46 protein-coding genes and 2 pseudogenes (1 of these 48 running past the window's edge) are annotated in these 57671 nt (G+C 64.0%); 14 read left to right on the top strand and 34 right to left on the bottom strand.

Annotated features, from left to right (window positions below; genetic code table 11):
- The 6 genes from tkt to pgl all read left to right on the top strand — a co-directional run.
- Positions 1-25 carry the end of a transketolase gene (gene tkt / locus ACT3TS_RS08760; RefSeq protein ID WP_444531175.1) on the top strand. Its footprint begins 2093 nt before the window's first position, so 25 of the gene's 2118 nt are visible here — the last part of the coding sequence; its start codon lies off the left edge, out of view; the stop codon is at positions 23-25.
- 199 nt (positions 26-224) lie between these two features.
- The gene (gene tal, locus ACT3TS_RS08755; protein ID WP_444531122.1) at positions 225-1346 is read left to right on the top strand and encodes a transaldolase; all 1122 of its coding nucleotides are present in this window, start codon (positions 225-227) and stop codon (positions 1344-1346) included.
- A 5-nt stretch (positions 1347-1351) separates the two neighbouring features.
- Positions 1352-2989, top strand: a complete 1638-nt coding sequence (locus tag ACT3TS_RS08750) for a glucose-6-phosphate isomerase (RefSeq protein WP_444531121.1) — start codon at positions 1352-1354, stop codon at positions 2987-2989.
- A 16-nt stretch (positions 2990-3005) separates the two neighbouring features.
- Entirely contained in the window at positions 3006-4550 is a 1545-nt protein-coding gene (gene zwf, locus ACT3TS_RS08745; protein WP_444531120.1) for a glucose-6-phosphate dehydrogenase, read from the top strand.
- Positions 4547-5488, top strand: a complete 942-nt coding sequence (locus ACT3TS_RS08740; RefSeq protein WP_444531119.1) for a glucose-6-phosphate dehydrogenase assembly protein OpcA — start codon at positions 4547-4549, stop codon at positions 5486-5488. The genes zwf and ACT3TS_RS08740 overlap by 4 nt, the downstream gene beginning before the upstream one ends.
- Complete coding sequence (gene pgl, locus ACT3TS_RS08735; RefSeq protein ID WP_444531118.1) at positions 5485-6291, top strand: 6-phosphogluconolactonase; 807 nt, start codon at positions 5485-5487, stop codon at positions 6289-6291. Before ACT3TS_RS08740 ends, pgl begins: the two co-directional genes overlap by 4 nt.
- A 246-nt stretch (positions 6292-6537) precedes the next feature.
- Here the strand turns inward: pgl and secG are convergent, their stop codons facing one another.
- From secG to ACT3TS_RS08650, 17 genes are all read right to left on the bottom strand, one after another.
- Positions 6538-6792: a preprotein translocase subunit SecG gene (gene secG, locus ACT3TS_RS08730; protein ID WP_444531117.1), complete on the bottom strand. Its 255-nt coding sequence runs from the start codon at positions 6790-6792 to the stop codon at positions 6538-6540.
- Positions 6793-6974: 182 nt separating this feature from the next.
- On the bottom strand, positions 6975-7790 hold the full coding sequence (tpiA, locus tag ACT3TS_RS08725) for a triose-phosphate isomerase (protein ID WP_444531116.1): 816 nt from the start codon (positions 7788-7790) through the stop codon (positions 6975-6977).
- A gap of 107 nt (positions 7791-7897) precedes the next feature.
- Positions 7898-9136 carry a phosphoglycerate kinase gene (locus ACT3TS_RS08720; RefSeq protein ID WP_444531115.1) on the bottom strand — a complete coding sequence of 413 codons (1239 nt, stop codon included), beginning with the start codon at positions 9134-9136 and terminating at the stop codon, positions 7898-7900.
- 9 nt (positions 9137-9145) lie between these two features.
- Positions 9146-10153 carry a type I glyceraldehyde-3-phosphate dehydrogenase gene (gap, locus tag ACT3TS_RS08715; protein ID WP_444531114.1) on the bottom strand — a complete coding sequence of 336 codons (1008 nt, stop codon included), beginning with the start codon at positions 10151-10153 and terminating at the stop codon, positions 9146-9148.
- A gap of 232 nt (positions 10154-10385) precedes the next feature.
- A complete protein-coding gene (locus ACT3TS_RS08710; protein ID WP_444531113.1) occupies positions 10386-11009 on the bottom strand; it encodes a superoxide dismutase in 624 nt (207 codons plus the stop codon).
- A 108-nt stretch (positions 11010-11117) separates the two neighbouring features.
- The gene (gene whiA, locus ACT3TS_RS08705) at positions 11118-12098 is read right to left on the bottom strand and encodes a DNA-binding protein WhiA (RefSeq protein ID WP_444531112.1); all 981 of its coding nucleotides are present in this window, start codon (positions 12096-12098) and stop codon (positions 11118-11120) included.
- Between the two features lie 25 nt (positions 12099-12123).
- Positions 12124-13119, bottom strand: a complete 996-nt coding sequence (locus ACT3TS_RS08700; RefSeq protein ID WP_444531111.1) for a gluconeogenesis factor YvcK family protein — start codon at positions 13117-13119, stop codon at positions 12124-12126.
- A gap of 2 nt (positions 13120-13121) precedes the next feature.
- Positions 13122-14045, bottom strand: a complete 924-nt coding sequence (rapZ, locus tag ACT3TS_RS08695; protein WP_444531110.1) for an RNase adapter RapZ — start codon at positions 14043-14045, stop codon at positions 13122-13124.
- Positions 14046-14279: 234 nt separating this feature from the next.
- Positions 14280-16343, bottom strand: coding sequence for an excinuclease ABC subunit UvrC (gene uvrC / locus ACT3TS_RS08690; RefSeq protein ID WP_444531109.1), 2064 nt, complete (start codon positions 16341-16343; stop codon positions 14280-14282).
- A 128-nt stretch (positions 16344-16471) separates the two neighbouring features.
- A complete protein-coding gene (locus ACT3TS_RS08685) occupies positions 16472-17140 on the bottom strand; it encodes a lysophospholipid acyltransferase family protein (protein WP_444531108.1) in 669 nt (222 codons plus the stop codon).
- Positions 17127-17960 carry an HAD hydrolase-like protein gene (locus tag ACT3TS_RS08680; RefSeq protein ID WP_444531107.1) on the bottom strand — a complete coding sequence of 278 codons (834 nt, stop codon included), beginning with the start codon at positions 17958-17960 and terminating at the stop codon, positions 17127-17129. Before ACT3TS_RS08680 ends, ACT3TS_RS08685 begins: the two co-directional genes overlap by 14 nt.
- A 211-nt stretch (positions 17961-18171) precedes the next feature.
- Positions 18172-21057, bottom strand: coding sequence for an excinuclease ABC subunit UvrA (gene uvrA, locus ACT3TS_RS08675; protein WP_444531106.1), 2886 nt, complete (start codon positions 21055-21057; stop codon positions 18172-18174).
- 165 nt (positions 21058-21222) lie between these two features.
- The gene (locus tag ACT3TS_RS08670; RefSeq protein WP_444531105.1) at positions 21223-21606 is read right to left on the bottom strand and encodes a GntR family transcriptional regulator; all 384 of its coding nucleotides are present in this window, start codon (positions 21604-21606) and stop codon (positions 21223-21225) included.
- Positions 21603-23537 carry an ABC transporter ATP-binding protein gene (locus ACT3TS_RS08665; protein WP_444531104.1) on the bottom strand — a complete coding sequence of 645 codons (1935 nt, stop codon included), beginning with the start codon at positions 23535-23537 and terminating at the stop codon, positions 21603-21605. Before ACT3TS_RS08665 ends, ACT3TS_RS08670 begins: the two co-directional genes overlap by 4 nt.
- A complete protein-coding gene (locus ACT3TS_RS08660; RefSeq protein ID WP_444531103.1) occupies positions 23534-25291 on the bottom strand; it encodes an ABC transporter ATP-binding protein in 1758 nt (585 codons plus the stop codon). The genes ACT3TS_RS08665 and ACT3TS_RS08660 overlap by 4 nt, the downstream gene beginning before the upstream one ends.
- Before the next feature lie 408 nt (positions 25292-25699).
- Positions 25700-26398, bottom strand: a complete 699-nt coding sequence (locus ACT3TS_RS08655; protein ID WP_444531102.1) for a PIG-L deacetylase family protein — start codon at positions 26396-26398, stop codon at positions 25700-25702.
- Positions 26395-27228: a trans-aconitate 2-methyltransferase gene (locus ACT3TS_RS08650; protein WP_444531101.1), complete on the bottom strand. Its 834-nt coding sequence runs from the start codon at positions 27226-27228 to the stop codon at positions 26395-26397. Before ACT3TS_RS08650 ends, ACT3TS_RS08655 begins: the two co-directional genes overlap by 4 nt.
- A 111-nt stretch (positions 27229-27339) precedes the next feature.
- Here ACT3TS_RS08650 and ACT3TS_RS08645 point away from each other — a divergent pair, with 111 nt between their 5' ends.
- The 3 genes from ACT3TS_RS08645 to ACT3TS_RS08635 are packed head-to-tail and all read left to right on the top strand — an operon-like array spanning position 27340 to position 31715.
- On the top strand, positions 27340-29877 hold the full coding sequence (locus tag ACT3TS_RS08645) for a DEAD/DEAH box helicase (RefSeq protein ID WP_444531100.1): 2538 nt from the start codon (positions 27340-27342) through the stop codon (positions 29875-29877).
- Between the two features lie 21 nt (positions 29878-29898).
- Positions 29899-30417, top strand: a complete 519-nt coding sequence (locus tag ACT3TS_RS08640) for a GNAT family N-acetyltransferase (RefSeq protein WP_444531099.1) — start codon at positions 29899-29901, stop codon at positions 30415-30417.
- Positions 30417-31715 carry an alpha/beta fold hydrolase gene (locus ACT3TS_RS08635; RefSeq protein ID WP_444531098.1) on the top strand — a complete coding sequence of 433 codons (1299 nt, stop codon included), beginning with the start codon at positions 30417-30419 and terminating at the stop codon, positions 31713-31715. The genes ACT3TS_RS08640 and ACT3TS_RS08635 overlap by 1 nt, the downstream gene beginning before the upstream one ends.
- Before the next feature lie 153 nt (positions 31716-31868).
- On the opposite strand, the gene uvrB is transcribed toward ACT3TS_RS08635, so the two are convergent.
- Positions 31869-33953 (bottom strand): excinuclease ABC subunit UvrB, encoded by a 2085-nt coding sequence (gene uvrB, locus ACT3TS_RS08630; protein WP_444531097.1) that lies wholly within the window; start codon positions 33951-33953, stop codon positions 31869-31871.
- Between the two features lie 200 nt (positions 33954-34153).
- Between uvrB and ACT3TS_RS08625 the strand changes: the two genes are divergently transcribed.
- Positions 34154-34519, top strand: coding sequence for a DUF4190 domain-containing protein (locus ACT3TS_RS08625; RefSeq protein WP_444531096.1), 366 nt, complete (start codon positions 34154-34156; stop codon positions 34517-34519).
- A gap of 111 nt (positions 34520-34630) precedes the next feature.
- Here ACT3TS_RS08625 and coaE read toward each other — a convergent pair whose 3' ends face one another.
- From coaE to ACT3TS_RS08605, 4 genes and pseudogenes are all read right to left on the bottom strand, one after another.
- Positions 34631-35548: a dephospho-CoA kinase gene (coaE, locus tag ACT3TS_RS08620; RefSeq protein WP_444531095.1), complete on the bottom strand. Its 918-nt coding sequence runs from the start codon at positions 35546-35548 to the stop codon at positions 34631-34633.
- 46 nt (positions 35549-35594) lie between these two features.
- Positions 35595-37016 (bottom strand): FAD-binding oxidoreductase, encoded by a 1422-nt coding sequence (locus ACT3TS_RS08615; protein WP_444531094.1) that lies wholly within the window; start codon positions 37014-37016, stop codon positions 35595-35597.
- Positions 37017-37247: 231 nt separating this feature from the next.
- Positions 37248-40100: pseudogene (locus ACT3TS_RS08610) on the bottom strand (AAA family ATPase); the annotation flags it as partial.
- 27 nt (positions 40101-40127) lie between these two features.
- A complete protein-coding gene (locus ACT3TS_RS08605) occupies positions 40128-40454 on the bottom strand; it encodes a hypothetical protein (protein WP_444531093.1) in 327 nt (108 codons plus the stop codon).
- Positions 40455-40544: 90 nt separating this feature from the next.
- Here ACT3TS_RS08605 and ACT3TS_RS08600 point away from each other — a divergent pair, with 90 nt between their 5' ends.
- Entirely contained in the window at positions 40545-41264 is a 720-nt protein-coding gene (locus tag ACT3TS_RS08600) for an IMPACT family protein (protein ID WP_444531092.1), read from the top strand.
- On the opposite strand, the gene ACT3TS_RS08595 is transcribed toward ACT3TS_RS08600, so the two are convergent.
- The 3 genes from ACT3TS_RS08595 to rpsA form a co-directional block, all read right to left on the bottom strand.
- On the bottom strand, positions 41261-41857 hold the full coding sequence (locus ACT3TS_RS08595; protein WP_444531091.1) for a DUF805 domain-containing protein: 597 nt from the start codon (positions 41855-41857) through the stop codon (positions 41261-41263). The genes ACT3TS_RS08600 and ACT3TS_RS08595 overlap by 4 nt on opposite strands.
- A gap of 99 nt (positions 41858-41956) precedes the next feature.
- Positions 41957-42322 carry a hypothetical protein gene (locus ACT3TS_RS08590; protein ID WP_444531090.1) on the bottom strand — a complete coding sequence of 122 codons (366 nt, stop codon included), beginning with the start codon at positions 42320-42322 and terminating at the stop codon, positions 41957-41959.
- Between the two features lie 125 nt (positions 42323-42447).
- Complete coding sequence (gene rpsA, locus ACT3TS_RS08585; protein ID WP_444531089.1) at positions 42448-43929, bottom strand: 30S ribosomal protein S1; 1482 nt, start codon at positions 43927-43929, stop codon at positions 42448-42450.
- A 248-nt stretch (positions 43930-44177) separates the two neighbouring features.
- Between rpsA and ACT3TS_RS08580 the strand changes: the two genes are divergently transcribed.
- Positions 44178-44930, top strand: coding sequence for an ABC transporter permease (locus ACT3TS_RS08580; RefSeq protein ID WP_444531088.1), 753 nt, complete (start codon positions 44178-44180; stop codon positions 44928-44930).
- Here the strand turns inward: ACT3TS_RS08580 and ACT3TS_RS08575 are convergent.
- The 3 genes from ACT3TS_RS08575 to polA form a co-directional block, all read right to left on the bottom strand.
- Positions 44927-46171 carry an NAD(P)/FAD-dependent oxidoreductase gene (locus ACT3TS_RS08575; protein ID WP_444531087.1) on the bottom strand — a complete coding sequence of 415 codons (1245 nt, stop codon included), beginning with the start codon at positions 46169-46171 and terminating at the stop codon, positions 44927-44929. The genes ACT3TS_RS08580 and ACT3TS_RS08575 overlap by 4 nt on opposite strands.
- Positions 46172-46288: 117 nt before the next feature.
- Positions 46289-47698, bottom strand: a complete 1410-nt coding sequence (locus ACT3TS_RS08570) for a GNAT family N-acetyltransferase (protein WP_444531086.1) — start codon at positions 47696-47698, stop codon at positions 46289-46291.
- A 142-nt stretch (positions 47699-47840) separates the two neighbouring features.
- Positions 47841-50603 carry a DNA polymerase I gene (gene polA, locus ACT3TS_RS08565; protein ID WP_444531174.1) on the bottom strand — a complete coding sequence of 921 codons (2763 nt, stop codon included), beginning with the start codon at positions 50601-50603 and terminating at the stop codon, positions 47841-47843.
- On the opposite strand from polA, the gene ACT3TS_RS08560 reads away from it, so the two are divergent.
- Positions 50602-51069 (top strand): hotdog fold thioesterase, encoded by a 468-nt coding sequence (locus ACT3TS_RS08560; protein ID WP_444531085.1) that lies wholly within the window; start codon positions 50602-50604, stop codon positions 51067-51069. The two genes, polA and ACT3TS_RS08560, sit on opposite strands and share 2 nt — an antisense overlap.
- Positions 51070-51142: 73 nt before the next feature.
- Here ACT3TS_RS08560 and ACT3TS_RS08555 read toward each other — a convergent pair whose 3' ends face one another.
- Positions 51143-51397, bottom strand: coding sequence for a hypothetical protein (locus ACT3TS_RS08555; RefSeq protein ID WP_444531084.1), 255 nt, complete (start codon positions 51395-51397; stop codon positions 51143-51145).
- A 395-nt stretch (positions 51398-51792) separates the two neighbouring features.
- Positions 51793-52968, bottom strand: a pseudogene (locus ACT3TS_RS08550) (inorganic phosphate transporter); the annotation flags it as partial.
- 394 nt (positions 52969-53362) lie between these two features.
- On the opposite strand from ACT3TS_RS08550, the gene ACT3TS_RS08545 reads away from it, so the two are divergent.
- Positions 53363-54364, top strand: a complete 1002-nt coding sequence (locus ACT3TS_RS08545) for a pirin family protein (protein WP_444531083.1) — start codon at positions 53363-53365, stop codon at positions 54362-54364.
- Positions 54365-54394: 30 nt separating this feature from the next.
- Here the strand turns inward: ACT3TS_RS08545 and ACT3TS_RS08540 are convergent, their stop codons facing one another.
- The 4 genes from ACT3TS_RS08540 to ACT3TS_RS08525 form a co-directional block, all read right to left on the bottom strand.
- A complete protein-coding gene (locus ACT3TS_RS08540) occupies positions 54395-55438 on the bottom strand; it encodes an LLM class flavin-dependent oxidoreductase (RefSeq protein WP_444531082.1) in 1044 nt (347 codons plus the stop codon).
- Between the two features lie 245 nt (positions 55439-55683).
- Positions 55684-56919, bottom strand: a complete 1236-nt coding sequence (locus ACT3TS_RS08535) for a pyridoxal phosphate-dependent aminotransferase (protein WP_444531081.1) — start codon at positions 56917-56919, stop codon at positions 55684-55686.
- An 80-nt stretch (positions 56920-56999) separates the two neighbouring features.
- Complete coding sequence (locus ACT3TS_RS08530) at positions 57000-57332, bottom strand: hypothetical protein (protein ID WP_444531080.1); 333 nt, start codon at positions 57330-57332, stop codon at positions 57000-57002.
- 61 nt (positions 57333-57393) lie between these two features.
- On the bottom strand, positions 57394-57671 hold a 278-nt coding region (locus tag ACT3TS_RS08525), incomplete at its 5' end, for a hypothetical protein (protein WP_444531079.1).

Below are 57671 nucleotides of genomic sequence, written 5' to 3'. Positions count from 1 at the left end.
TTCCCTGGCCGCAGCGAACGCGTAGCAGTTTTTGACTGCCGGGCAGCCGCATCTGCGGCTGCCCGGCAGCACTCTCCATAAACTTCGTCCCGCCGCCGCCAGCGGCTGCCACCGGCCACTGGCGGCGGCGGGAATAGAACACCCAACCTGGACTGCTGAAACAAGCAGTGCCTGGTTTCCCGGCACCGACAGATGCAGGGCCTGAATCCCAAGGAAGTAGCAAAATGACTAATTCAACTCCCACCGCCGCACTCTCCGCCGCAGGTGTCTCCATCTGGCTCGACGACCTTTCCCGCACCCGGATCAGCAGCGGCAGCCTGTCGGCACTGATCGCAGAGAAGAACGTTGTTGGCGTGACCACCAACCCCAGCATCTTCGAGGCAGCCATCACCAAGAGCGATGACTACAAGCCCGAGCTGAAGAAGTTCTCCGCCGCAGGCATCAGCGCGGAAGAAGCAGTCTTTGAACTCACCACGGCCGATGTGGCCGACGGTTGCGACCTGTTCGCCCCCATTGCCGACGCCACCAAGGGCGTCGACGGGCGCGTGTCCATCGAAGTTGACCCGCGCAAGGCCTGGGACACCGACGGCACCTTCGCAGAAGCAAAGCGCCTGTACGCCAAGGTCAACAAGAAGAACGTCTACATCAAGATCCCGGCAACGCTGGAGGGCCTCGAAGCCATCACCTCAACCCTTGGTGAAGGCATCAGCGTCAACGTGACCTTGATCTTCTCGCTCGACCGCTACCGGGCCGTCATGAACGCGTTCATCAGCGGCCTCGAGCTGGCCAAGGCAAACGGCCACAATCTGGCAGACATCCACTCGGTGGCTTCCTTCTTTGTGTCCCGCGTGGACCTGGAAATTGACGGCCGCCTGGACGCCATCGGCACCGAGGAAGCAGCCGCACTGAAGGGCAAGGCCGGCCTGGCCAACGCCCGACTGGCCTACCAGGCCTTCGAGGAAACCTTCTCCTCCGAACGCTGGGCACTGCTGGCCGACGCCGGTGCACTCCCCCAGCGCCCGTTGTGGGCCTCCACCGGTGTCAAGAACCCGGCCTACCCGGACACGCTGTACGTCACGGAGCTCGTCGCCGCCAACGTGGTCAACACCATGCCGGAGAAGACCCTGGACGCTGCCTTTGACCACGGCGTCGTCACCGGCGACACCATCACCGGCACGTACGAGGAATCCAACGCACTGCTGAACACGCTTGAGGGCCTGGGCATCTCCTACGCCGACGTCGTCAACCAGTTGGAGACCGAAGGCCTGGACAAGTTCGTGGCCAGCTGGAAGGACCTCCTCAGCCACGTCCAGGACGCACTTGACGCAGCCGGCTCGGAAGGCTGAGAACAATGACTTCACTGGCATTTGCGGCCACAGGCGCCGCACAGGCTGCCGGCGCCAAACACCTGATGACGCTTGTTGCAGACCAGGTGGCCTCACGAATCTTCGCCAAGGACGCCACCTTGTGGGGCCCGGACGCCGAAGCCGAGTCGGCCATCCGCCTTGGCTGGGTCGAGGCACCGGAGGTCTCCGCGCCCCTGGTTGAACAGATCACCGCGTTGCGTGATGAGTTGCGCGCCGAAGGCGTCAACCACATCGTGCTGTGCGGCATGGGCGGGTCGTCGCTGGCCCCCGAGGTCATCACGGCAACCGCCGGAGTTGAGCTGACCGTCCTTGACTCCACGAACCCGGACCAGGTCCGTGCCGCTGTCACCGACAGGCTGGCCACCACGGCCATCGTCGTCTCCTCCAAGTCGGGTTCGACGCTGGAAACGGATTCCCAGCGCCGCATCTTTGAGCAGGAGTTCACGGCTGCGGGCCTTGACGCCAAGTCTCGCATCATCATCGTCACCGACCCGGGCTCCCCGCTGGACGGCTCTGCCCGCGAGGCCGGCTACCGCAAGGTCTTCAACGCCGACCCCAACGTCGGCGGCCGCTATTCCGGACTGACAGCCTTTGGCCTGGTCCCCTCCGGCCTGGCCGGCGTCGACATCGGCGCCCTGCTGGAATCCGCCGAGGAGGCAGCCGAAATGCTGCGCGACGACGACGTTGACAATGTGGGCCTGCGCCTCGGCGCAGCCCTGGGCGGAACCTCTCCGCTGCGCAACAAGATTGTCATCGTTGACGAGGGCTCCGGCATTGTCGGATTCGCGGACTGGGCAGAACAGCTCATCGCCGAATCCACGGGCAAGCTCGGCACCGGACTGCTGCCGGTGGTGGCAGACCCCGACTCCCCCGAGGTCACAGGCGGTGCCTCCGACGTACTGGTGGTCCGGCTCGTGTCCGGGGACGCCGACGTCGAACTTCGCGAGAACGAACTCAGCATCGCCGGCGACCTTGGCGCCCAGATGATGGTGTGGGAATTCGCCACCTCCGTCGCGGGCCGCCTGTTGCGCATCAACCCCTTCGACCAGCCCGACGTGGAAGCGGCGAAGTCAGCCGCCCGCGGCCTGCTGGACGCGACGCCGGCAGCAACGCCGGCCTTGTTCACGGACGGTGCCGTTGAGGTGCGTTCGGCAAACGACGACGCCGAATGGCTGGCCGGGGCCGCAACGCTTGAGCAGGCGCTCACCGCCTTGGCAGGAACACTGCCCGCCGACGGCTACTTGAGCGTCCAGGCCTACCTCGACAGGCTGGCCCACGCCCCATTGGAGCAGATCCGCAACGAGCTGGCGGAGCTGACCTCGCGTCCAGTCACGTTCGGTTGGGGACCCCGGTTCCTGCACTCGACCGGGCAGTTCCACAAGGGCGGCCCCGCCGTCGGTGTGTTCCTGCAGGTCACAGCCGAGGCCGCGGAAGACCTGGCCATCCCCGACCGCCCCTTCAGCTTTGGCGAGCTGATTGCGGCCCAGGCTGCCGGTGACGCCGCCGTGTTGGCCGACCATGGACGTCCTGTTCTGCGCCTGCATTTCACGGACGTGGCTGCCGGCGTTGCCCAACTCAAGACTGCGGTGGCCGCACTTGCCGGCCGCCACTTAGACGCATAAGGCTGCCGCCCAACAGATGCCCACCTCTGACACAACACACACTGAAAACCCGCTTCGGGACAGCCGCGACCGGCGGCTGTCCCGGGTGGCGGGCCCGTCGTCCCTGGTGCTCTTTGGAGTGACCGGGGACCTGTCGCGCAAAAAACTGATGCCGGCCGTGTACGACCTGGCGAACCGCGGACTGCTGCCACCGAGCTTCGCCCTGGTTGGCTTTGGCCGCCGGGCGTGGTCCGATGAGGATTTTGCAGCAGAGGTCAAGGCCTCCGTGCAGGCCCATTGCCGCACCCCGTTCGATGAGACCGTCTGGAACCAGCTGCGCGAAGGCATCCGTTTTGTCCAGGGCGAGTTTGATGAAGACGCTGCCTTTGAACGGTTGAAGTCCACGCTCGCCGAACTTGACGAAACACGCGGGACCCGCGGGAACCACGCCTTTTACCTCTCCATCCCGCCCAAGGCCTTTGAACTGGTGTGCCGCCAGCTCTCCGCGCACGGCCTGGCCCAAGGCGCGGACGAAAGTTGGCGGCGCGTTGTCATCGAGAAGCCCTTTGGGCACAACCTCGAGTCGGCCCGGGCCCTCAACGACATTGTGGAATCGGTGTTCCCACCGGATGCCGTCTTCAGGATTGACCACTACCTTGGCAAGGAAACAGTCCAGAACATTTTGGCGCTGCGCTTTGCCAACCAGCTCTTTGAACCGCTGTGGAACGCCAACTATGTTGACCATGTGCAGATCACCATGGCCGAGGACATTGGCACGGGCGGCCGCGCAGGTTACTACGACGGCGTGGGCGCAGCCCGCGACGTCATCCAGAACCACCTGCTGCAGCTGCTGGCCCTCACGGCCATGGAGGAGCCCATCTCCTTCAACGCCGAACACCTGCGGGCCGAGAAGGAAAAGGTGCTCGCTGCCGTAAAACTTCCCGAGGACCTGTCGACGCACTCGGCACGCGGCCAATTTTCCGGCGGCTGGCAGGGCGGCGAGCACGTTCTCGGCTATCTGGATGAGGACGGCATTCCTGCCGACTCCACCACCGAAACATTCGCAGCCGTCCGCCTTGACATCAACACCCGCCGCTGGGCGGGGGCCCCGTTTTATTTGCGGGCGGGAAAGCGGCTTGGCCGGCGAGTCACCGAGATCGCCGTGGTTTTCAAGCGCGCACCAAACCTGTTGTTCACAGACCATGCCGAGGACGACTTCGGCCAGAATGCCGTTGTCATCCGGGTTCAGCCCGATGAGGGCGTCACCATCCGCTTCGGTTCCAAGGTGCCGGGCACGCAGATGGAAGTCCGCGACGTCACCATGGACTTCGGTTACGGACACGCGTTCACCGAGTCCAGCCCGGAAGCGTATGAGCGGCTGATCCTGGATGTGCTGCTGGGTGAACCGCCGCTGTTTCCACGGCATGAAGAAGTCGAACTCTCCTGGAAGATCCTTGACCCGTTCGAGGAATTCTGGGCTGCGGAGGGCATCCAGCCCGAAAGCTACAAACCTGGCAGCTGGGGCCCCTCCTCGGCAGATGAGCTGTTAAAGCGCGACGGAAGGACGTGGCGGCGACCATGATTGTTGAACTGCCCAATACAACCACTTCCAAGATCACCAAAGAAATTGTCAAGATGCGTGAACAGGGCGGCGTGGTCACCCTTGGCCGCGTCCTGACCCTTGTGGTCATCACCCGCAACGGCCTGGAAGAGGAAGCCATTGCGGCCGCCAACCTGGCCAGCCGGGAACACCCGTGCAGGATTATTGTCCTGGCAGCGGGCTCGGAGTCGGCGGAAACCCGCCTTGACGGGGAGATCCGGGTTGGCGGCGACGCCGGGGCATCCGAGGTCATCGTGCTGCGCGGCTACGGGGAACTGGCTGCTGAGAACGAATCAGTGGTTTCCGCGCTCCTGCTGCCGGATGCACCAATCGTGGCCTGGTGGCCCAATGGGGCACCCGAGTCGCCGAGCCAGTCGCCGGTGGGCCGGATCGCACACCGCCGCATCACGGATTCCGCCAACGCCGCCGACCCGCGGGATGCCCTCAAGCACATTGCGGGCACCTATGCGGCCGGAGACACAGACCTGGCCTGGACACGCCTGACCAACTGGCGCATCCAGCTGGCGGCAGCCTTGGAACACTACGACGACGCCAACCCCATCACCGGCCTGGAAGTGGAAGGCGCCAGCGACTCCCCCAGCACCCTGCTGCTGGCGTCGTGGCTGCACCGGGCACTGAATGTGCCCATCACAGTCGTGGAGGACCCCCGCGGCACCGGCATCCGCACGGTGCTCATTGAGCGGGAAAAAGGCAATGTGAAGCTCACCCGCCCCGGTTCCACCGAGGCCATCCTCACCCAGCCGGGCCAGCCCGAGCAGCAAATCTCGCTGCCGCGCCGTTCCCTGCAGGACTGCCTGGCGGAGGAGCTGCGCCGTCTTGACCCTGATGAAGTATTTGGTGAAGTTGTCACCGAAGGCTTGAAAAAGCTGTTGGCAGAAGAAAAGGTCGTTCAGTCATGAGCTCAAATGTCCGCATCACACCGCACCCGTCCTTTGACGTCCTGGCAGCCACCACGGCAGCCCGGCTCATCACCCGGCTGCTGGACGTCCAAAGCGAACGCGGCGAAGCCACAGTCGTTTTGACTGGCGGCAGCGTTGGAATTGCCACCCTGCGCGAGGTGGCCCAGTCCCCCGCCCGGCTGGCTGTTGACTGGAGCAAGGTCAACTTCTGGTTTGGCGACGACAGGTTCGTTGCCACGGACTCGCCCGACCGCAACGCCGGCCAGGCCGCCGAGGCACTGCTGAACCACATCCCGGTCGACCCGAAGCGCGTCCACGCCATGGCCGCCTCGGACACGGTTGCCGACCTTGAGGAATCTGTGGCGCTCTACACCACTGATCTCGCCGACGCGGCAAGGGCCGAGTGGGAGAACGACGACGACGCCACCGGCGACGAAGCACCTGCCGTGCCGCGCTTTGACGTGCTGCTGCTGGGTTTGGGCCCGGACGCGCACATTGCCTCGCTGTTCCCGGAAATGGCGGGCATCCGCACCCAGGGGGTCCCAGTGGTGGGGGTCCGCAACTCACCCAAGCCGCCGCCGTTGCGCGTCTCATTGACACTGGAGACCATCAACTCGGCCCAGGAGATTTGGATTGTGGCTGCCGGGGCCGACAAGGCGGCTGCTGTCGGCTTGGGCCTGGCCGGAGCCAGTGAGGTTCAGGTGCCGGCGTCGGGCGCCCGTGGCATCAACAAGACGATGTGGCTGCTGGATGAGGCTGCCGCCGCGAAGGTGCCGGCGGAGCTGCTGCGCCGCGAACGCTGACAGGCGCTCGATACTGCCGTCCGGAACTAATGCCGCAGTTTGATTGAAACGCCAAGGGCTGACCATGGCATTTGAGTCAGACTCCGGCATTTTTCACAAGTTGCTGGATTCAGCCCAGCATCAGTTGGAGCGACTACCTGGCTGTCCACAAAAACAGTCCCGCCCGGCGTGTGCCGGACGGGACTGTTTTTGTTGTTTCTGCTCCGCTGCACCTGTTCTTCCGGTGCCGAGAGTGCCTGGCGGGTATTAGCCGCCGATGTTTCCGTAGGACATGATCAAGCCCAGGCCGATGATGACGGCTCCCCAGACGATGCCCAGGACCACCGTGAACCGGTTGAGGTTGCGCTCTGCCACACCGGAGGAGCCAAGGTTTGAGCTCATGCCGCCGCCAAACATGTCTGACAGACCGCCGCCACGGCCCTTGTGCAGCAGGATCAACAGGGTCAGCAGCAAGCTGGTGACACCCAGAAGGATCTGCAGGGCGATTTGAAGTGTTTCCACGAGTGGCCTTTCAGCATGGTGACGATGCGGCTCAATGTTGAGCACCAAAGAATATGTGCGTGCCGGATGCGCTGCCGCCTGATGGTGCCGGCAACGTGTCCGCAGTCAAGTCTAGCCGTGTCCACCCGCACATTGCGAATGGACACGGTCAGTGACGGCAGGCCCCCGGGAGGGCGTGGGGGTTACTTGGTGACGAGGTGGTTCTCAAAGCGGGCAATGCTGGCGAATTCGCCGGCATCGAGGCTCGCGCCGCCAACGAGGACGCCGTCGACGTCGCGCTCTGCCATGATGGCCCCGACGTTGCCTGCCTTGACGGAGCCGCCGTAGAGCAGGCGGGTCTTGGCGGCTGTTTCGCCGTCAAAGAGTTCGGTCAGTTCGGCGCGGATGGCCGCACACATTTCCTGTGCATCTTCCGGTCCGGCGACTTCGCCCGTGCCGATGGCCCAAACGGGCTCGTAGGCAATGACGAGTGTGGCGGCCTGCTCGGCGGTGAGTCCGGCGACGCCGCCGCGAACCTGCTCGAGCGTGTGTTCAACGTGGGTTCCGGCCTTGCGGATCTCCAGGCCTTCGCCCGCGCACAGCACGGGTGTCACCTCGTTGCGGAACGCTGCCTTGACCTTGGCGTTGAGCAGTTCGTCGCCCTCGCCGTGGATGCTGCGGCGTTCGCTGTGGCCCACAAGGACGTAGGCGCAGCCGAGCTTGTTCAGGAAGGCGCCGGAAATGTCGCCCGTGTAGGCGCCCGAGTCCTGGTCCGACAGGTCCTGTCCGCCGTAGGCGAGCTTGAGCTTGTCGCCCTGGACGAGTGTCTGGACGCCGCGCAGATCCGTGAACGGCGGGAACACTGCAACTTCCACGCGGCTGAAGTCATGGCGGGCATCGGAGAGGGTCCATGCAAGCTTTTGCAGCAAGGTGATGCCCTGGACGTGGTCCATGTTCATCTTCCAGTTGCCTGCAATCAGCGGTGTCCGGTCAAAACTGCCGTTGGTCGACGTTGTCATCGTTCTCTCTTTTCTTGCATCGCTTAGGTACAGCTGTTGTATTCGGGGCCGAAACTGATTCCGGCAAAAAGGTGGCGGCAGGGAGACCCTGCCGCCACCCGGGGCACTTAGCGGTCGAGCGCGCTCAAGCCGGGAAGTTCCTTGCCTTCAAGGTACTCGAGGCTTGCGCCGCCACCGGTGGAGATGTGGCCGAAGGAGTCGTCGGCAAATCCCAGTGAACGCACGGCAGAGGCTGAATCGCCGCCCCCAACAACGGTGAAGCCGCCGTTGCTGGTGTTCGTGCTCAGCGCCTGGGCAACAGCCCGGGTGCCTTCGGCAAAGGCTGCAAACTCAAACACGCCCATCGGGCCGTTCCAGAAGACGGTCTTTGCGCCCGCAATGGCTTCGGCAAATGCCGCACCGGAAACGGGTCCAATGTCCAAGCCGAGGCCCTTCTCACCAAAGGTGCTGGCTTCAATGGCGTCCGCGGCAACAACCTCATTGGCTGCATCCGCGGCGAAACCGGCCGCCACCACGACATCGGTGGGAAGCACAAAGCTGGTTCCCGCCGCATCGGCACGTGCCAGGTAGTCCTTGACGACAGGAATCCGGTCAACTTCAAGCAGCGAAGCACCAACTTTGTGGCCCTGCGCGGCAAGGAAGGTGAAGAGCATGCCGCCGCCGACGAGGATGGAGTCAGCCTTGCCGATCAAGTTGTCAATGACTGCCAACTTGTCCGAGACCTTGGAACCGCCAAGAACAACCACATAGGGCCGTTCGGACTCGGTGGTGAGCTTGCGCAGCACCTCCAGCTCGGTCCGCACCAGGTCGCCCTGGTAGGACGGCAGCGCCTTGGCAATGTCGAAGACACTTGCGTGCTTGCGGTGCACAGCACCAAAAGCATCGTCCACGTAGGCGCCGTTGGGACCAGTCAGTGCGGCGAGCTCGGCAGCGAAAGCCGCCCGTTCGCCGTCGTCCTTGGACGTTTCACGGGCGTCAAAACGGACGTTCTCCAAGACCAGCACGGAGCCGTCGGCCAGCGCTGCGGCAGCGGCCGTGGCGGCAGGACCGGTAGTGTCAGCGGCGAGAGTCGCATTGAGTCCTGGAGCCAATTCGGCCAAGCGGGCAACAGCGGGAGCCAGTGAGTACTTGGCCTCCGGCGCGCCCTTGGGACGGCCAAGGTGGGCGGCAACGAGGACGCGGGCACCGGCGTCGGCCAGTGCCTTGATGACCGGCAGGGACGCCTTGATGCGTCCGTCATCACTGACGTTAGAGCCGTCGAGCGGCACGTTCAGGTCACTTCTGACCAGAACGTACCGCCCGCGGACACCTTCATCGATGAGTTCGCTGAGGGTGTGAAGTGTCATTGCTGCGCCTTAGAGCTTCGAGGCGACGAGCTCGGTCAGGTCGACCAGGCGGTTGGAATAGCCCCACTCGTTGTCGTACCAGGAAACAACCTTGACCTGGTTGCCGATGACCTTGGTCAGGCCCGAGTCAAAGATGGACGACGCCGGGTCGCCAACGATGTCCGAGGACACGATCGGGTCTTCGGTGTACGTCAGGTAGCCGGCGAGCTTGCCTTCAGCAGCTGCAGCCTTGTACGCGGCGTTGACTTCCTCAACGGTCACTTCGCGGCTGACGGTTGCCGTCAGGTCCGTGGCTGAACCCGTGGGGACGGGTACGCGGATGGCGTAACCATCCAGCTTGCCCTTGAGCTCGGGCAGGACCAGGCCGATGGCCTTGGCAGCACCCGTGGACGTCGGGATCATGTTGATCGCGGCGGCGCGGGCACGGCGGAGGTCGCTGTGCGGGCCATCCTGCAGGTTCTGGTCGGCAGTGTAGGCGTGGACGGTGGTCATCAGGCCACGCTCCAGGCCGAAGCTGTCGTTCAGGACCTTGGCCAGCGGGCCGAGGCAGTTCGTGGTGCAGGATGCGTTGGAGATGATGTGGTGCGCAGCCGGATCGTACAGTTCGTCGTTGACGCCCAACACGATGGTGATGTCTTCATCCGAGGCAGGTGCGGAGATCAGGACCTTCTTGGCGCCGGCATCAATGTGCTTCTGTGCGGCAGCGGCCTTGGTGAAGAAACCGGTTGATTCGATGACGATGTCAACGCCCAGCTCGCCCCAGGGGAGGTTTGCGGGATCGCGCTCAGCCAGGACGGTGATGGTCTTGCCGTCAACGACAAGGTGGCCGTCCACAACTTCAACGGAAACGGACAAGCGGCCGTTGACGGAGTCGTACTTGAGCAGGTGGGCAAGAGCCTCGGGGCTGGTGAGGTCGTTGACTGCAACGATCTCAATGTCCGCACCCTGAGCCAAAGCTGCACGGAAGTAGTTGCGGCCGATGCGGCCGAACCCGTTAATACCAATACGAGTAGTCACTTAGTTCTCTCCTTGGTGTTCTTGCGAACACACGTAGTCAGGCTGAAGGTCACCTTCAACCATTGTTTCCCGCACGACGTTGGGCAGAGATTCTTTCCTGGCGCGGATCGACAAGAGCGCGCCGTGATCTATATTACGTTCCATGGGGCCCGCCCCGTTAATCGAACGGAGCGGGCGTCCATATGCTGGTCACACAAACCGGCTTGCGCCGGCCGTGTGGCGCCGGCCCTGCTTACGGCAGGATCAGCGAGGTTGCGTTCTTGCGGGCAGCCTCAAAGCGCTTGGACACGTCGGCCCAGTTCACGATGTTCCAGAAAGCCTTGACGTAGTCAGCCTTGACGTTGACGTAGTCGAGGTAGAAGGCGTGCTCCCACATGTCGAGCATGAGCAGCGGGGTTGTTGCAACGGGGATGTTGCCCTGCTGGTCGAAGAGCTGCTCGATGAGGATGTTGCCACCGAGGCCTTCGTAGGAAAGCAGTGCCCAGCCGGAGCCCTGGATTCCCATGGCTGCGGCCGTGAAGTGTGCACGGAACGCGTCAAAGGAACCAAAAGCGTCATCAATGGCCGCTGCCAGTTCACCCTCGGGCTTGTCGCCGCCTTCAGGGGAAAGGTTGTTCCAGAAAATTGAGTGGTTGGTGTGGCCACCCAGGTTGAATGCCAGGTCCTTGGAGTACTTGGCCACGTTGGCGAAGTTGTTGCTTTCGCGTGCTTCGGCGAGCTGCTCCATGGCTGTGTTGGCACCGGCAACATATGCCGCGTGGTGCTTGCTGTGGTGCAGTTCCATGATGCGGGCGGAAATATTGGGCTCCAGGGCAGCATAGTCATAGCTGAGTTCCGGAAGTGTGTACTTGGTCACGGTTCCTCCATTGCGATTCTCATGTGGTGTTGCCGGCGGTGGATATCCGGCAAGGCAAGTCCGTCCTTGCGGGCGGTCTTTCATCTCTACTCTTTCATACTAGGCATGTTAGCCATCGAGCATGTCGAAAGTGACGTTGGACTCAGTGCCGGGGATGCCTAAATCCTTGGCTTTTTTATCGGCCATGGCGAGCAGCCGCCTGATGCGGCCGGCGATTGCGTCCTTGGTCAGCGGCGGGTCGGCCAGCCGGCCCAGTTCGTCAAGGCTGGCTTGTTTATGCGCAACGCGCAATGCTCCGGCGTATTTGAGGTGGTCCGGGACGTCGTCGCCAAGGATCTCCAGGGCGCGCTCCACCCGGGCGCCGGCTGCGACCGCCGCCTGCGCCGAACGGCGCAGGTTGGCGTCGTCAAAGTTGGCCAGCCGGTTTGCCGTGGCCCGCACTTCCTTGCGCATGCGCCGCTCCTCCCACACGAGGAAGGTGTCGTGGGCGCCCATGCGGACAAGCAGCGCACCGATGGTGTCGCCGTCGCGGATGACAACCCTGTCGATGCCCCGCACGTCACGGGCCTTGGCGGCGATGTCCAGGCGGCGGGCAGCCCCCACCAGGGCCAGCGCGGCTTCAGGGCCGGGGCAGGTGACCTCCAGGGCCGATGAGCGGCCGGGCTCGGTCAGTGACCCGTGGGCCAGGAACGCCCCGCGCCAGACAGCCTCGGCGTCGGCGGTGGAACCGTTGACGACAGCCGACGGCAGGCCGCGCACGGGTCGGCCACGGCCGTCAAGGAGACCGCTCTGCCGGGCCAGGGCCTCGCCGTCGCGCACTACACGCACCACGTAGCGGCTGCCGCGGCGCAGTCCCCCGCCGGAGACCACGACGATCTCACTTTGGTGCCCATACATTTCGGCGATGGCCGCGCGCAGGCGCCTGGCGGTGGCCGCGGTGTCAACTTCCGCCTCAATGACAATGCGTCCGGAAATGATGTGCAGCCCCCCGGCAAAGCGCAGCAGCGCCGAGACCTCCGCCTTGCGCACCGAGGACTTCTTGACGTCCAGCCGGGACAATTCCTCTTTTACTGCTGCTGTCAGCGCCATGTTTCAGCCTTCACTTTCACGTACGTTAGTGGTCCCCAAAAATATCCCGATATGCCGCTGCCAGCCGCAGTGGGTCATGGACCGGCGTGCCGCTGGAACTTCCAACCATACCGAACACCACCTCCGCACCGATCATTGCGGCAGCTTCTGTGAATTCGGCAACATCGGCGATTGACTGCGGATCTGCCAGCACAACGTCCACCGAGAACTCGGGGGCGTAGCGGGAAATCACGTGGAGGTGGTCTGCAGCACTCATGCCGGTCGCCTCGAGGTCATTCACATCAAGGTTCATGGTGAGCAGCCGCCTGGCCTGGGTGGTGCACAGGGCGTCCCGCATCTCCGGCAGGAGCAGGTGGGGCAGCACCGAGGTGTACCAGGAGCCCGGGCCGAGAACGACCCAGTCGGCACCGTGAATGGCCGCAACCGCTTCAGCACAGGCCGGTGCGTCTTGGGGCATCAGGCGGACATTTTCAACTTCACCGGCCTTGGCCAGCAGGGACTGGCCACGGATCAGCGTGCCGGTGGTGCCATTGTTCTTAACCTGGCCCTCAATGGTCAAAGGGACGCTGGCCATCGGCAGGACTTCACCGCGTGCGCCGAGCAGGGCCCCGGCCCAGCGCAGGCCCGCAACCGTGTCGCCCAGCAGTTCCCACAGGGTGACAATGAGCAGGTTTCCCAGCGCATGGTTGTCAAGGGAACCGGCAACCCCCTCACGGGACGTGAACCGGTGCTGCATGACGTCCCGCCACGTCCGGCCCCAGTCGGTGTCATCACACAGGGCCGACAGGGCCATGCGCAGATCGCCGGGGGGCAGCACACCCAACTCCTCGCGCAGACGGCCGGAGGAACCGCCGTCGTCGGCAACCGTGACAACAGCCGTGACGTTGCCGGTGAGCAGGCGCAGTGCCGAGAGTGACGCGGCAAGGCCGTGGCCGCCACCGAGTGCGGCAACTCGCACGCCGGCCTCGGGGCTCGACAGTTTGGAGGCCGTCGGAACGATCGGCAGAATCCCTGTGTACATGCTTACTCCCGGCCCAGGTCGCGGTGCCGGATGCTGGTGGTGACGCGGGGCAGCTGACTGAGGCGCTTGGCCAGTTCGATGGCTACCGCAACTGAACGGTGCTTCCCGCCGGTGCAGCCGACAGCGATGGTGGCGTAGTGCTTGTTTTCCCGCCGGTAACCGTCCAAAACCGGTTCCAGGGCGTGCACGTAACGGTCCACAAAGTCTGCGGCGCCATTGTCATTGAGCACAAAGTTGCTCACGGCTTCGTCCTGGCCCGTGAGCGGGCGCAGCTGCGGGATCCAGTGCGGGTTGGGGATGAAGCGGACGTCGGCCACGTAGTTGGCGTCGACTGGCAGACCATATTTGAAGCCGAAGCTCATGATGGTCAGGCTCAGGACCACGGGGCCCGATTCCGAGAAAAGCTCGGTGACAGCGGTGCCGAGCTGGTGGACGTTCATGACGGAGGTGTCCAGGACCATCTCCGCCTGGGATTTCATTTCCGCCAGCAGGACCCGCTCCGCGGCAATGCCGTCGAGGATGCGGCCGTCCTCCTGCAACGGGTGTGGGCGCCTGCCCTGTTCAAAACGACGCACAAGCGTGTCATCGCTGGCATCGAGGAACAACACCCGATAAGCCACGCCTGCGGCCGAGAGGGCATTGAGCGACTCGCGGATGTCCGCGAACAAGGCCTTGCCCCGGACATCAACCACAACGGCCAGCTTGGGCAGGGCTGCCGGCATGCGCGAGACGAGGTCGGCAAGCATGCCAAGCATCTGCGGGGGGAGGTTTTCAATGACGTACCAGCCGTGGTCCTCCAGCGCGTTGGCGGCGGTGCTCCGGCCTGCTCCGGACATGCCGGTGACGACCAGGAGTTCTGGTTGGACGGGCTTGATCGGCGTCAGCGGCCCGTCGGCCGAGGTGGTGAAGTCCTGTTGTTCGGTCATTGCTGTTCCCTGTCGGTTGTTGGCTTGGTCACGGGGGTGGCTTTGACCCCCACCACGTCTACCCTCTAAGCCTAGCGGCCGAGGGGGCCCCGTGCGTGCGAAGCGCGTGCTGGGGAGGGTGCTGGGCGCTAGCGGCCGAGGGGGCCCCGTGCGCGCGAAGCGCGTGCTGGGGAAGGTGCTGGGCGCTAGCGGCCGAGGGGCCCCGTGCGTGCGAAGCGCGTGCTGGGGAGGGTGCTAGTCGAGAACCTCGCCCGTGGTCATGTTGACTGCCGGGGCGGATTCCGTTCCGGCGGCATTGTCGGCATGGACGACGTCGTAAATCGCCTGCGCAAGGACGGGACCGACGCCCTTGGCCGCCACAAGGTCCTCGACTGTCGCGGCGCGCACCTTTTTCAGCGAGCCAAAGTGTGCCAGCAATGTCTTTTGCTTGGCCGCACCCATTCCCGGCACCTGATCCAGCACCGAGGCCGTCATGGCCTTTCCGCGCTTGGCCCGGTGGAAGGTGATGGCAAATCGGTGGGCTTCATCACGGATGCGCTGCAGCAGGTACAGGCCTTCCGAGGACCGCGGGAGGATCACGGGGAAGTCGCTGTCAGGCACCCATACCTCCTCGAGCCGTTTGGCCAGGCCCACCACGGCGACGTCGACTATGCCAAGGTCCGCAAGTGCCTGCGAGGCGGCATTGACTTGAGGGATGCCGCCGTCGACCACCACGAGGTTGGGCGGGTAGGCAAACTTGGACTTTGGCAGTTCTCCCTGTTCCTCCGTGCCCGGCACAACATCCGGGTCGGCCACGCCGGCCGTGCCGGTCGTGCCCTCCGGAGCGCCGACACCGGCACGGGCGGGAGGGTGTGCCGTGATTTCGCCACTCGCCGTCACAGACTGTGCCCTGGTCTCCTTTTCGGCAAGATAATTCCGGAAGCGCCGGGTGATGACGTCGTACATGGAGGCCGTGTCATCAATGGCCGCGTCGCCGGTGATGGCGAATTTCCGGTACTCGCTCTTTTTGGCCAGGCCATCCTCCACGACCACCATGGAGGCCACGACGTTGGTGCCCTGAACATGGGAAATGTCGTAGCACTCAATGCGCAGCAGCGGCATGGGCAGGTCGAGTGCCTCCTGGAGCTCCTGCAGTGCCAGCGACCTGGTTGTCAGGTCACCTGCACGGCGTGACTTGTGCAGGATCATGGACTGCCGGGCGTTCGTCTGGACGGTGTCCATCAACGCCGCCTTTTCGCCACGTTGGGGCACCTTGATGGAGACGGGCCCATGGCGCAGTTTGCCCAGCCACCGGGTCAGGTCTTCATGGTTGGTGGGCAGCTCGGGGACAAGAATTTGGCGGGGTATGGCGTCCTGCTGCTGTTCCTCGGCCCCGTAGACCTGTTGCATCAGGTGTTCCCACAGTTCGGCGTCGGAGGCGTCCTCAACCTTTTCAACAACCCAGCCGCGCTGGCCGCGGATGCGCCCGCCACGGACGTGAAACACCTGAACCGCTGCCTCCAGGTCGTCCTGTTCAACGGCAAAAATGTCCGCGTTTGTGTCTTCCGTCAGGACCACGGAGTTGCGTTCAAACACCTTGCGCAGCGCGATGATGTCGTCCCGAACCCTTGCCGCCTGCTCATAGTCGAGTTCCTTGACGGCTTCGGCCATCCGCTTTTCAAGCGTGCTGATGAAGCGCTTGGCCTCGCCGCCCATGAAGTCGCAAAAGTCCTGGGCAAGCGCCTTGTGCTCCTCGACGCTGACGCGACCCACGCAGGGGGCGGCGCATTTGTCGATGTAGCCCAGCAGGCAGGGCCTGCCGCTGCGTTCGGCGCGCCGCAGCACACCCACGCTGCAGCTGCGCACGGGAAACACCCGCAACAAGGTGTCCATGGTTTCCCGGATCGCGCCGGCCGTGTATGGCCCAAAGTACTTGGTCCCCTTGCGCCGCTCCCCGCGCATGACCTGCACCCGCGGGAACTTTTCGCTCATGGAGACGGCAAGGTACGGGTAGGTTTTATCGTCCCTGAAGGCGAGGTTGTATCTCGGCGCGAACTCCTTGATCCAGGTGTATTCCAGCTGCAGTGCTTCGAGTTCGCTGCCCACGATCGTCCACTGGACACTCGCCGCGTGGTGGACCATCGCATGGGTTTTAGGCAGCAGTGTTGCCGGGTTCGCGAAATATGAGTTTAGTCGGGAGCGGAGATTCTTCGCCTTGCCCACATAAATAATGCGCCCATGTTCATCACGGAAGCGGTAAACGCCCGGGTCCGTGGGAATTTCTCCCGGCTTGGGCCGGTAACTTGCTGGATTTGCCACGGTTCCATTCTAGGCTGGGCCCGCAGGTGCGGCGGACGCTGCCTGATGGTGTGTTGAGGGTGCAGGCGGGTGGGCCCACGTCTGCGGGGTTCCCTGGCCGAGGGACGAGGTGAGGGTGCAGGCGGGGACTATTCGACGCTGGGGCTTTGGTTGTATTTGCTGCTGCGTTCCTGGCCTGTCAGTTCGGCGATGGCATCCATGATCGTGTCGGTGGCATGCCGCCGGGCCGGCAGTGAATGGTCGGGACCTGTCTTGTCGAAGAACAGCGGCTTGCCAAAGCGCATGGTGAAGTTCGCCGGCGTGAATGTTTTCTTGCCGGCGGGCTGCAGCTTCTCCGTGCCGAGCATGCCGACAGGGACCACTGGCGCCCCAGTCGTCAGGGCCAGCCAGCCAACGCCTGTCCGTCCACGGTAGAGAATGCCGTCGCGGGATCGGGTGCCTTCAGGATAGATGCCGACAGCCTCGCCGCGGCCCAGGATTTCAAGCAGCGTCTTCAGCGCCTGCACACTGGCCGCCTGTTCGCCCCGCTCGACAGGTATCGAGTGCACCGACTCGAAAAACGTCTTCATCAGCTTGCCCTTGATGCCCTTGCCCGTGAAATATTCGGCTTTGGCAAAGAAGGAAACGGGTCGGGGTGTCAGAGCCTGCACAATCACCGAGTCAAAGAACGACAGGTGGTTGGGTGCCACAATGAACGGCCCGTCCGTGGGCACATTTTCGAGGCCCTCAACGGTGGGCCTGCACAGGGTGCTGATGGTGCCGCGGGTGAGTACCCGGGTCAGGTCATAGAGCGCCACGGGCGGCCTCCCCCGTTGCGCCCGCGGAGGCCGTGACCGCGTCTGTTCGGGCCAGTTGAACGGCAAGTTCAGCAGGTGAATGCACGACGGCGGCAACACCTGCCGCCGCCAGCTCCCCTGCCGCGGCGAATCCCCAGGAAACGCCGATGCAGTCGAGGCCGTTGCTGCGGGCGCCGTGCACGTCCTGATGACGGTCCCCCACCATGATGGCGCCAAGCGGGACGGCTGCGTCGCCGGCGGGGGTGGCGGAAGTGTCGATTTGGGCGTTGGCGGAAAGTGCTGGCAATACTGACAGTGCTGACACGGCCGAAAGGGCTGCGGCAATGATCTCTGCCTTGCCGGGACGGTATCCGGGGTCGCCGGGCATGAGTGTCTCATCGGCGTGGGAGCCGCGGATCACGTCGAACATTTCGGCAAGGCCGTGGTGGGCCAGCAGTTTCTTGGCCAGCGGTTCGGGCTTTTGCGTCGCCACGGCCAGCGGGACGCCGTCGGACTTGAGCTGCACCAGCAGCTCCCTGATGCCCGGGTAAACAACTGACATGGCCATGCCCTGCTCGCCGTACCACTGCCTGTAGGCGGCGATGACGCCGTCGACCTGGGCCGGCGGGACGCCGATAATGCTGACCAGGCCGTCGGCCAGTTTCGGGCCGATCATGGCGTTGAGCACCTCGTCGGCGGGGATGGGCAGCCCCATGGCGCCCAAGGCATATTCAATGCCGCCGGTGATGCCGCCTGCCGGGTCAACAAGTGTCCCGTCCAGGTCGAAGAGGACTGCGGTGCGGGGACCGTCGGGATTTATGGCGGGGGAAGCAGTAGTCACGTCCATAGTTTCTCACGACAAGGCACAACCACTGCCCATCCATGCCGCAACAGGCATATTACCGTGCCGCGACCGGGTGGCGCCGCCCTGCCTCCACGCCCCGGATCCAGTTTGCATTTATTGGACGAAATGCGCTTCGGAAAGCGCTATCCGGACCAATAAGTGCAAACTCGATCTCAGGGCGGGGCGGTGCAGGCCCCAGCGGGCGCTGTTACGGGGCCAGCACCTCGCGCAGGAAGTCGGCCGTGTAGCTTTCGCCGCTCTTGGCCACCTTTTCAGGGGTGCCGGTGGCGATGACACGCCCGCCGCCGGTGCCGCCGTCCGGGCCCAGGTCAACAACCCAGTCGGCACTCTTGATCACGTCGAGGTTGTGCTCAATGACGATGACCGTGTTGCCCTTGTCGACAAGGCCCTGCAGGACCAGCAGCAGCTTCCTGATGTCCTCAAAGTGCAGGCCGGTGGTCGGTTCGTCGAGTACGTAGATGCTGCGGCCGTTGGAACGTTTCTGGAGTTCCGCGGCAAGCTTCACGCGCTGCGCCTCGCCACCGGAAAGAGTCGTTGAGGCCTGTCCCAGCCTGACGTAGCCAAGTCCGACGTCGACGAGCGTGCGCAGGTGCCGGGCAATGGGCGTGAAGGCGGCAAAGAACTCGGCACCCTCCTCGATGGGCATGTTCAGGACGTCGGCAATGGACTTGCCCTTGTAGTGCACCTCGAGGGTCTCACGGTTGTAGCGGGCGCCGTGGCACACCTCGCAGGGCACGTACACGTCGGGCAGAAAGTTCATCTCGATCTTCAAGGTGCCGTCGCCGGTGCACGCCTCGCAGCGCCCGCCCTTGACGTTGAACGAGAAGCGTCCCGGCTGGTAGCCGCGCATCTTGGACTCGTTGGTCTCCGCAAAGAGCTTGCGGATGTTGTCAAAAACACCGGTGTACGTGGCCGGGTTGGACCGCGGCGTGCGGCCGATCGGGCTCTGGTCAACGTGGACCACCTTGTCGAGGTGCTCCAGGCCGTCAACGCGCAGATGCCGTCCGGCAACCTGCTTGGCCCCGTTGAGCTTGTTGGCCAGCACCTTGTACAGGATCTCGTTGACAAGAGTTGACTTGCCGGAGCCGCTGACGCCGGTGACGGCCGTCAGCACTCCCAGCGGGAACTTCACGTCAATGTTGAGCAGGTTGTTTTCCTTGGCCCCCACGACGGTGAGTTCACGCTTTTTGTCGTACTTGCGGCGCTTGGCCGGCAAGGCGATGCTCTTGCGACCCGACAGGTAGTCGCCGGTCAGGGAACGCGTGTTGGCCAGCAGCCCGGGCAGGGAACCGGAGTGGACCACTTCGCCGCCGTGCTCACCGGCACCGGGGCCGATGTCAACGATCCAGTCGGCTTCCTTGATGGTGTCCTCGTCATGCTCAACCACGATCAAGGTGTTGCCGAGGTCGCGCAGGCGGGTCAGCGTCTCAATCAAGCGGCGGTTGTCGCGCTGGTGCAGGCCGATGGACGGCTCGTCCAGGACATACAGCACGCCCACCAGGCCGGAACCGATCTGGGTTGCCAGACGGATGCGCTGGGCCTCGCCGCCCGAAAGCGTTGCCGAGGCCCGCTCAAGGTTGAGGTATTCCAGGCCAACGTCCAAAAGGAACTTCAGCCGGGCCTGGATCTCCTTCAGGACCTGGCTGGCGATCTGGGCCTCGCGGCCGGTCAACACCAGGTTGGAGAGGAACTCAAAGCAGTCACGCATGGACAGCGCACAGACTTCGGCAATGGACTTGCCGTTGATCAGCACCGAGAGTGACGCCGGGTTCAGGCGTGCGCCGCCGCAGGCAGGGCAGGGAATCTGGCGCATGTATTCTTCGTAGCGGTCCCGGGCCGAATCCGACTCCGTCTCGGTGTGCTTGCGCTGAATGTACTGGACGGCACCCTCAAAACCGGTGCTGTACTTGCGTTCGCGGCCAAACCTGTTCTTGTACTGCACCACAACCTTGTGGTCCTTGCCGTACAGAATGGCCGTGCGGGCGTCGGTGTCCAGCTTGTTCCACGGGGTTTCCAGCTTGAAATCCAGGTCCGCGGACAGCCCCTCCAGCAGCCTGTTCCAGTACTCGGTGGTGGCTGTGCCCAGCGACCACGGGGCAATGGCGCCCTCACGCAGGGACAGGAACGGGTTGGGGACGACGAGTTCCTCATCAACCTCAAGCTTGCTGCCGATGCCGCTGCAGGCAGTGCAGGCACCGAAGGGGTTGTTGAAGGAAAATGACCGCGGCTCGATCTCGTCGATGGCCAGCGGGTGCTCGTTGGGGCAGGCCAGGTTCTCCGAGAAGGAGCGGATGCGGCCGCGATCGTCAGTCTCCAGGTCGACCAATTCAGCCAGGATGCGGCCGTCGGCCAGGCCCAGTGCGGTTTCCACGGAGTCGGTGAGGCGCTGCTGGATGCCGTCCTTGACCACCAGGCGGTCAACAACAACCTCGATGGTGTGCTTGAACGTTTTCTTCAGCTTGGGCGGATCCGACAACTGGACCTGTTCGCCGTCGACCTTGGCGCGGGAGTAGCCCTTGGCCGTCAGCTCCTTGAACAGCTCGACAAATTCGCCCTTGCGGTCCCGCACCACGGGGGCAAGGACCTGGAAGCGGGTGCCGTCCGGCATTTCCAGCAGCTGGTCAACGATCTGCTGCGGCGTCTGCTTGGCGATGGGCTCACCGCACACGGGACAGTGCGGCGTTCCCACGCGCGCCCACAGCAGGCGCATGTAGTCGTAGATCTCGGTGATTGTGCCCACGGTTGAGCGCGGGTTCTTCGACGTCGATTTCTGGTCGATGGACACCGCCGGCGACAGGCCCTCGATGAAGTCAACGTCGGGCTTGTCGACCTGGCCAAGGAATTGCCGGGCATAGGCCGACAACGACTCAACGTAGCGGCGCTGGCCCTCGGCAAAGATAGTGTCAAAGGCCAATGAGGACTTCCCCGAGCCCGATAGGCCGGTGAAGACGATCATGGAGTCGCGGGGCAGGTCAAGGTCGACGTTGCGCAAGTTGTGCTCGCGGGCGCCCTTGACAACCAGGCGCGACAGATCCGGGCGTTGGACAATTTCAGGGGTTACAGACTGGGCCATTGTTTCCTTCACATCACTGGCTGCCGCGCCGCCGGCGGATCTTCAACTGCCGTCCGCGGCGTGGCAATGGCACGGCCGCAAGTCCGCCGCGCGTTGCATTCATTCGTTAGTATAATCGAAAGTTCGTTCGAACGTGTGCCCGAACGATTCCGGCGGTGGGTGACGTCAATTGCGTTCAACGGCCGCCGTGACTATGCGCAGCGCCTGTGCCTGTGGCACACCAAGTTCACGCACGACGGCGGCGAAGGAGTCCGCCGCTGCTGCCACCTGGGCGGCAATCTTGTCCCCGCCGGAGGCTATTGCCGTGCCGCTGCGGCCGGCGGTCACCACAATGCCGGCCTGTTCCAGTTCGCGGTACGCCCGGGCCACAGTGTTCGCGGCCACACCCAAATCCGTTGCCAGCGCCCGCACCGAGGGCAGTTTTGTGCCAACAGCCAGCTCGCCGGACGAGGCCAGATCCAACACCCGCAGCCTGACCTGTTCGAAGGGCGGCACCGTCGACCCGGTGTCGAGATGCCAGCGGCGCATCAATATTTCCATGGCATTCATGTCTGACTCACCTCTTCCACCATCGGATCCCCGAATTGGCTCATGTACAGATCGTAGTAGAAACCCCGGCGCGCCAACAGTTCGTCATGGCTGCCTTGTTCAATGATCCGGCCGTGGTTCATGACGAGGATCAAATCCGCGTCCCGGATGGTTGAGAGCCTGTGGGCAATGACGAAGCTTGTCCGGTTCGCCCGCAGCCTGTTCATGGCCTGGCGGATCAACACCTCCGTGCGGGTGTCCACCGAGCTGGTGGCTTCATCCAAGATCAAGATGCCCGGATTTGCGATCCACGCCCTGGCAATGGTCATGAGCTGGCGCTGCCCCTGGCTCAGCCCGCCGCCGTCGTCGTCAGTTAAAACGGTGTCATAGCCATCCGGGAGGGACCGCACAAAGTGGTCGACATGGGTGGCTTCGGCAGCCTCGACAATGTCGGCCTCGGTGGCGCTGAGCCGGCCATAGGCCAGGTTGTCCCTGATTGTGCCACCGAAGAGCCACGCGTCCTGGAGGACCATGCCGAACTGGCTGCGCAGATCTTCGCGGGTCAGGTGCGCCGTGTTGACGCCGTCCACCGTGATGGTGCCTGAGTCAATCTCGTAGAAGCGCATGAGCAGGTTCACCAGCGTGGTTTTGCCCGCACCGGTGGGGCCCACAATGGCCACAGTTTCGCCGGGCTCCGCGACGAGCGACAAGTCCTTGATCAGCGGCTCGTCGGGGCTGTAGGCAAAGTTGACGTGGTCAAACACCACCCGTCCGGCTGGTTGCCCGAGCCGCGCGGCAGGGCTGTGGTCCGGGGTTTGCTCCTCGGCGTCGAGCAGCTCGAAGACGCGCTCGGCGGATGCCACGCCGGACTGCAGCAGGTTGATCATGCCGGCCAGCTGGGCCATGGGCTGGCTGAACTGGCGGGAGTACTGGATGAAAGCCTGGACGCTGCCAATGGTCAGGGTGCCCTGGGCCACCTGGATGCCGCCCAGCACCGCGACGACCACATAGTTGAGGTTGGCGACAAAGTTTGTGCCCGGCATGATGATGCCGGAAATGAACTGTGCCTTGGCGCTCGATTCGTACAGGTAGTCGTTGGACTCCCGGAACTTTTCAATGGCCGCCTCCTGCTGGCCGAAGGCCTTGACGATCTCATGGCCCGTGAACATTTCCTCCACATGCCCGTTCAGCTCCCCGGTGCTCTTCCACTGCGCCGCGAACTGCACCTGCGAACGCTTGGCCACCAGGACCGTCATCACGGCGATGATGGGCACCACGAGCAGGGAGATGCCGGCCAGGATCGGCGAAATGGAAAACATCATGGCCAGCACACCGCACACGGTGAGCACCGCGATCAGGATCTGTGTCAGCGTTTGGTTCAGTGTTTGGGAGAAGTTGTCGATGTCGTTGGTGACCCGGGACAGGACGTCGCCGCGGGATTCCTGCTGGAAGTGCGACATGGGCAGGCGGTTGAGTTTTTCCTCAATGTCCCGGCGCAGCCTGTACATGGCCCGCTGGACGATGCCCGTGGTGATGTAGCCCTGGGACCAGTTGAAGAAAAACGCCGCCACATACAGGCACAAAACGATGGTGAGCACGGCACCCAGGGCCTGGAAGTCAAGTCCCTGGCCCGGGACGACGTTCATGGCTGAGAGCATGTCGGCCAGCTGCCCCTGGCCTCCGGCCCGCAGAGCGTCCACGGCCTGGCTCTTCGTGGTGCCGGCCGGGAACTGTTCAAGCATCTTGCCCACGACGCCGTCAAAAATGATGTCGGTTGCGTTGCCAAGGATTTTGGGTGCCACAACAGACAGGCCCACGGAGACGGCTGCCATGGCAACGACGGCAGCCATGCGCATTTTGTCGGGGACCATGAGTCGCAGGATTCGCTTGAGGCTGGGCCCGAAGGACAGTGCTTTTTGTGGCGGGCCGCCGCGCCCTCTCATCATGCTCATGCGTTGCTCCCCCGGCCTTCGGTGGCTGCGTCCTCTGTGCTGAGTTGGGACGTGACGATCTCTTGGTAGGTCGGACACGTTTGGAGCAGTTGTTCGTGCGTGCCTTGGCCCACCAGGCGTCCTTCGTCCAGCACCAGGATGTTGTCTGCGTCCTTGATGGTGCCCACACGCTGGGCGACGACGAGCACGGCTGCGTCGCGGGTCACGGGTTTGAGCGCCGCCCGCAGTTTTGCGTCGGTGGCGTAGTCCAGGGCGGAGAAGCTGTCGTCAAACAAGTACACCGACGGCTTGGCCGCAATGGCGCGGGCTGTGCACAGGCGTTGGCGCTGCCCTCCCGAGACGTTTGAGCCCCCTTGTTCGATGGGGGCTTCCAGGCCCTGCGGCATGTCACGCACAAAATCTGCAGCCTGAGCCGTTTCCAGGGCTTCCCACACCTGTTCATCGCTTGCCGCGGGGTTGCCCATGCGGACATTGCTGGCAACGGTGCCCGAGAACAGGTAGGCCCGCTGCGGGACGAGCCCAATGGAGCCGCGCAAGGCGGCCAGTGTGACGTCCTTGATATTGTGGCCGTCAAGTTCGATGGCCCCCTCCGTGCTGTCCAGGAGCCTGGGAATGAGGTTCACCAGTGTGGACTTGCCGCTGCCGGTGGAGCCGATGACCGCCGTCGTGGTTCCCGGGCCTGCACTGAAACTGACGCCGGACAGGACGGGATCCTGGGCACCCGGGTAGCTGAAGGCGGCGTTCTCGACACGGAGCCGTCCGCCGAGCCTGTCGACGGCAAGGGCTCCGGGGGCGTCAACCACGCTGGCTTCGGTGTCCAGAACTTCGGTGATGCGCTCGGCGCTGACGGCCGCACGCGGGATCATCATGAACATGAACATGGCCATCATGACCGACATCAGGATCTGCATGATGTAGCTCAGGAAGGCGGTGAGCGCGCCGATCTGCATGTCGCCGGCGTCGATGCGCTGGCCGCCGAACCACAGCACGCCCACACTGGTCACGTTGACCACGAAGAAGATGGTGGGGAACATCAGGGACAGGAGCCGGCCGGCCCGCAGCTGGGAGCCGGTGAGTGCGCCGTTGGCGGTGGCGAAGCGGTCGGCCTCGTAGTCCTTGCGGCCGAAGGCGCGGATGACACTGATGCCGGTGATTTGTTCGCGCAGCACCCCGTTGATGTCATCCAGCTGCTTTTGCACCTTGCGGAACGTGGGGACCAGGACCCTGACAATAAGGGCGATGGCGACGATGAGCACGGGCAGAATCACCAACAGCAGGCCCGAGAGGGGAATGTCCTGGGCCATGGCCAGGATGATCCCGCCAACACACATGATGGGTGCCATGACCATCATGGTGAACGACATCAAGGTGAGCATCTGCACCTGTTGGACGTCGTTGGTGGTGCGCGTGATCAGTGACGGCGCGCCAATGATGCCCACTTCCTGGGACGAGAACGTTTCCACCTTGTTGAAAAGGTCGCGGCGGATCTGCCGGCCCACGCCCATGGCCAGGTGTGCGCTGAGGTAGGTTGCCGCGATCGCGCACACCACCTGGCCGGCAGTGATCAACAGCATCCACAGGCCCAGGTTCATGATGACGTCAATCTGTCCCTTGACCACGCCGTCGTCGATGATGTCTGCGTTGAGCGTGGGAAGGTACAGCGTCGCAATCGTGGAGAGGAACTGCAGCACGACGATGGCAATCAGCGGCCCCTTGTGCGGTGCCAAGTTTCGTGCGATCAGTTGAAACAGCACAAATCCTCCTGTAGGTCCCACGGACTGTAGTTCCCACGGGGCGTTGTTCTTTCAGATATCAACGTACTCCTGACCTGCCTGCGTTGTCAGCGAAGTTGGCCGTGTGGATTTTCCGCGTCGCCGCTGTGGGCCTGTTTGGCCAGGCCACGAACATCAACGGCGCGCCAGGCACCGCTTTTCCCGCACGTTCCGAGACTCACGGTGCACGAATCACGGCCCGCCGCTCCCTGCCCACGGCCCACTGCCCACGAAGCAGCGCCTGAACCGCGTTTGAGCTCTCCCCCATCCAATCCCGGTCCACGAAAAAGCGCATGGGCCGCGCGCCAGCTGTTGCCCATCCGCTGATTCGCGGCCCAGACGCTCCCAGGCGCCGCAGTGTCGTCAATACTGACTGCCGCTGATACAGATTCAGCCGTAAAGTTCAAAGGCAACGGCGCCATTGCCAGTCACCATGTCAATCTGCTTCCGGGCCTGCTCCTCCACGGGATCCGTGCTCAGGGCCCGCAAATATTCCTTGTGCGCAGCCAGGGAGGCCACAGCCAGCTCAATGCTCGCCGCCGAAACCTGTTGGGCATGCGTTGGCTGCGGGGAGCTGATCGCCACCCACTGGGTCTTGTGCCGGGCAAGCCCGTCGGCCAGCAGCTCGGGAAAGATCCATTCGTTGTCGGCGTCGCCCACGGCATCAAGGACTGCCCGGCCCACGGCCCGGTGGTCGGCGGAATTCCACCGGCCCGGCCCCCATTCCTCACGGTGGTTCAGCGTCAGCACGACGTCCGGGCGCACCCGGCGGATCTCACGGGCAAAATCACGACGCAGCGCGAGCCCCTCCACAATGCGGCCGTCGGGATGGTCAAGGAACACCAAGTCGGTGACGCCGACCCTGGCACACGCATTTTCCTGTTCCCGGCTGCGCAGCGGCGCGGAGTCCTCCGGTGCGAGCCCGGCAATCCCGGCCTCGCCGCGGGTTGCCATGACATAGCTGACCTGCTTACCGGCAGCAATCCATTCGGCCACGGCGGCCGCCATGCCGTATTCCGGGTCGTCGGGATGGGCCACGATCACCAGGGCCCGCTGCCAGTCCTGGGGAAAGCCCAACAGTGCTGTCATTGCTTTTCTCCGACCATGAAGATCCGCCGGAACGGATAGATTGTGCCAAAGTTTCCTGCGGGATACGCCTCCGTCAAAAGGGCTGCGTACTCCTTCTCAAAATGTACGCCTTCTTCCAGTCCCAGCGCCGACAGCACGGGTCGCAAACCTGTTCCGCGCACCCAGTCAAGCACCGGGTCCGGTCCCTGCAGCAGCTGGTTGTACGTTGTCTCCCAAACCTCAACCCTGGCCCCGGCGCGCAGGAACAGCTCCTGGTACTGGTCCGGCTCCCCCACCGCGTCATAATGGCGCAGCACCCCGTCCAGGCGGTCCCGCCAGCGCGGGCTGGCCGCCAAATCCCGCATGATGACGTGCGACGGCGAGCCAAAGTTCCCCGGCACCTGAACTCCCAGCCACGCACCGGGGCGCAGGGCGGACAACCAGCCCGACATGAGCTCCCGGTGCCCGGGCACCCACTGCAGCGCCGCGTTGGACACCACCACGTCCGTGTCTTCATCCGGGGTCCAGCCGGCAATGTCAGCGAGGGCAAACCCCAGCCCCGGCTGCACCTCGTCTGCAGTGGCAGCCTCCTGCGGAGTATTCGCGCCTGGGCCGCGGGCCGCCTGGGCTGCAGCGATCATGGCCGCTGAACTGTCGAGCCCCAGCACGGATGCGCCGGGCCAGCGAGCGGCCAGCGTGGCCGTGAGTGTGCCGGGCCCGCAACCGAGATCAACCACGCGGGACGGGGCGTTGGCGGTGATGCGGGACGTCAGGTCGAAGAACGGCCTGTCGCGGTAGTCGCTGAACTGTGCGTATTTGGCCGGTTCCCAGAGAAATGATTGATCACCCATGGCGTAATCCTGCCACACGCCGGCATCGAGCCGCAGCCCCCTTGACCTGTCGGTTGACCTGCCAGATGCAGTTATCCAGCCGCCGCCCCGACCGCCTAAGCTGGGAAGACCATGAATCTTCTTGAACAGCTTGCCACCTTGAATCCGCAAACCGCCACCGACGACGACGTTCTGGACGCGTTTTTGGAGTGGACCCTTGACCGGGGGCTGGAACTGTACCCCGCCCAGGAGGAGGCAGCGCTTGAACTCGTCAGCGGGAACAATGTCATCCTGTCCACACCAACGGGGTCGGGCAAGTCACTGGTCGCCATCGCTGCGCACTTCAACGCGATGGCCCGGGGCGCCGCCAGCTACTACACGGCCCCCATCAAGGCGCTCGTGTCGGAGAAGTTTTTTGCGCTGTGTGAGATCTTCGGTGCCGAAAACGTCGGCATGGTCACCGGCGACTCCTCGGTAAACCAGGACGCACCCATCATTTGCTGCACGGCCGAGATCCTGGCGAACATTGCCCTGCGTGAAGGCAGGAACGCCGACGCCGGCGTCGTCATCATGGATGAGTTCCATTACTACTCCGACCCGCAGCGCGGCTGGGCATGGCAGCTGCCACTGTTGGAACTGCCGCAGTCGCAGTTCCTGCTCATGAGCGCCACATTGGGCGATGTCAGCCGCTTTGAACGCGAGCTGACGGAACTCACCAACCGCACCACCAACACCGTCTCCTCGGGCGAGCGGCCCATCCCTCTGCACTACTACTATGTGCAGACGGGCGTGCACGAGACACTCGAGGAACTCCTGGCCACCAAGCAGGTCCCCGTGTACGTTGTGCACTTCAGCCAGGCCGAGGCGATCGACCGCGCCCAAAACCTCATGAGCATCAACGTGTGCACCCGCGAGGAAAAGGACAAGATCGGCGAGCTCATAGCCGGCTTCCGTTTCTCCGCAGGCTTCGGCAAGACCCTCAACCGCCTGGTCCGCCACGGCATCGGCGTCCACCACGCCGGCATGCTGCCCAAGTACCGGCGCCTCGTTGAGCAGCTGGCACAGGCGGGCCTGCTCAAGGTCATCTGCGGCACCGACACGCTCGGCGTAGGCATCAATGTGCCCATCCGCACCGTCCTGATGACGGCCCTGAGCAAGTACGACGGCGTCAAAACCCGTGTGCTGCAGGTGCGCGAATTCCAGCAGATTGCCGGACGTGCCGGGAGGGCAGGCTACGACACCGCAGGAACCGTCATTGTGCAGGCACCCGACCACGTGATCGAAAACGCCAAGTCGATGGCCAAGGCCGTGGCGAAGTTTGGCGACGACCAAAAGAAGCTGCGCCAGGTCGTCAAAAAGAAGCCCATGCAGGGCTTTGTCAGCTGGGGCGAGCCAACCTTCAAGCGGCTGGCCGAATCGGTGCCCGAGCCGCTGACCTCAAGTTTTACCGTCACCCACGCCATGCTGCTGAACCTGCTCGAACGTCCGGGAGATCCCTTCCAAGCAGCCAAGGTGCTGCTCACCGAAAACCATGAATCACCGTCCAAGCAGCGCGTGCTGATCCGCAAGGCCATCGGCATGTACCGGGAGCTCCTGGGCGCCGGCGTCGTGGAACGCATTCCGGAGGATGAACTCGAAGCCGACGGCCGCACCGTCCGCCTGACGGTGCACCTGCAAATGAACTTTGCCTTGAACCAGCCGCTCTCCCCCTTCGCACTGGCAGCCTTGGACCTGCTCGACGCCGAGTCCCCCAGCTACGCGCTGGACGTCATCTCCGTCATCGAGGCCACCCTTGAAAAGCCTCGCCAGATCCTTTCCGCACAACTCAAGCGCGCCCGCACGGAGAAGATCACGGACATGAAGGCGCAGGGCATCGAGTACGACGAGCGGATGGCGATCCTCGATGAGGTCACGTACCCCATGCCGCTCCTGGAAATGCTCTCGGACGCCTTTGAGGTCTACCGCAAGGCCGCCCCGTGGATGGGCGACTTTGAGCTGAGCCCGAAGTCGATCATCCGCGACATGTACGAGCGCGCCATGAACTTTGGCGAGTACGTCCAGTACTACTCGCTGGCCCGTTCCGAGGGCATCGTGCTGCGCTACCTGACCGACGCGTACAAGGCGCTGCGCCAGACTGTTCCCCAAGATGCCCTCCGCGAAGACTTGGAAGACATCATTTCCTGGCTCGGTGAGCTCGTCCGCCAGGTCGACTCCAGCCTGCTGGACGAATGGGAAAAGATGACCAGCGGCGACACCGCCGACATGGTGGAGGAGACGGCGCTGCCGCCCGCCCCGCCACGCCTGACCGACAACTCACGGGCTTTCCGTGTCATGGTCCGCAACGAGATGTTCCGCCGCGTCGAGCTGGCAGCCGATGACAACTTTGAGTCGCTGGGAACGCTGGACGGCGAGCACGGCTGGGATTCCGACCGCTGGGCTGACGCGCTGGATGACTATTGGGACGAACACGAATTCATTGAGTCCGGCCCGGCAGCGCGCGGCCCGTCCCTGCTGCACATCAGTCCGTCCACCGACAGCTGGGCGGTGCGCCAAACCGTTGTTGACCCGGAAGGCAACAACGACTGGTTCATGTCGGCCACGGTGGATCTCGACGCGTCGAACGAGGCCGGGGCCGCCGTCGTAATATTCAAGGACTTCAGCCGGATGTAAGGTCCGCGATAGGCTCGGTCCATGAGTTTGCTACGCACTGCGGTGCCCGCCGATGTCCCCGCCATCCTTGGCATGATCCACGACCTGGCCGTCTACGAAAAAGAACCGGACGCCGTCAAGAACACCGCCAGCATGCTGCACGGCGGGCTGTTTGCCGACAACCCGCAGGTTTTTGCGCACGTTGTTGATTCCCCGGTTGCCGGCGAGCCGATTGTCGGCTTTGCCCTGTGGTTCCTGAACTACTCCACTTGGGAGGGCACCCACGGCATCCACCTCGAGGACCTGTATGTGCGCCCGGAAGCCCGCGGCGGCGGCCACGGCAAGGCGATGCTGCGCGAGCTGGCCCGGATCGCCGTCGAGCGCGGCTACGCGAGGGTTGAGTGGAGCGTGTTGGACTGGAATGAGCCGTCCATCAACTTTTACAAGTCGCTCGGCGCCGCACCCATGGACGGCTGGCATGTGTACCGCCTCGACGGCAGCGCGCTGGACGCATTTGGGTCTGCCGCAGTGGCCACGGCCGGCACCGGAGCGCAGCAGTAATGGCGTCTGCCGAGTTCGAGTCCGCCGCGGGAGCCCCCTACGAGATCCGCGGCCTGCGCGTGCAGGACCACTGGTTTTCCGCTCCCCTGGACCACAGCAACCCTGCCGGCCCCGCCATCAAGATTTTTGCCCGGGAGCTCAGCGACCCCAAGCAGGAGGGCCTGCCCTGGCTGTTGTTCCTGCAGGGCGGTCCCGGCGGCAAGGGCAACAGGCCGGCAGGTGCCAGCGGCTGGCTGAAGGAAGCCATCAAGGACTTTCGTGTCCTGATGCTGGACCAGCGGGGAACTGGCTTGTCGACGCCCGCCAACCGACAGACACTTCCCCTGCTCGGCGGCACCGAGGCGCAGGCGGATTATCTCTCCCACTTCAGGGCGACAGACATCGTGGCCGACGCCGAGCTTATCCGCACGGCGCTCGGCTCCGGCCCTTGGAGCATCTTCGGCCAAAGCTATGGCGGTTTCTGCGCACTCACGTATCTTTCCTTCGCCCCGGACGGCGTGAAGGAGGCACTCTTCACCGGCGGTCTTGGACCGTTGGCCGGACCGGCCGACCAGGTCTACCAGGCAACGTTCAAGCAGCTGCGGCTCCGCAATGCCGAATATTTTGCCAAGTATCCCCAGGACCGGGACCTCTTCACGAAGATCATGGGCCATGTGGCGGCGGTCCCCGAATTCCTGCCAACCGGGGAACGGCTCACCCGGGAGCGCCTGCAGATGCTGGGCAACTATCTGGGCGGCAACACCCGCTTTGACGGCCTGCACTTTGTGCTCGAGGACGCGTTCATTGACACGGCCGACGGCGGCCGGCTGTCGGATTCATTCCTGGCCAACGTGGCTGGTTATGTCAGCCGCGCAACGAATCCCTTGTACGCGCTGATGCATGAGTCGATTTATGTGCAGGGCGCGGCCAGCAACTGGGCCGCGCAACGTGTTCTGGCAGCCAACCCGGATTTCCATCCCAACGCTGTGGAGCCGCTCCTCACGGGTGAGGCCGTCTACCCCTGGTATTTCGAACAGGACCCGGCCCTGGTGACGCTGCGGGAGCTTGCCGAGCTTCTTGCCGTCCGTACAGAGGGTTGGGGAGCCCTGTACGATCCGGCCCAATTGGCGCGCAACACCGTCCCGGCGGCGGCTGCGGTATACGTTGACGACATTTTCGTCGACCGGGAGATTTCACTTGCCACGGCGGCCGCCGTCAAGGGGTTGCAGGTGTGGGAAACCGCCGACTTCCACCATGACGGCATCTCCGACGACGGCGAAGGCATCTTCGCGAGGCTGCTGGGCCTGGTCCGGGCGTAGCGGGGCGGAAGCCGCGGAACGTCGTGCGGGGCCGCTGTCCGTCGTGCGGAAGCCGCGGTCCTCGGAGCGGGGATGGATTTTCGAGGTCGCTCAGCGACCGAGGAAATCTTACTGCCCGCGAGAGAACCGCGGCTCCCGCGGGCCAGCCGCATGTCAGGCGTGGCCGGCTTCGCGCATCTGCCGCAGCTCCTTCTTCAGGTCGCCCACCTCGTCACGCAGCCTGGCCGCCAGTTCAAAGTGGAGGTCGGCGGCTGCACCGTGCATTTGGGCCGTGAGTTCCTCAATGAGTTGGATCAGCTCGGCGGCCGGGCGGGACACTGGGCCGGCGGAGGCCTTCTTCTTGCTGCCCTTGGCTGTGCCTTCACGCCGCAGCCGTGCTTCTTCCAGCAGCGCTGCGGTGTCTGCGTCTTCCCGGGCCAGCTGGTCGGTGATGTCCGCGATCTTCTTGCGCAGCGGCTGCGGGTCAATGCCGTGCTGCTTGTTGTAGCTGACCTGGATCTCGCGGCGGCGGTTTGTCTCGTCGATGGCGAACTCCATTGACGCCGTGATCCTGTCTGCATACATGTGCACCTCGCCCGAGACGTTGCGCGCGGCACGGCCAATAGTCTGGATCAAGGACGTCGAGGAGCGCAGGAAGCCTTCCTTGTCGGCGTCGAGGATGCTCACCAAGGAGACTTCCGGCAGGTCGAGGCCTTCCCTGAGCAGGTTGATGCCGACGAGCACGTCAAAGACACCCATGCGCAGCTCGCGCAGCAGCTCGACACGGCGCAGTGTGTCCACGTCCGAGTGCAGGTACTGGACCTTGATGCCGTTGCCGAGCAGGTAGTCGGTCAGGTCTTCTGACATCCGTTTGGTCAGGGTGGTGACAAGGATGCGTTCGTTTTTTGCCGTCCGTTTCCGGATCTCACCGAGCAGGTCGTTGATCTGGTCCTGGGAGGGCTTGACGATAATTTCGGGGTCGATCAGGCCCGTGGGGCGGATGATCTGCTGGACGTAGCCGTCCGACATGCCCAGTTCGTACTTGCCGGGGGTGGCTGACAGATACACGGTCTGGCCCACGCGTTCGAGGAATTCATCCCACTTCAACGGCCTGTTGTCCATGGCCGAGGGCAGACGGAAGCCGTGGTCCACCAGTGTCCGCTTGCGGGACATGTCACCCTCATACATGGCCCCAATCTGGGGGACGGTCACATGGGATTCGTCAATGACCAGCAGGAAGTCGTCGGGGAAATAGTCAATCAAGCAGTGCGGGGCGCTGCCCTGGTCGCGGCCGTCAATGTGCCGGGAGTAGTTTTCAATGCCGTTGCAGAAACCCATCTGCTCCATCATTTCCAGGTCATAGGTTGTGCGCATGCGCAGCCGCTGGGCCTCAAGGAGTTTGTTTTGGCTTTCCAGTTCCTTCGTGCGGGCCGCGAGTTCGTCTTCAATCTGTTTGACCGCCCGGGACATGCGGTCGGGTCCGGCAACGTAGTGGGATGCCGGGAAGACATACATTTCATTTTCTTCCCGGATAATGTCACCTGTGAGGGGGTGCAGCGTGTAAATGCTCTCCACCTCGTCGCCAAAGAACTCCACCCTGAGGGCCTGCTCTTCGTACATCGGAATGATCTCAACCGTGTCGCCGCGGACGCGGAAAGTCCCGCGGTGGAAGTCAATGTCGTTGCGGGTGTACTGCATGCTGACAAACTTGCGCAGCAGGTCGTCCCGGTTCATCTGGTCCCCGCGCTTGAGCGTGACCATGCCTGCCACATACTCTTCGGGCGTGCCCAGGCCGTAGATGCAGGACACGGTGGCGACGACGATGACATCGCGGCGGGTCAGCAGCGCATTGGTGGCAGAGTGCCGGAGCCGTTCAACTTCTTCGTTGACGGAGGAGTCCTTTTCAATGAAGGTGTCCGACTGCGGAACATATGCTTCCGGCTGGTAATAGTCGTAATACGACACAAAATATTCCACCGCATTGTTGGGCAGCAGTTCCCGGAATTCGTTGGCCAGTTGCGCGGCAAGTGTCTTGTTTTGCACCAGGACCAGCGTTGGACGCTGCACCTGTTCAATGAGCCAGGCAGTGGTTGCCGACTTTCCGGTACCGGTGGCACCGAGCAGGACGACGTCCTTTTCACCGTTGTTGATGCGTTCGGTCAGTTCCTTGATGGCTGCCGGCTGGTCGCCGGCAGGCTGGAACTCACTGATCACTTCAAAGGGTGCTACAACACGGTTGATCTCCTGCGCAAGGCTCATGGGCTTAACGCTACCCCCGATGTGCTGCCGAGCGGCACATGACCTTGAACACCTGCCTCGGGCCGCCAACAAAAGGACACCCAGCAGGCGGCATGGGGAGGACTGCCCATGCCGCCTGCGTGTGAATAAGTCCATTGCATGTAAAAATAGATGCAGGAACTCATCACCGCAGTCCACAAAACTTCCCTTGAGAGGAAATCATGACCCAGAATCCAGAAAACCCGTACGGCAAGCCCTCCGAAGCGGCACCCTCCTACTCCGCACCTGCGCCGTATGGCCAGCCCGGTCAGGGAGCCCCCTATGGCGCCACGGCGGAAGATCCGGGCAAGACATTGGGCATCGTTGGCCTGGTGCTTTGCTTCGTTGTTCCGCTGGCAGGCCTGATTGTCTCCATCATCGCAAAGAAGAAGTCTCAGGTAGCTGGATTCATGAACAACACCCCGGCCAAGGTCGGCGTCATCCTCGGCTGGATCTTCACGATCGTTGGCTTCATCATTATCGTCATCTACATCATCGCGTTCATCGCGTTGCTGAACAGCGGCGAGATGACGCCAACCACGTACTAAACCGCAGCAAGTTTGTGGGGCCTGTTCCAATGGGAACGGGCCCCACGGCATTTAACGGCTACAGCATTTAATGGCCGGAGCAGCCACGGGTCCGTCAGGGACGCCACAAGTTCATACCGCGATCACCACGCTGGCCGAAACACCGGGGTCGGCCGAGCAAAACCGGGGCAGGCACGGGCCGCCGTTGCGACGGGGCAGGAAGCCGGCTGTGACCAACGCGGCGTCGATTTGTTCCCGGCGGGCCCCCTGCGCAGGCTGCAGCCGAAACGTGCAGTCACCGTGGGAATCTTCAAGGTCGACGCTCGCAGCCAACTCGCCAACAGCGTGTTTGATCCGGGCCGCGAGCCTGGCCGCCTGCGCAGGCCACGAGGCGTCCGGCTGAACCGCGCGCACTTCCTTGCTGGCACAGGCTGGCACGCCCGCGGAAAGATTGGCGGCGAAGGGGACCAGCCTGTCGTGCCAGAGGGCGTCCAATTCCTTGATCACCTTGTCCGGAGTCCCGTCGTTGACGATGAGCACATCCGCAACGGCCGCCCGTTCCTCATCGGTGGCCTGAGCGGCAATTCTGGCCAGGGCATCGGCCTCGGTCATGCCCCGGTCGCGCACCATCCGCGCCACGCGAACATCCTTGGGTGCATGCGCCACAACTACCAAATGAAAGTTGGCGCCCTGGCCCGATTCCACGAGCAGCGGGATGTCCTGAACAACGATGCTGCCGGGTCCGGCGTCGTCCTTCAGTGCATTGGCGGCCGCCCTGACCAGCGGGTGGACGATCGCGTTCAGGGACTCCCTGGCATCCTTGTCCGCAAACACGATCGCACCCAGCTGCGCACGGTCAAGCGAGCCGTCGGGAAGCAGGATCCGGGCACCGAACTGCCCGACGACGGCGGCCAGGCCCGGAGTGCCGGGCGCCACCACCTCGCGCGCAAGCCTGTCGGCGTCAATGACGACGGCACCCAGTTCGCGGAAACGGTTGGCGAGCAGTGATTTACCGGCCGCGATGCCGCCGGTCAGTCCAAGTGAAAGCATTCCCCCATCCTAGCCAGCACCCAGGGGTGCTGACAGTGCGCCCGGTTCAGCCGGCCGGAGGGATGTTTTGGTTGATGTGGAACACGTTCCGCGGGTCGTATTGCGCCTTCACGCGGGCCAGCCGGGCATAGTTGGCGCCATAGGCGCTGCGCACCCTGGCGTCACCTTCCTGGCCAAGAAAGTTCACGTAAACCCCGCCGGCCGAGGTGGGGTGCAGTTCGTCCCAGTAGTTTCTGGCCCAGTCGGTGATGGCGGCTGCATTGGCCGGATCCGGGTCGACGCCGACAATGGTCCCCGCCCAGCCGCCCCCACGGTAGGGGAACGCGGTCGCCCCGGCGTCAACGCGCATGGCCGCCCCGTCAATGGGATACAGGTGCATTGTTGAGTGCCCTGTCGGCAACAAGGCGCCGTACTTGGCATGGATGTCGATGGCCGCATCGCTGATCTCGGCGAACATGTCGGCTTTCCAGTACCACTGCAACCCTGCCGGGTACAGCCCGTCGAAGGCCTGCTGGAGCACGGAGAACGGCATGGGCGCCAGCCCCACAAGCAGCGGTGAGCCAAACTCCCGGACAGGCGCCGTCACGGCATCGGCCCTGTCGGCGGAACCGGTGTAGCACCAGACAATCGCGCAGGACTTCCGCCCCCACAGCTCCTCCGGGAACGGCGGGGCCGGCGGGATGGTGATCAACCCAATCCAGCCGCTGAGCTCCTCCGGCAGGGCGGGCAGCAGTTCACGGTACCAGCGCATGACGTCCGGGGCGTCAGCAAGGTCGTACAGAATCGGCCCGCCGACCACGGTCCCGTTCTCACCAATGTCATGGCAGGCAAACCGGAACGAAACCACAACGCCGAAGTTTCCGCCGCCGCCGCGCAGCGCCCAGAACAGGTCCGGATGGTTGTGTGCATCGATGCTGACCAGGGTGCCGTCCGCGAGCACGACGTCGGCTCCCAGCAGGCTGTCCACCGTGAGACCGTAGCGGCGGGACAGATAGCCGACCCCTCCCCCGAGGGTGAGTCCGCCCACCCCCGTGGAGGCAATGAAGCCCGACGGCGTGGCCATGCCAAAGGGCACCGTGGCACTGTCCACATCGCCCCATGTGCACCCGCCGTCAACCCGCACTGTGCGGGCGGCCGGGTCAACAGTGGTGCTGCGCATCCCGGACAAGTCGATGACGAGTGCATCGTCCCACACCCCGAGTCCGCCGGCATTGTGCCCGCCTCCCCGGACGGCAATCACCACCCCGTGGGCGGTGCCAAAGCGGACGCAGCTGGCAACGTCCGACGCGTTGGCGCAGCGGACGACGGCGAGCGGGCGCCTGTCGATCATGCCGTTGTAGACGGCACGGGCGGCGTCATACCCGGCATCCGCTGGGGTGACAAGTGTTCCGCGCAGCTGCGCGGCGAGTTCGGCGAGCGGCCCCTCCAGCCGCTCGATGGTCCGGGCAGGCAAATCCTTGATTGACATGGTGTTGCTCCTTGGCAGGTGGCGGTCGGTGCGGCGCCGTTGTGCGTCCAACGCTAGAACGACGGCGTTCGCCTTGCGTTCGCTGCCACCTCGGGCCAGCCCCAGCCCACTGTTTTCGTGTGCGGTATTCGTGTGCAGTTCCCGGGGCCGCGCCGCGGGAGTGGGCCGCAGGGCCACGCCGCAGGGTTGGGCTGCGGAGCTGGGGTGCGGAGTTGGGTGCGGTGCCGGGCGTTACAGCAGGGACGTTGCCGTGTCTGCCACCCGTGCGGCCAGCATGGGACTGTGCTGCGCTTCAGCCAGCAAGCGGGCCCTGGCCAGCAGTGACCTCCCGGCAGGGGGAGCTTCCAGCAACGCCCGCTGCCGCAGGATTTCCGGCAGCCACCACAAGTCGTCACGCTGCTGGGCGGAAGATTCGGCGGCCGCCAGTACAGCCACAGCGTCCTGGTTCCTGCCGCACCCCACCAGAGTCTCGGCGAGCAGGCACTGCCAGTAGGGCATCCGGGCAAAGGCGAGCGTGGCACGCAATTTCGCCATGCCTGCCCGAATGGTGTCCGCTCCCTGGCCGCCCCCGGCAGCCCAGCCCCGCAGAATGCTGCCCCAGTGCCCGTAGTAGGCAAAATTGTACCGGCTGCACAAGGCCTCCAACCCGGCCGCTTCGCGGGCAAGGCAGTCAAGGTCGCCGCCAGTCAGCTGCGCTTCGTCCGTCCCGGGGTGCGTCCCTGTTACGCCGGCCCCGTTGCGCGGTGCCATCCGCATCTGCCACAGCACTGCGCGGTAGGCCATCGCCACGGCAAGGCTGTAGGGATGCTCGGCGAGGGTGGCGCGGTCCACGGCTTCGTCAGCCAGCGCCAGGGCCCCGCCGTCGTCGCCGGCCAACCAATGGGCGTGGGAAGCCCATGACCTGGCATGGACGTCGATGCGGGTGCCCAGGATGTAGGACTGGGCATCGGTGGCCTGCGCGCAGGCCAGGTCAAAATGCGCGATGGCCTCCTCGATGCGGCCCAGGCTCGTGGCCGCACCTGCAACTGCAAAATTTGCCTGCCCGACCAGATCCGGAATGGCTTGGGCCAAATCCAGCGCACGGCAGGCGAGTGTATGAGACCGTGCCGTCTCGCCCTGCACAAATGTGCACGCGATTAGGCCAATCAAGGCCGAGGCAAGCACCTGGGAACGGCCGGTGGCCTCGGCGAGGTCGATGATGCGCTCAAGCGTGGCCCGAAGTTGTGGGGAGGAGTAACCGCGCAGGGCCGTCAAGGGCTGGGGCATGCGGACCAGCACCTCAAGCTCCCTGCCCGGGCCAGCCATATCGGGGGTCCGCTCCGCGATCAGGTCCAGTGCTGCCTGATAGTCGGCCACCGCCCGGAGGTTGGCAAAGATGCCTGTCGCTGCGTCGCCGGCCTGGATAAAGTACCCCACCGCGCGGTCGGAGTCCCCGGCACTCCGGTACTGCACGGCCAGCTGCGCGGCCACGACGCCCTCGTCGCCGGGGTGTTGGGCTTCGAGGGCACGGGCCAGGCTCCGGTGAAGCAACCAGCGCCGGGGCGGGGACACGAGTTCGTAGGCACACTTGCGCAGCAGGTCGTGCGTGAAATCGTATCCGCCATGCAGTTCCCGCAGAATCCGCCGACGCCACAACTCATCGATTGCGCGGACCAGCGATTGTTCATCGTCAGGCCAGGCCAGGGCGAGCGTTTCGAGGCTGAACTCCCGGCCTATCGCAGCTGCCAGGGACGCCGCTGCACGGGCCTGCGGGGAACATTGCTCGAAGCGCCGGCGCAGGACGCCGTCCCCGTCGGAGGTGCCGGCAAGTACTTCGGCCAGGGTGGCGCCTCCCATGCCCCGGGCGGTCTCAACGACGTGGAGGGGGTATCCCCCGGTTGCCGCATGCAGCAGTTCCGATTCGCCGTTGGAAAGTGCGCGGTCCAACACTGATGCGGCCAGTTCGGCGGTGTCCGCGGCGTCCAGGGGTGCCAAGGCCAGTTCCTGAACCCAATTCCCGGTGCGCAGGGCGTCCACGGCTTCAACGGTTGCCGCGTTGGCGCCAAGTTCTTCGGGCCGTGCAGCGGCAGCGATGAGCAGCTGGGCGGTCGGCGCCAGGCTGAACAACACAGCCAACCAGTCGAGCGTCTCCTCATCGCACCATTGCAGGTCATCCAGGACCATGAGTGTGGGTTGGCCCGTGGCCAGGACGGCCCGCGCCATGCTTTCGTGGAATGAACGGCGCCGCCATGCGTTGGCCAGGACGGTGCCCGGCCAAGGCTTGGGTGTCCGGGGCGGTGATTGCCCGTTGGTGCGGCGTTCCGGCACGAGCCGGGCCAGTTCTGCGCCCCAGAAGGCCCGCCGCCCACCCGAGAAGGGACGCAGGGCGGGGCTGTCCAACCAATCCACCACCGGGGCCAGGGCGATGCTGCCCGCGCCGGCGAAGCAGCGGGCGTAAGCGGTCGTGGCTCCTTGGGCATGGGCCGTGGCCAGCAGAGCTGTCAACAGGCGCGTCTTGCCGACGCCGGCGTCGCCCGTCACCAAGACAAGACCGGGGACACCCGCGCAGGCACGGTCCCACCGCTTTTGCAGGACGGACTCTTGGCGGTCCCGCCCCACGGGACGGTTCGCCCTGGTGCCCTGGACCAGGTTCATCACGGCACGGCCGCCGGCGGGCCGCGGCGCAGGTGTAAACCCCAACAGCCGACGGGCCAATTCGCGGGTGCGCGGCCCGGGCTCAACCCCCAGCTCCTGCTCCAGAATTGCCGAGCAGCGGTGATAACTTCGCACTGCCGCGGCAGCGTCCCCCGCGGCAAACTGGAGCTCCATGAGCGTTTGGTACCCGGTCTCTTCCAGTGGTGCCAGTTGAATCCGGCGTTGTGCGGCGTCCAAGGCCCGCTCGGGCATGCCTGCCGCGGCGGCCGCAGCAACCTTGTCACACAACTCCACACACTGGCGCTGCAGGGTTTCCCGCTCGGCCAAAACCCATTCGGCGTACAGGCCGGGCAGCAGTTCGCCGCCATAGGAACTGATGGCTGACCAGCCGTGGGCAAGGAGTCCGGCCGAATCGCCCTCATGCTGGCAGCGCAGTGCCAGGGTGCGGTGGCCGTGAAAGTCGCGGAGAACGGATTATCACCCCGGGCCGTCGTGCCAGACCAGGGCGGTTCCGTCCTGGTGAATGTGGTCCCCGAGGCCGGACAGCTGTTTCAGCCCATGCAGTTCACGGCGCAGGTTGGTTCTGGCCTGCCCGTCAGCGGACTGGGGCCACAGCAAGCCGGTGAGCCGCTCGCGTTCCTGGGGCCTGTCGGCATTCACAACCAGGCACGCCAAAACCTCCAAGGCGCGCCCCACCACGAGGGACGGTGAATCATCCGCCCCCTGCAAGTTCACCCGCTGCTCCCCCAAAAAGCTGAGCTGCAACATGGCCTGCCGCCCCTCGGCGATGTGGAAAGTGTCCAACCCCACCATTCTGCCACCGGCTGCGGTGCGCAACAAGGAATCCATCTGCCCGCAGCACGGCCGCAGACACAGGGCAGCTAGGCTTGCCTCGTGACTATCCCCCGCGCGACGCCCGGCCCGAACTCGTACACCACGCTCGCGGCCGGTCCGGACTTCCGCCATGAGATCAGCATCAAGCGTTCGCGTTTCATCACGGTGCTGCGCCGGGTCGGCGATGAGCCCTCCGCGCGTGAGCTGCTGGCCGGGCTGCGGCGCGAATTTTACGACGCCAGGCACCACTGCTCTGCCTTCGTGATCGGCGCTGACCGTGCGGTGCAACGCTCAAACGACGACGGTGAGCCCTCGGGTACCGCCGGGACGCCCATGCTGGATGCGCTCCTCAAGCGGGAGGCCCGTCCGGCAGCCTCCCCCACGGCGCCCGCCGCCGACCTCAGCGACGTGTGCGCCGTCGTCGTCCGGTATTTTGGCGGGATCCTGCTGGGAGCGGGCGGATTGGTGCGTGCATATTCGGAGTCGGTGAGCACTGCCGTCGATCTGGCACCCCTGGTTCGACGTGAACGGCTGAAACTGTTCCGGGTGGCCGTGCCGCATGGCGAGGCCGGCCGGCTGGAGAACGAGCTGCGCAGCGCCGGCTACGTGATGACCGGCAACGAGTACGACGCCGTAGACACCCAGATCGGGCTGGCCATGGCCGACGACGAAACAGTGATAGCCGCCGCCGTGGCCCGCCTGGCATCCCTCAGTGCCGGCCGCCACACCCTGTCGGCGGCCGGCACCGACTGGGTCGACACGCCCCAAACGGCGCGCTAACGCAACACGTTCCGCGGGAGTGGCGACCGGGCCGCGGCCGTATCGAAACGTGCTCCCCCATTGCTGCTCGGCAAAATCATCATGATCAGCACAACGAACGCGCCGAAGTAGGGGACCAGCCACAGGGCAAGGAGACCGCCGCTCATGTTGGCGTCGTGAAGCCGACGCACGCACAACGCAAGGTAGGGCACGATGCAGGCGATAAAGAACAACGCGTACATGGACGCAAGCAGTGTCATGTCGGTGAAGGCGCCGAGAATGGCGGCAGCGGGGAGCAGCAGCACGGAAATCAGCTGCACCCACCAGAACTCGCTGCGGCTTGCGCGCCCGTTGAACGCGGCGAACTTTCTGAAGAAGCGGATCACGGCAGCCGCCGGGCCGGCTCCACGGAGCGGCCACTCCAGCTGCCGGGCTGGCGCCAGCAATGGCATTGCGAATGCCGGCTGCGGCATGGCGGCCGGCGCGGGAGATTCATATCCAGGAGGCGGTTGCGGAGGGCTGAAGTAGCCCGGCGGAACAACCGGGGGTGCCGCGTCGTTGCCCCGCTCGGCGTCGGCCTGGTTGGCGTTGGCCCGCTCGGCGTGCTGCGGCATGAGTCATCTCCCCACGTTGGAAAAGCTTCTGCCTTGATCATAGCCAGCGACTCGGACAAAGGCATCCGTCCGCAAGGCCCAACTCCGGCGCAGCCGCGGCTATGGCTCCCGGCTGAGGATACCGGCCAGGTCGGGCCACGGAACGCTCACGCGCTTGTTGTACAGCATCGCCTTGGCCAGCTCGGCATGCGCCACCACGATGCCGTCCGGTGACACCTCGAGAATCACGACGCCGCCCCGGAGTTCAGCCTCCGCCCCGCGCAAGTACCAGCGTTCGGCCAGTTCGGAAATGCCGTGCCCGGCCAGTAGTTCTTCCCCGGCCATAAACTCAACGGGCCCACCGAGGCTGTGTCCCAGCAGTGTTCGTGGCTGCACGGAGGACCAGTCATCGGACAGCGGCTCGAGATAGCCGACCGTCTCGCCGTCGTCGGGGCGGGTAACTTTCATCCAGTCTGTGGCGGGCATGGGGTTCCTTTCCTGCTGTCGAGCGGGGGTCGTGCTTCTGGCGTTGACTGGGGTTAAAGGGAACGGGTCCCCCACCCGAAGGTGGAGGACCCGTTCAATTCTGCTGCGTGGAACTGGTGCGGAAATTAGTTTCCGGTCAGCTTTTCGCGCAGTGCAGCAAGTGCCTCATCAGATGCCAAGGTGCCGGCGCCTGATTCGGTTGCAACGGGCTCGGAGGAGTAGCTGGCCCCTGCGGACTCGCCACCTTCACCGGCGCCGTCGGCAGCTGCATCTTCTGCGGCGTGCTCAGCAACCTGCTTCTTGTGTGCTTCCCAGCGGGTCTGGGCGTCAGCGTACTGCTGCTCCCACACGGCGCGCTGGTCTTCGTAGCCTTCAAGCCACTCGTTGGACTCGGAATCGAAGCCCTCCGGGTACTTGTAGTTGCCCTCTTCGTCGTACTCGGCAACCATGCCGTAGAGTGCGGGATCGAACTCGGTGGAGTCGACGTCGACACCCTCGTTGGCCTGCTTGAGGGACAGCGAGATGCGGCGGCGTTCCAGATCGATGTCGATGACCTTGACGAACAGTTCGTCACCAACGGAGACAACCTGCTCGGCCAGCTCAACGTGGCGGACTGCCAGCTCGGAGATGTGGACCAGGCCTTCGATGCCGTCTTCAACGCGAACGAACGCGCCGAACGGAACCAGCTTGGTGACCTTACCCGGTACAACCTGCCCGAGGGCGTGGGTGCGGGCGAAGGTCTGCCACGGGTCTTCCTGCGTAGCCTTGAGCGAGAGCGATACACGCTCGCGGTCCAGATCCACTTCGAGAACCTCGACGGTGACTTCCTGGCCAACTTCGACAACCTCGGACGGGTGGTCGATGTGCTTCCAGGACAGCTCGGAAACGTGCACGAGGCCGTCTACGCCGCCAAGGTCCACGAATGCACCGAAGTTGACGATGGAGGAAACAACGCCGGGACGAACCTGGCCCTTTTCCAGCTTGTTGAGGAACGTGGAGCGAACCTCGGACTGGGTCTGCTCGAGCCAGGCACGGCGGGACAGGACCACGTTGTTGCGGTTCTTGTCCAGCTCGATGATTTTGGCTTCGATCTGCTGACCGATGTAGGGAGCCAGGTCGCGCACACGGCGCATCTCGACGAGCGATGCGGGCAGGAAGCCGCGCAGGCCGATGTCGAGGATAAGACCACCCTTGACCACTTCGATGACGGTACCGGTAACGACGCCGTCTTCTTCCTTGACCTTCTCGATGTCGCCCCAGGCGCGCTCGTACTGCGCGCGCTTCTTGGAGAGGATCAGGCGGCCTTCTTTATCTTCCTTCGTGAGGACCAGGGCTTCGACCTGATCGCCAACGGAGACAACGTCTCCGGGATCAACGTCGTGCTTGATGGACAGCTCACGGGAGGGGATGACACCTTCGGTCTTGTAACCGATGTCGAGCAGAACTTCGTCGCGATCAACCTTGACAACTACACCTTCGACGAGGTCGCCGTCGTTGAAGTACTTGATGGTTGCGTCTACTGCGGCGAGGAATTCTTCAGCAGTACCGATGTCGTTGATGGCAACAACAGGAGTGGTACTAGTCTTCTCGGGGGTCGTGATGGTCATGTAGTAGGGGCTCCGATGTGGATAGTTGGTTTCGCCGAACCCCTGGCCAGGCCGCGAGAAATCGCGCCCTTGCCGGATGGAGTCCGGAATTATTATGGTTGCAGGGGTTCCTGCGGATCGTTCCTGCATGACGTTCGCGGAGCGGCGCCAACATTGCCGGCCCACTTCACGCATTACATGCCCATTTAGTCTAGTTGTTTGGGCGATGGAGCGCAAAAGTTCATCTATTGGCTGCCACAATGGCGGTTGTGAACAATTCAACACTTCTGGTTCTGGGACCCAGCGCATGGATCTTGCTGGCAGTCATGCTTGCCCTTGCTGCGGTGGTCTGGCGTGGCGCCCTTGACCGGCCACCGGTCCAGATGGTCGTTGCCGGGGTTCGGGCGCTGGTCCAGCTGGCCGCCGTCGCGCTTGTCATTGCCTGGTTGTCAGATCGGGGCGCGTGGGCATTTGCCTTTGTCGCACTCATGTTCCTCGTGGGCGTCTGGACCTCCGGACACCGGGTTGCAGGCAGCGGACGGTGGTGGATGGCCGCCGTTCCAATGGCAGTTGGCGTGGCCCCTGTGGCGGTGATGATGTTTGCGGCCGGGGTGCTTCCGTTCAATGCGCTGGCAATCATCGCCGTCCTGGGACAGCAGATAGGCGGCGCCATGTCCACCGTGACGCTGAGCGGACGGCGCATCCGCGATGAACTGGTCCTTCGCCACGGTGAAGTGGAAGCTGCCGCCGCGCTCGGCTTCGAGTGGCCGGCGGCACGGATGTTGGTGGGCAAACCCGTTGCCGGTGAAGCGATTCTGCCCACCCTGGACCAAACCCGGACAGCGGGTCTGGTCACCCTGCCGGGTGCATTCGTCGGAATGATCCTTGGCGGTGCCGCACCCTTGGATGCCGGCCTCATCCAATTGCTGGTGCTCATCTCACTGTTGTTGGTCAATTCCAGCACAGCCGCCGCCACCTTGTGGCTCAGCTGTCGCGGCGTGTGGACGCGGCCGCCCGCCTAATCGGGGTTGCCCAGCACCACGTGGGACCTGCTGTGGGTTAGATAGTCGTCAGCCCAGGATATGAGCGCACTGATCCGCTGGCGATTGCCCGAGAGCAAAACCACATGCACGCCAAGCCAGGCCACGAAAGCCAGCGGGCCCTGCATTTGAATGCGCCGGCGGCCAATCTCCGCCACCGCCGCGCCACGGCCAATCATGGCCATGTATCCCTTGTCCACATAGGCAAAGGGCGTGCGTTCCCCGCCGTTGAGGTCCGCCTGGATATTGCGGGCCGCCCATTTTCCTGCCTGCTGGGCACAGGAGCCAAGCTGTGGAAGCTTGTCGCCGCGCGCATCTGTCATGTTGGCTGCATCGCCGAGCACATAGATGCCTGTGCTGTCGGGTGCCGTCAGGTCGGGGTTGACATCGATGCGGCCCCCGCGCCCTTGCTTCAGGCCGGATTGGGCGACGACGGCGCCTGCTTTCAGCCCGCCGGCCCAGACAACTATTTGGCTGGGCAACGTGGTTCCATCGGCAAAAGCCACCTCGTCGGAACGGATCTCGGTTACGCCTGAGCCCATCTTCAGCTGAACACCGGCCTGCTGCAAACGGCTGCTTGCATAGGCCTTTGACTTGTCCGAAAACGCATTCAAGACGCTGGGCACCATGTCGACCAGGTGGACGCTGGAACTGACAGCCAAAGTCTCGGAAAAGTACTTGGGAATGACGTACTTGAAATTCTCTGCGATGGCTCCGGCGGTCTCGACCCCCGTGGGGCCGCCGCCGACCACCACGATATGCACTCCCCCGCCGTCGTCGGCGCGGTGCGCCGCGTCGAGGGCACCGACCATGGCATTGCCCAGGCGGACGGCATCCTTGACGGAGTACAAGGGGTAGGCGTGCTCTTCGACGCCGGGGGTGTTGAAGTAGTTCGCCTCGGCGCCGGCAGCAAGAACCAGGATTTCCGCGTGGAAAGTGTCGCCGTCGGAGGTGGTGACTGTGTGGGCCAGAACGTCCACGGCCGTCACCTTGGCGGTGATCACTGAGGCGCTGCGGTAGCGCGCGAACATCCCGCGAAATGTGCGCGTGACGTCTGAGACCCCGATCTGTGCCGTCGCGACCTGATAAAGCAGCGGCTGGAATTGGTGATAATTGTTTTGATCGATGAGCAGCACGTTGATGCCCTTGCGGCCCAGTTCCTTGACGGCGGCGACGCCGGCAAATCCTCCGCCCACCACTATCACCTGGAATGCCTTCTCCATTGCCCGACCCCTTCGTTGGCGTTCATTCGCGCTGGGCGGCGGCGCCCCCAGCGTCCAGTCCCCTTGTGGGGCATCCTACTCCCGGCGGTTCGAATGTGACAGGTGGGCAGGAGCCGCTTAGAAGCTGGTCAGGCAGTGTGGGGACCGCGCCGGGGCGAACAAGGCATCAAACGCCGCGGCGGCTCCGGGCTGGAGTTCCTGCACGCGCCCGGCAGCCTTGAGGGTCTGTGCCGAGACTCCGCCGAGATACAGGCTGGACAGCTCTGCAACACCCATGTCCAGCGCCGTCTCCGCAACCCGGGCGCCGGAGTCCGCATCAGAATCCTCACCGGCCTCGGAATCCGGCCCGTCAGGGTGTGAGAGGTCCTCGGGCAACCGCGTCACGGTGGCCTTGCCATGGACCACATCGATCCGGAAAATGCCGGAAGCATGGCCCAACGGGTCTCCGACATGGATCGTCACCGACCCGTCCTTCAGGTAATCACGGGCAGCCAACGCCGCAGGCACGTCGAGGATGCGCAGCCACAGCAGGTCCTCGGCCTCAATCACCTTGTAGTTTCGTTTTGCCGCCATGGCCCATTCCAACGGATCAACGACGGGCGCCTGATTCCATTTAACGACGTCGATCAAGTCAAGGGAACCCAGGAAATTCCACAGGGCCAGATAGGCATCCTCGGTTGCGGCCAGCAGGTCAACCACCTCGACCATGGATCTGGTCTTGTCCTCAACGGGCTTGTACGTGACATATCCGTCGACAACACCGGCCGAGTTATAGTGGAGTGCGGCCCGGATGTTCTTGGACGGTTCCATCGACTCGTAGCTGCCCTGGCCGGAAACCATCAGCCGGTACATGTCGTGCCGGCCGATCGAACCGTAGGTGCCACCGTGCACTTGGGCAAAAATCTCGTTGTGCAGTTCCCGCACCACTGCGGCGTCTGCGACTTCCACTGTGCCCTGGGCCGCAGCCGGCGGGTTGTGGAACACGATGCCGCCCTTGACCAAAACCTCCACATTGCACTCGTGCGTCGCAACACCAAAGCCGAACCGTCCGTAGATGGTGGCTTCGGAGGCTGTCAATGCTGCGATCGGGATGCCGGCGGCTTTCGCCTGGGCCAGGTCGGAGCCCATCATGGCCCGCAGCAATCCACGACGGCGGTGGCTGGGCCGCACGGTTACGGCAGTGATCTGGTGGACGGGAAGCAACGTGCCAGCCCCGACGTTCAAGGTCTTGCGGTGGTAGGCGTAAGTGGCCACGGGGTATTCCACGCCCCACGCACCGACCGGTGCCGTTGAGTTCGTCAGGTACGCCCCCGTGGCCATGCGGTTGTCCACCTGTTCGCACTCGACATAGTGCTTGGACATCTCAGGAGTGGGGGCGTTGCCGTAGAAGCCCATGGCCACCGCCTGGATCCAGTTGGCAGTCTCGCCGGATACTGCACCGTCCTCGAACCTGATGGGAAAGGTGCGCAGCTCGTAGGGGAAGGACCTTGTCTGCCGGTTGCTGGCCGGTTCATAACTCTGCGGCATTGCCTAACCTTTCCAAAGCGGTTCAAGAAATACATTATTGGCCCCAACCCGGGCCCAACCCGGCCCACAGCCCTGGGCCCACAGCCCCGAGGGGCCCCAGTGTTGGGTCGCTTGCGACCCAACACTGGGGAGGGGCTGGGGACTAGTGGCCGGCGTCGTTCCAGCTGGTGCCGAGACCGACCTGCACTTCGAGGGGCACCTGCAGGTCTGCGGCTGCCCCCATCTGGTCAATGACAAGCGCCTTGACGGTTTCGAGCTCGCCCGGCCAGATTTCGAGGATCAGTTCGTCATGGACCTGCAGGAGCAGCCGGGACTTGAGCTCCTTGGCTGTCAACTCCCCGGCAACGCCAAGCATCGCATGCTTGATGATGTCCGCGGCAGAGCCCTGGATGGGCGAGTTCAAGGCGATTCGCTCGGCCAGTTCGCGCAGCTGGCGGTCGGTGCTTGACAGGTCGGGAAGGTAGCGGCGGCGGCCCTCGATGGTTGAGGTGTAGCCGTCGATGCGTGCTTGTTCGACGACGCCGCGCAGGTAATCACGAACCCCGCCAAATCGGTCGAAGTAGTCCTTGACCAGGGTGCGGGCCTCGTCCACCGAAATTTCAAGCTGCTTGGACAGGCCGAAGCTGGTCAACCCGTAGGCCAGCCCATAGGACATGGCCTTGACCTTTGAGCGCATGGCCGAGGTGACTTCTTCCGGTGACACCCCAAACACGTGCGAGCCGACGTACCTGTGCAGGTCCTCGCCCTCGGCGTAGGCCTGGATCAGCCCGGCGTCGCCTGACAGATGCGCCATGATGCGCATTTCAATCTGGGAGTAGTCGGCCGCCAGCAGGCATTCGTAGCCTTCGCTGACAACGAATATGTCACGGACCCTGCGGCCTTCTTCGGTGCGGATCGGGATGTTCTGCAGGTTCGGGTTGTTTGAGGACAACCGCCCTGTTGCGGCGACGTTTTGGGCGTAGGTCGTGTGGATGCGCCCATCCTCGGCCACCGACTTCTTCAGCGTCTCCACCATCTGCTTGAGCTTCGACGCTTCACGGTGCGCCATCAGCTGCGCGAGGAATTCATGCCCCGTTTTCTCCAGCAGCATCTTCAACGAGGCGGCATCCGTGGTGAAACCGGTCTTGATCTTCTTGGTCTTGGGCAGCCCGAGTTCCTCGAACAGGACTTCCTGGAGCTGCTTCGGGGAACCAAGGTTCACCTCGTGCCCGATCGCGGCAAAGGCTGCCTCCTGGGCGGCGTTCATGGCGGCAGTGAAATCGGCCAGGAGCGTGTCCAATCGCTCCTGCGAGACATCGATGCCTGTCAGTTCCATATGCGCCAGAACAGCCGCCAGCGGCAGCTCCATGTCCCGCAGCAGCACGGCGGCGCCGCGTTCCTCAAGGAGCGGGGCGAAGTATTCGCTCAGCAGCAGCGCCACATATCCGCGCTGGACGGCGTCGGCAAATTTCGTGTCGCCTTCAAGTCCCAGGTCCAGTTGGCCCGACTCGGTGGCGGAGCCGGTGTCAAAGCCGGTCTTCAGGTGGACCTGGCTCAACTCCGCCAATTCGTAGCTGCGCCGGTCGGGCTGGATCAGGTACCCGGACAGCGACGTGTCATCAACGACGCCGGAAACCGTCAGCCCGCGCAGGGACAAGGCCTTCAGAGCCTCCTTGTATTCGTGCACGACCTTGGGCGCATCGGACACCAGCCAGGCTGCAAGGGCTGACTCAAGCTCGGCATCCGCTGTGTCCAGGTCAACCACGACGGCGGAATCCCCGCGTACCAGCGCCACCGCAGTCGCCTCACGGGCCAGGCCTGCCTTTTGGCTCAGCACGTCAACAGCGACGGCGCCTGGAACTGCTGCGGCGGCCAGCCACGCCTCGAGTGCGGGCGCATCAACGGCCACCTGGTGCGCGGGCACCTGGTGAACCGCTCCGGCGTCGTCCGCTTCTTCCTCACCAAACAAATCAAACAAACGCTTGCGCAGCTGGTTGAATTCAAGGGAGTCAAACAATTCCTCCACGGCGTCCCTGTCGGGTGAGCGCAGCACGGTGTCCTCGATCGGCACCGGCAGCTCCATGTCGCGCAGCAGGTGGTTCAGGCGCCGGTTGCGCTTGACGTCGTCCACATGGGCGCGCAGGGACTCACCGACCTTGCCGCCGATGGCGTCCAAGTTCTCAAAAATCCCTTCCAAACCGCCGTACTGGTTGATCCATTTGGCGGCGGTCTTAGGCCCGACACCGGGCACGCCGGGCAGGTTGTCTGCGGTTTCGCCCACGAGCGCGGCCAAATCCGAGTAACGACCGGGCGTCACGAAGTACTTGGCCTCCACGGCCGCGGCATCCATGGGCGGGATGTCGGAGATGCCCTTCTTGGGATAAAGCACCGAAACCTTGTCGGTGATCAGCTGGAAGGCGTCGCGGTCCCCCGACACCACCACCACGTCCCATCCTGCAGCCTCGCCCTGGGTGGAGAGGGTCGCGATGATGTCGTCCGCCTCAAATCCATCCACCGAGATGGTGGGGATCCGCATGGCTGCCATGACCTTGATGATCAAGTCAATCTGGCCGTAGAACTCTTCGGGCGTCTTGTTGCGTCCGCCCTTGTATTCGGTGTATTCAAGCGACCTGAACGTCGGCGTGTCCAGGTCAAAGGCGACCACCACGTGGGTGGGCTTTTGCTGCCGGATCATGGTCAGCAGCATGGCGGTGAAACCGTGGACGGCATTGGTGTGCTGACCCGACTGTGTCACAAACTTGTCCACGGGCATGGCGTAAAACGCCCGGAAGGCCATGGAGTGGCCGTCGAGCACCAGCAACCGCGGCGTTGCGCCTTCCGGGAGTCCGGTACCGGGGCTGGCTGTTGCTGTGGACTGGGGGGCCGTTTTGGCAGATTCACTCACAAGTGCCAGCCTAGTCAACATGAGCGATAAATTCACACCGCATCCCTTGTCCGTCGAACTCCTCGCCGCAGGGGTCCCTGCCGAATACCACGCCATGTTGGGCCGGCACGGTGTGGGCACGCTCGTGTCCAAGATGGGCATCGTGTTCACCCACATGGGCACGGACTCGATGATTGCCACCATGCCGGTGGCGGGAAACACCCAGGTGACGGGTCTGCTGCACGGCGGCGCGCACGTGGTCCTGGCAGAGACTTTGGGTTCCTTCGCCGCTGCTTTCCACGCCGGAGCGGGCCGTCAGGTGGTCGGCATTGAGATCAATGCCACACACCACCGTGGTATCGCCTCGGGCCTCGTCACCGGCACGGCAACCCCCATCCATTTGGGCCGCACCCTCGCCTCCCACGAAGTCGTGATGACGGATGAGCAAGGCCGGCGCCTTTCCACCTGCCGTATCACGAACATGATCCTCGAGCAGGGTAGGAACTAGCAGCCGGCGGGCTGTCAGCAGCCACCGGTCCGGGCCCGGCCACCAACTCCATTAACGTACGACGCCGGGCGGTTTAGAAGATGTTGCCAAGAATCTTTTCCGCCGCTGAGCTGAGCGCGGGCACGATCAAGATGATGCCGGCCGTGACGGCCAGCACGCAGAAGCCGAAGCACACGTAGGCGCCCCATTTGGCGGCATGGTTGACACGACCGTGGTCGTCGCCGCTGACCGCGGTGAAGCGGACGCCCAGCGAGTACATGGCGACGACGAAACCGGCGCCAATCAACGTGGTGAGTCCGACTGTGAGAAATCCAAACCAGTCAATCATTTCTGCCCCTTCTCGGCGTCGTCCGTCGCAATGTCGTTGGGCGCAACGGTGTCGCGGTCGACCGGCACCGGAGCCTTGGCTGTGCGCTCCTCTGCAGCGTTGTCAGTGGCGGCGCCTCCGGCGGTTCCGTCATTGGCCGGGCCGTCAATGCTGGCGACTTTCACCTTCGCCTTGCCTTTGGCGGGCCCCGCTTTCACCGATTCCTTCGACTTTCCCTTGCCCTTGGGTGCCCCGGCGTCGACTGCGGCCTTGGTCATGGCCTTCAACACGGCGGTGTCAGCGCGGTCAAGCGCGGTCTGGGCGGTTGCCCTGGCCATGTCCGTTTCGGCCGCGCGTTTGGCTGCCTTCTCGGCCACCTTTCGGGCTGCCCGGGCCTTGGCGGCGAGGCGGTCGCGTTCCTTTTTGCTGGGTATGTGCATGGCTTCACCCACCGCGTCAACGTCACTGATGGCATTGCTGTGGTCAACGGTTTCGCGCTGGGACCGGTAGAACATGAACAAAATGGAACTGAGTCCCAGAACGGCGACGATGACGATGCCGACGGTGCCGGTGCGGATCAACAGGGCGGCGAGGCCGCCGACGATGGCTGCGGCGGGAAGCGTGAACAACCAGGCGATGCCGATTTTGCCGATGGCGCGCCAGCGGACAGTCGAGCCCTTGCGACCCAGCCCGGAGCCAATGACGGAGCCTGAGGCCACGTGGGTGGTTGACAGCGCAAAGCCCAAGTGGCTGGACGCCAAAATGGCGGCGGCGGTGCTGGTCTCAGCGGCGAAGCCCTGGGCCGGCTTGACGTCCGTGAGGCCGGACCCGAGGGTGCGGATGATGCGCCAGCCGCCGGCGTAGGTGCCGCCGGCGATGGCCAGGGCGCAGGCCGTGATGACCCAGATGTGCGGGCCGGTCCCGGAGTTCTGGAGGCCCGAGGCGACAAGCACCAAGGTGATGACACCCATCGTCTTCTGGGCGTCGTTGGTGCCGTGTGCGAGGGCAACAAGCGAGGAGCTGAAGACCTGCCCGCGGCGGAACCCGCCACGTTTCTGCGTGAGCTTGTCCCCCGAGTCGGGATCGGAACGCCGCGTGATGCTGTACGCCATCTTGGTGCACAGATAGGCAACCAGTCCTGCAATGGCAGGTGCCAGCAGTGCGGGCAGCAGGACCTTGGAGATGACGACCATGAAGTTCACGGCGCCAAAGGACCAGGTGCCAACAATCGCGGCACCGATCAACCCGCCAAAGAGGGCGTGGGAGGAACTCGAGGGCAGGCCCAAAAGCCAGGTGAACAAGTTCCACAGCACGGCACCCATCAAGCCGGCGAAGATCATTTCCGGCGTGATGGCCACGCCGTTGGGCCCGCCCTCATTGATGATGCCGCCGGAAATGGTCTTTGCCACCTCGGTGGACAGGAACGCACCAACCAAGTTCAGGATGGCGGCCAGGGCCACAGCTGTCTTGGGCTTGATGGCGCCTGTGGCAATGGGGGTTGCCATGGCATTGGCTGTGTCGTGAAAGCCATTCGTAAAGTCAAAGAAGAGGGCCAGCGCTATAACTAGCACGACCATGAAGGTGAGATCCACCCGCGATCCAATCTAAAGGGGGCAATAAGCAAGACTGCTGAAACGTCCAGTGGGATGCGCGTGCTGGCTGTGCACCCCGCGTCAATGGCGTTGATGCACTGGCGAAACCCAACCGCTACGATACTACGACGATTTGCCATCTGTTGTTTGCCTAAAGTTTGCTTTCCCGCTGCCTGCCCAACGGCCGGGGCCGCACAGGGCAGCTGCACGCGGCGGCGCAGGAAGCGCTAGCATGGCGGGAAAGGGATGGCGATGCCCGTCACCGCGACCGAAAATTCCGGCCGGCGGGCGCAGACGGAACATGCTGCACAGGCGCGAAGCAGCTTTGTCCGTGCAAGGAAAAACCGTCAGAGCACCGGTTCAGGTGTACCAACTGTGAAGAGGAAACCGCCCCATGAGCAATGTTGAAGCCAGCCCGCAGGAGCTGCTTTGCCCCAGCAGTCCCGCCAATTCACACGACGGCGCCGAGATCCTCACCGCCCGTTCCGTGCCGCTGGGCGGCCCGCGCGCCATGACGGTGCGCCGGACCCTGCCGCAGCGCAGCAGGTCGCTGATCGGCGCCTGGTGCTTCGTAGACCATTACGGACCCGACGACGTCAGCACCTCGGCAGGCATGGCGGTGCCACCTCATCCGCACACCGGTCTGCAGACCATCAGCTGGCTCTTCACGGGTGAGATTGAGCATGCGGACAGTGCTGGAAATCACGCCGTCGTGCGTCCGGGAGAACTGAATCTCATGACCGCGGGGCGGGGCATCAGCCACTCCGAATACTCGAGAACAAACACCACGATCCTGCACGGGGTCCAACTGTGGGCGGCGCTTCCCCAGTCGGCCAGGTTCACCGCCCCCGACTTCGTGCACTACCGCCCCACGCCCGTCACCGTCCCCGGGGCCCGCATCAGCGTGTTCATGGGCACCGTGGCCGGGGAACACTCCCCCGTTGAGACCTTCTCCCCCATGGTCGGTGCCGAGATCATGCTCGACGCCGGCGCAACCGTAGCCCTTGACCTCCAGCCGGGCTTTGAGCACGGATTCCTTGTGGACTCCGGTTCGCTCAGCGTGGCGGAAACCGTCGTCGAGCCCAGTGAACTTGCCTATCTGGGCACTGGCCGGTCAACCGTGGAGCTTTGCGCCGGGCCGGAATCCGTGCGCCTTTTGTTCATCGGCGGGGAGCCATTGAATGAGTCGATTGTCATGTGGTGGAACTTCGTTGGGCGCAGCCACGAGGAAATAGTGGCCTTCCGTGCCGCATGGCAGGCAGTCATTGGTCTGGAACCTGCCTCGATGCTGGATGAGGTGGCGTCATTCAGCCTGCCGGCCGACCAGGTCGATGCGCCGCTGCCGGCCCCGGTGCTGCCGACTGTGCAGCTGCGACCCCGGGCCAATCCGAGCTGAGGGCGCCCGGTTTCCGGGCGCCCTCAAAGGTCAGTCCTGGCGCAGGTTCTCCCTGACCCGAGGGGCGACTTCGGTGGCGTACAGCTCGATGCTCTTCATCATGGCCTCATGCGGCAGTGTGCCGTGGCTGTACTTCAAGTCAAAGCGGGACAACCCGAGTGCCTTGGCGACCGTGGTGATCTTGGTGGCAACGGTTTCCGGCGAGCCGACCATCAAGGCGCCCTGCGGACCGGCCGTCACGTCGTACTCGGCGCGCGTCAAGGGCGGCCAGCCGCGGTCGCGGCCAATGCGTCGGTGCATCTCGGCATAGTGGGGCCACAGTTCATCCTGTGCCTGCTGGTCAGTCTCGGCAACGTGCCCCGGTGAATGGACGCCGATGGGCTGCTCCGGCTGTCCGAATTCCTTCAACGCACGGTGGTACAGCTCCGCAAACGGCGCAAATTGGAGAGGCTCCCCGCCAATGATCGCAAGCATCAGGGGCATGCCGTAATGGGCGGCACGGACCACCGATTGGGGGCTCCCACCCACGGCGATCCATGACTTCAGGGTGCCGGATTCCGTGTGCGGGTACACCATTTGGTCGGTCAGGTCCGGGCGCGTATTTCCACTCCAATTCACCGCACCCTGCTTGCGCAATTCGCTGAACAGCTCCAGCTTCTCCTCGAACAGCTCCTCATAGTTGGCAAGGTCAAAGCCAAACAGCGGGAACGACTCGGTGAACGAACCACGGCCAAGGATCACTTCCGCGCGGCCCCGGGAGACGGCGTCGAGAGTTGAGAACCGCTGGAACACCCGGATGGGGTCATCCGAACTCAGCACCGTAACAGCCGAGCCCAGGTGGATGCGCTCCGTCTGTCCTGCGATGGCGGCCAGAACCATGTCAGGGGCTGAGATGGCAAAGTCATCGCGGTGGTGCTCCCCGACACCGAAATAGTCAAGGCCCAGTTTGTCGGCAAGCACTGCTTGTTCGACGACGTCGCGGATCACCTGGGCGGCATGCTTGGGTGTGCCGTCAGCGTCGAGGGTGATGTCGCCAAAGGTGTCCAGGCCCAGTTCAAAGTTGCCATCTGCCACGGAAGTTCCATCCATTTCTCATTTACGTTGCCGACAGCCAGCCACCGGCAGAGAGTATGCGTTTGCATCTAATTGGGGAACCGGGGCACAGCTGAAACTATTCCCGATCACGACAAGGGGGCTTGCGAGGGGCCCCGGTGAGAGACGCGCCAGCGGATCCCTTCGGGGGCAGTTGGGCGGGGCCACGACTGCGAGGGGCCCCGGTGAGAGACGCGCCAGCGGATCCCTTCGGGGGCAGTTGGGGACTATCCCGCGAGCAGGGAGCTCTTTTGCCGATAGACGGCCAGGAAGGAACCGATGCGACGCACGGCCTCTTCGATGTCGTCGGTGGAAGGAAGAATCACGAACCTGAAGTGGTCCGGGGTGGGCCAGTGGAATGCCGTGCCATGGGACACGAGGATCTTTTGGTCCTGGAGCAGGTCGATCACAAATTTCTCATCGGACTCGATGGGGTACATGACAGGATCGAGCTTGACGAACAGGTACATGGCCCCGGCTGCGGGCACGCAGGACACACCCGGCAGGGCATTGATCAGCCCCGACGCCCTGTCGCGTTGTTCCCGCAGACGCCCGCCGGGCTTCGTCAGGTCGTTGATGCTTTGGTAGCCGCCCAGTGAGGTTTGAATTGCGTGCTGAGCGGGAACGTTGGAGCACAACCGCAGCGAGGCAATCAGTTCAAGCGCCTCCTTGAAGTCGGCCATCGCTGCGCGGGGCCCTGTCAGGGCGACCCAGCCAGCACGGTACCCGGGCATCCGGTAGGCCTTCGAGAGACCGCTGAAGGTCAGGATGCAAACGTCTTCCGCAAGCGAAGCCATGTGGATGTGCGTGCGGCCGTCGTAGAGAATTTTCTCGTAGATTTCATCCGCAAAAATGACGAGATCGTGTTTGCGGGCCAGCGCCACGAACTGTTCCAGAATGGCGCGTGGATAGACGGCACCTGTGGGGTTGTTCGGGTTGATGATGACAATCGCTCGTGTCTGCGGGGTGATCTTCGCTTCCACATCGGCCATGTCGGGCCACCACTGATTCTCCTCATCGCACAGGTAGTGGACGGGGACGCCGCCGGTCAAGGTTACTGACGCTGTCCACAGCGGATAGTCGGGGGCCGGAATGAGGACCTCGTCCCCGTTTTCAAGAAATGCCTGGAGCGTCATGGAGATCAATTCGCTGACTCCGTTGCCCACAAAAATGTCGTCCACGCCGATTTTCATCAGGCCCTTGGTTTGGTAGTACTGCGAAATGGCGGTCCGTGCCGAGAAGATGCCCTTGGAATCGCTGTACCCCTGAGCCCCGCGCAGGTGGTGGATCATGTCCACCACGATCGACTCGGGCGCCTCCAGGCCAAAGGGCGCCGTGTCGCCCAGGTTCATTCGCAAAATTCGGTGGCCTTCGGCCTCCATTTTTTGGGCCGCATGCAGGATGGGTCCTCGAAGCTCGTACCGAACGTTGGCTAATTTGCTTGAATGTTGCATGGGGCGCATACCTTCCATCTTCACATATGGCGGCCTGCAACCCCGCTCCGGCCCATATCCCGGACTGCGGGCGGGGTGGCGCGCGGGGGTCACAGTGACCGCCGGTAGACCCGAAAAGCGCGGGTTGCCAGCCACGTCATGACCACGGCGAGCATCGACAGAAATCCCAGCGATCCCCACACCGCGGCCCAATCCGGGGCCGTCTGCAGGGCGCCGCGCCCTGCCGCCTGCGCCTTGGCCAACAGCGCCATGGCATTGGAAAAGGCGCCAAACACGCACGTCAGCAGCACAGCGGCAAGGAGGATGACGGCGACACCCAGCCATCCGCCGTCGAACCTTGCGCCGGCCACCCAGGCGAACTGTGGGTGTGCCTTGAGTCCGCTGATGCGAATCCCCCTGGTGGGAGACTCAATGGTTGTCACTGGTGGCCTGGATGCTCGAACATCCGGGCCACCTTTATTTCTGCGCGTGTATTTTCGCGCGCTATTTGTGTGCGTTGGCGCGACCGTCCGGGAACAGCATCCGGGCCAGCAGGACCATGAAACCGGCCAGGCCTGCCAGCAGGGCCAGCCACGACCACAGGAACCCGACCGTCATGCTTAAAACGACGAAGGCGGCAAAGGCGAGCAGCCAAAGCACGACGGTGTAGATGCCGAAGCGCGCGGCTGCCACCGGGTCCTGGGCGAAGCGGTCCTGCACCCGGTATTGGCGAGCGGCCGCACGGGCCCACGGCTTCTTCCGGTTCGTTTGTGTGGCGCCGA

It is taken from the genome of Specibacter sp. AOP5-B1-6 (genome assembly GCF_052376555.1).
Classification (GTDB): domain Bacteria; phylum Actinomycetota; class Actinomycetes; order Actinomycetales; family Micrococcaceae; genus Specibacter.
The sequence above is the reverse complement of the archived record's forward strand: the minus strand, read 5'-3'. Positions and strand labels throughout refer to the sequence as shown.

Coding starts and splice junctions, on each gene's coding strand:
- ACT3TS_RS08700 (WP_444531111.1), bottom strand. CDS start 13,119: ATGTACACAGGGATTCTGCCGATCGTTCCGACGGCCTCCAAACTGTCG.
- coaE (WP_444531095.1), bottom strand. CDS start 35,548: ATGCTTTCACTTGGACTGACCGGCGGCATCGCGGCCGGTAAATCACTG.
- tpiA (WP_444531116.1), bottom strand. CDS start 7,790: ATGACAACGTCGACCAACGGCAGTTTTGACCGGACACCGCTGATTGCA.
- ACT3TS_RS08635 (WP_444531098.1), top strand. CDS start 30,417: ATGGCGTCTGCCGAGTTCGAGTCCGCCGCGGGAGCCCCCTACGAGATC.
- ACT3TS_RS08560 (WP_444531085.1), top strand. CDS start 50,602: ATGAGCGATAAATTCACACCGCATCCCTTGTCCGTCGAACTCCTCGCC.
- ACT3TS_RS08640 (WP_444531099.1), top strand. CDS start 29,899: ATGAGTTTGCTACGCACTGCGGTGCCCGCCGATGTCCCCGCCATCCTT.
- uvrA (WP_444531106.1), bottom strand. CDS start 21,057: ATGGCCCAGTCTGTAACCCCTGAAATTGTCCAACGCCCGGATCTGTCG.
- polA (WP_444531174.1), bottom strand. CDS start 50,603: ATGTTGACTAGGCTGGCACTTGTGAGTGAATCTGCCAAAACGGCCCCC.
- ACT3TS_RS08645 (WP_444531100.1), top strand. CDS start 27,340: ATGAATCTTCTTGAACAGCTTGCCACCTTGAATCCGCAAACCGCCACC.
- pgl (WP_444531118.1), top strand. CDS start 5,485: ATGAGCTCAAATGTCCGCATCACACCGCACCCGTCCTTTGACGTCCTG.
- tal (WP_444531122.1), top strand. CDS start 225: ATGACTAATTCAACTCCCACCGCCGCACTCTCCGCCGCAGGTGTCTCC.
- ACT3TS_RS08590 (WP_444531090.1), bottom strand. CDS start 42,322: ATGCCCGCCACAGACTGGATGAAAGTTACCCGCCCCGACGACGGCGAG.
- ACT3TS_RS08535 (WP_444531081.1), bottom strand. CDS start 56,919: ATGCGCCCCATGCAACATTCAAGCAAATTAGCCAACGTTCGGTACGAG.
- rpsA (WP_444531089.1), bottom strand. CDS start 43,929: ATGACCATCACGACCCCCGAGAAGACTAGTACCACTCCTGTTGTTGCC.
- rapZ (WP_444531110.1), bottom strand. CDS start 14,045: ATGACCGAACAACAGGACTTCACCACCTCGGCCGACGGGCCGCTGACG.
- ACT3TS_RS08670 (WP_444531105.1), bottom strand. CDS start 21,606: ATGAATGCCATGGAAATATTGATGCGCCGCTGGCATCTCGACACCGGG.
- zwf (WP_444531120.1), top strand. CDS start 3,006: ATGCCCACCTCTGACACAACACACACTGAAAACCCGCTTCGGGACAGC.
- ACT3TS_RS08575 (WP_444531087.1), bottom strand. CDS start 46,171: ATGGAGAAGGCATTCCAGGTGATAGTGGTGGGCGGAGGATTTGCCGGC.
- ACT3TS_RS08650 (WP_444531101.1), bottom strand. CDS start 27,228: ATGGGTGATCAATCATTTCTCTGGGAACCGGCCAAATACGCACAGTTC.
- ACT3TS_RS08625 (WP_444531096.1), top strand. CDS start 34,154: ATGACCCAGAATCCAGAAAACCCGTACGGCAAGCCCTCCGAAGCGGCA.
- ACT3TS_RS08750 (WP_444531121.1), top strand. CDS start 1,352: ATGACTTCACTGGCATTTGCGGCCACAGGCGCCGCACAGGCTGCCGGC.
- ACT3TS_RS08720 (WP_444531115.1), bottom strand. CDS start 9,136: ATGACACTTCACACCCTCAGCGAACTCATCGATGAAGGTGTCCGCGGG.
- ACT3TS_RS08665 (WP_444531104.1), bottom strand. CDS start 23,537: ATGAGCATGATGAGAGGGCGCGGCGGCCCGCCACAAAAAGCACTGTCC.
- ACT3TS_RS08545 (WP_444531083.1), top strand. CDS start 53,363: ATGAGCAATGTTGAAGCCAGCCCGCAGGAGCTGCTTTGCCCCAGCAGT.
- ACT3TS_RS08655 (WP_444531102.1), bottom strand. CDS start 26,398: ATGACAGCACTGTTGGGCTTTCCCCAGGACTGGCAGCGGGCCCTGGTG.
- ACT3TS_RS08595 (WP_444531091.1), bottom strand. CDS start 41,857: ATGCCGCAGCACGCCGAGCGGGCCAACGCCAACCAGGCCGACGCCGAG.
- whiA (WP_444531112.1), bottom strand. CDS start 12,098: ATGGCGCTGACAGCAGCAGTAAAAGAGGAATTGTCCCGGCTGGACGTC.
- ACT3TS_RS08740 (WP_444531119.1), top strand. CDS start 4,547: ATGATTGTTGAACTGCCCAATACAACCACTTCCAAGATCACCAAAGAA.
- ACT3TS_RS08555 (WP_444531084.1), bottom strand. CDS start 51,397: ATGATTGACTGGTTTGGATTTCTCACAGTCGGACTCACCACGTTGATT.
- ACT3TS_RS08570 (WP_444531086.1), bottom strand. CDS start 47,698: ATGCCGCAGAGTTATGAACCGGCCAGCAACCGGCAGACAAGGTCCTTC.
- uvrB (WP_444531097.1), bottom strand. CDS start 33,953: ATGAGCCTTGCGCAGGAGATCAACCGTGTTGTAGCACCCTTTGAAGTG.
- ACT3TS_RS08615 (WP_444531094.1), bottom strand. CDS start 37,016: ATGTCAATCAAGGATTTGCCTGCCCGGACCATCGAGCGGCTGGAGGGG.